The sequence below is a fragment of the Rhodanobacter terrae genome (genome assembly GCF_042657005.1).
Lineage (GTDB): Bacteria > Pseudomonadota > Gammaproteobacteria > Xanthomonadales > Rhodanobacteraceae > Rhodanobacter > Rhodanobacter terrae.
Genome location: NZ_JBHSNG010000027.1, coordinates 1 through 56296, shown reverse-complemented (window position 1 = coordinate 56296; position 56296 = coordinate 1). Strand labels below are relative to the sequence as shown.

Annotated in this window: 53 protein-coding genes and 1 riboswitch; of the genes, 19 read left to right on the top strand and 34 right to left on the bottom strand. The window is 65.0% G+C overall.

The window, feature by feature from the left end:
* Positions 1-122 precede the first annotated feature (122 nt).
* From ACFPPB_RS17650 to ACFPPB_RS17640, 3 genes are all read right to left on the bottom strand, one after another.
* Positions 123-2939 carry a serine/threonine-protein kinase gene (locus tag ACFPPB_RS17650; RefSeq protein ID WP_377329506.1) on the bottom strand — a complete coding sequence of 939 codons (2817 nt, stop codon included), beginning with the start codon at positions 2937-2939 and terminating at the stop codon, positions 123-125.
* A gap of 84 nt (positions 2940-3023) precedes the next feature.
* Entirely contained in the window at positions 3024-3554 is a 531-nt protein-coding gene (locus ACFPPB_RS17645) for an ECF-type sigma factor (protein WP_377329504.1), read from the bottom strand.
* Between the two features lie 154 nt (positions 3555-3708).
* Positions 3709-4794 carry a hypothetical protein gene (locus ACFPPB_RS17640; RefSeq protein WP_377329502.1) on the bottom strand — a complete coding sequence of 362 codons (1086 nt, stop codon included), beginning with the start codon at positions 4792-4794 and terminating at the stop codon, positions 3709-3711.
* A gap of 347 nt (positions 4795-5141) precedes the next feature.
* Between ACFPPB_RS17640 and ACFPPB_RS17635 the strand changes: the two genes are divergently transcribed.
* Both ACFPPB_RS17635 and ACFPPB_RS17630 read left to right on the top strand, forming a co-directional pair.
* On the top strand, positions 5142-6731 hold the full coding sequence (locus tag ACFPPB_RS17635) for an SDR family NAD(P)-dependent oxidoreductase (protein ID WP_377329500.1): 1590 nt from the start codon (positions 5142-5144) through the stop codon (positions 6729-6731).
* A gap of 176 nt (positions 6732-6907) precedes the next feature.
* Positions 6908-7609 (top strand): pirin family protein, encoded by a 702-nt coding sequence (locus tag ACFPPB_RS17630; protein ID WP_377329498.1) that lies wholly within the window; start codon positions 6908-6910, stop codon positions 7607-7609.
* On the opposite strand, the gene ACFPPB_RS17625 is transcribed toward ACFPPB_RS17630, so the two are convergent.
* Positions 7606-10029, bottom strand: coding sequence for a GH92 family glycosyl hydrolase (locus ACFPPB_RS17625; RefSeq protein WP_377329496.1), 2424 nt, complete (start codon positions 10027-10029; stop codon positions 7606-7608). The two genes, ACFPPB_RS17630 and ACFPPB_RS17625, sit on opposite strands and share 4 nt — an antisense overlap.
* 266 nt (positions 10030-10295) lie before the next feature.
* Here ACFPPB_RS17625 and ACFPPB_RS17620 point away from each other — a divergent pair, with 266 nt between their 5' ends.
* The 6 genes from ACFPPB_RS17620 to ACFPPB_RS17595 all read left to right on the top strand — a co-directional run bounded on the left by ACFPPB_RS17620 (position 10296) and on the right by ACFPPB_RS17595 (position 15571).
* Positions 10296-11294: an NAD(P)H-quinone oxidoreductase gene (locus tag ACFPPB_RS17620; RefSeq protein WP_377329510.1), complete on the top strand. Its 999-nt coding sequence runs from the start codon at positions 10296-10298 to the stop codon at positions 11292-11294.
* Between the two features lie 85 nt (positions 11295-11379).
* Complete coding sequence (gene ada / locus ACFPPB_RS17615; protein WP_377329494.1) at positions 11380-12459, top strand: bifunctional DNA-binding transcriptional regulator/O6-methylguanine-DNA methyltransferase Ada; 1080 nt, start codon at positions 11380-11382, stop codon at positions 12457-12459.
* Positions 12456-13202, top strand: a complete 747-nt coding sequence (locus tag ACFPPB_RS17610; RefSeq protein WP_377329492.1) for a 2OG-Fe(II) oxygenase — start codon at positions 12456-12458, stop codon at positions 13200-13202. The genes ada and ACFPPB_RS17610 overlap by 4 nt, the downstream gene beginning before the upstream one ends.
* A complete protein-coding gene (gene alkB, locus ACFPPB_RS17605; RefSeq protein ID WP_377329490.1) occupies positions 13199-13855 on the top strand; it encodes a DNA oxidative demethylase AlkB in 657 nt (218 codons plus the stop codon). Before ACFPPB_RS17610 ends, alkB begins: the two co-directional genes overlap by 4 nt.
* A 19-nt stretch (positions 13856-13874) precedes the next feature.
* A complete protein-coding gene (locus ACFPPB_RS17600; protein WP_377329488.1) occupies positions 13875-14525 on the top strand; it encodes a DNA-3-methyladenine glycosylase family protein in 651 nt (216 codons plus the stop codon).
* Positions 14526-14632: 107 nt separating this feature from the next.
* Entirely contained in the window at positions 14633-15571 is a 939-nt protein-coding gene (locus ACFPPB_RS17595) for an MBL fold metallo-hydrolase (RefSeq protein ID WP_377329486.1), read from the top strand.
* Between the two features lie 7 nt (positions 15572-15578).
* On the opposite strand, the gene ACFPPB_RS17590 is transcribed toward ACFPPB_RS17595, so the two are convergent.
* Entirely contained in the window at positions 15579-16190 is a 612-nt protein-coding gene (locus tag ACFPPB_RS17590; protein WP_377329484.1) for a TetR/AcrR family transcriptional regulator, read from the bottom strand.
* 70 nt (positions 16191-16260) lie between these two features.
* Between ACFPPB_RS17590 and ACFPPB_RS17585 the strand changes: the two genes are divergently transcribed.
* Positions 16261-17535, top strand: coding sequence for an MFS transporter (locus ACFPPB_RS17585; protein WP_377329483.1), 1275 nt, complete (start codon positions 16261-16263; stop codon positions 17533-17535).
* Positions 17536-17583: 48 nt separating this feature from the next.
* Here the strand turns inward: ACFPPB_RS17585 and ACFPPB_RS17580 are convergent, their stop codons facing one another.
* The 10 genes from ACFPPB_RS17580 to cmk form a co-directional block, all read right to left on the bottom strand.
* Positions 17584-17931 (bottom strand): tRNA-binding protein, encoded by a 348-nt coding sequence (locus ACFPPB_RS17580; RefSeq protein ID WP_377329481.1) that lies wholly within the window; start codon positions 17929-17931, stop codon positions 17584-17586.
* On the bottom strand, positions 17928-19229 hold the full coding sequence (locus ACFPPB_RS17575) for an NAD(P)/FAD-dependent oxidoreductase (RefSeq protein WP_377329479.1): 1302 nt from the start codon (positions 19227-19229) through the stop codon (positions 17928-17930). Before ACFPPB_RS17575 ends, ACFPPB_RS17580 begins: the two co-directional genes overlap by 4 nt.
* A gap of 123 nt (positions 19230-19352) precedes the next feature.
* Positions 19353-20237, bottom strand: coding sequence for a UTP--glucose-1-phosphate uridylyltransferase GalU (galU, locus tag ACFPPB_RS17570; protein ID WP_377329477.1), 885 nt, complete (start codon positions 20235-20237; stop codon positions 19353-19355).
* Positions 20234-22132: a polysaccharide biosynthesis protein gene (locus tag ACFPPB_RS17565; RefSeq protein ID WP_377329475.1), complete on the bottom strand. Its 1899-nt coding sequence runs from the start codon at positions 22130-22132 to the stop codon at positions 20234-20236. The genes galU and ACFPPB_RS17565 overlap by 4 nt, the downstream gene beginning before the upstream one ends.
* Positions 22119-23138, bottom strand: a complete 1020-nt coding sequence (locus tag ACFPPB_RS17560; RefSeq protein ID WP_377329473.1) for an MraY family glycosyltransferase — start codon at positions 23136-23138, stop codon at positions 22119-22121. Before ACFPPB_RS17560 ends, ACFPPB_RS17565 begins: the two co-directional genes overlap by 14 nt.
* Positions 23139-23151: 13 nt before the next feature.
* Positions 23152-24324, bottom strand: coding sequence for a lipopolysaccharide assembly protein LapB (gene lapB, locus ACFPPB_RS17555; protein WP_377329471.1), 1173 nt, complete (start codon positions 24322-24324; stop codon positions 23152-23154).
* On the bottom strand, positions 24321-24578 hold the full coding sequence (locus ACFPPB_RS17550; protein ID WP_377329469.1) for a LapA family protein: 258 nt from the start codon (positions 24576-24578) through the stop codon (positions 24321-24323). The genes lapB and ACFPPB_RS17550 overlap by 4 nt, the downstream gene beginning before the upstream one ends.
* 165 nt (positions 24579-24743) lie before the next feature.
* On the bottom strand, positions 24744-25043 hold the full coding sequence (locus tag ACFPPB_RS17545; RefSeq protein ID WP_377329467.1) for an integration host factor subunit beta: 300 nt from the start codon (positions 25041-25043) through the stop codon (positions 24744-24746).
* Positions 25044-25115: 72 nt separating this feature from the next.
* A complete protein-coding gene (gene rpsA / locus ACFPPB_RS17540; protein WP_072761365.1) occupies positions 25116-26792 on the bottom strand; it encodes a 30S ribosomal protein S1 in 1677 nt (558 codons plus the stop codon).
* Between the two features lie 175 nt (positions 26793-26967).
* Complete coding sequence (gene cmk / locus ACFPPB_RS17535) at positions 26968-27648, bottom strand: (d)CMP kinase (RefSeq protein WP_377329465.1); 681 nt, start codon at positions 27646-27648, stop codon at positions 26968-26970.
* 101 nt (positions 27649-27749) lie between these two features.
* On the opposite strand from cmk, the gene ACFPPB_RS17530 reads away from it, so the two are divergent.
* The 4 genes from ACFPPB_RS17530 (at position 27750) to ykgO (ending at position 31500) form a co-directional block, all read left to right on the top strand.
* Positions 27750-28007 (top strand): acyl-CoA-binding protein, encoded by a 258-nt coding sequence (locus tag ACFPPB_RS17530; protein WP_377329463.1) that lies wholly within the window; start codon positions 27750-27752, stop codon positions 28005-28007.
* 110 nt (positions 28008-28117) lie between these two features.
* Positions 28118-30136: an oxidoreductase gene (locus tag ACFPPB_RS17525; RefSeq protein WP_377329461.1), complete on the top strand. Its 2019-nt coding sequence runs from the start codon at positions 28118-28120 to the stop codon at positions 30134-30136.
* Positions 30137-30399: 263 nt separating this feature from the next.
* On the top strand, positions 30400-31311 hold the full coding sequence (locus ACFPPB_RS17520; protein ID WP_377329459.1) for a LysR family transcriptional regulator: 912 nt from the start codon (positions 30400-30402) through the stop codon (positions 31309-31311).
* Between the two features lie 63 nt (positions 31312-31374).
* Positions 31375-31500, top strand: coding sequence for a type B 50S ribosomal protein L36 (ykgO, locus tag ACFPPB_RS17515; RefSeq protein ID WP_007080705.1), 126 nt, complete (start codon positions 31375-31377; stop codon positions 31498-31500).
* 105 nt (positions 31501-31605) lie between these two features.
* Here the strand turns inward: ykgO and greA are convergent, their stop codons facing one another.
* From greA to carA, 3 genes are read right to left on the bottom strand one after another with little or no spacing between them, the layout of a single operon-like run.
* Complete coding sequence (gene greA / locus ACFPPB_RS17510) at positions 31606-32082, bottom strand: transcription elongation factor GreA (protein WP_377329457.1); 477 nt, start codon at positions 32080-32082, stop codon at positions 31606-31608.
* The gene (gene carB / locus ACFPPB_RS17505) at positions 32079-35306 is read right to left on the bottom strand and encodes a carbamoyl-phosphate synthase large subunit (RefSeq protein WP_377329455.1); all 3228 of its coding nucleotides are present in this window, start codon (positions 35304-35306) and stop codon (positions 32079-32081) included. Before carB ends, greA begins: the two co-directional genes overlap by 4 nt.
* The gene (carA, locus tag ACFPPB_RS17500) at positions 35306-36433 is read right to left on the bottom strand and encodes a glutamine-hydrolyzing carbamoyl-phosphate synthase small subunit (RefSeq protein WP_377329453.1); all 1128 of its coding nucleotides are present in this window, start codon (positions 36431-36433) and stop codon (positions 35306-35308) included. Before carA ends, carB begins: the two co-directional genes overlap by 1 nt.
* Before the next feature lie 212 nt (positions 36434-36645).
* Here carA and ACFPPB_RS17495 point away from each other — a divergent pair, with 212 nt between their 5' ends.
* Entirely contained in the window at positions 36646-37341 is a 696-nt protein-coding gene (locus tag ACFPPB_RS17495; protein ID WP_377329451.1) for a 2OG-Fe(II) oxygenase, read from the top strand.
* A gap of 34 nt (positions 37342-37375) precedes the next feature.
* On the opposite strand, the gene ACFPPB_RS17490 is transcribed toward ACFPPB_RS17495, so the two are convergent.
* From ACFPPB_RS17490 to hrcA, 6 genes are all read right to left on the bottom strand, one after another.
* On the bottom strand, positions 37376-38380 hold the full coding sequence (locus ACFPPB_RS17490; RefSeq protein WP_377329449.1) for a sodium:calcium antiporter: 1005 nt from the start codon (positions 38378-38380) through the stop codon (positions 37376-37378).
* Between the two features lie 57 nt (positions 38381-38437).
* Positions 38438-38598, bottom strand: a riboswitch (yybP-ykoY riboswitch).
* Between the two features lie 77 nt (positions 38599-38675).
* Positions 38676-39476 carry a 4-hydroxy-tetrahydrodipicolinate reductase gene (gene dapB, locus ACFPPB_RS17485; protein WP_377329447.1) on the bottom strand — a complete coding sequence of 267 codons (801 nt, stop codon included), beginning with the start codon at positions 39474-39476 and terminating at the stop codon, positions 38676-38678.
* A 55-nt stretch (positions 39477-39531) separates the two neighbouring features.
* Positions 39532-40659 (bottom strand): molecular chaperone DnaJ, encoded by a 1128-nt coding sequence (gene dnaJ / locus ACFPPB_RS17480; RefSeq protein WP_377329445.1) that lies wholly within the window; start codon positions 40657-40659, stop codon positions 39532-39534.
* A 111-nt stretch (positions 40660-40770) separates the two neighbouring features.
* Positions 40771-42696: a molecular chaperone DnaK gene (gene dnaK, locus ACFPPB_RS17475; RefSeq protein ID WP_377329443.1), complete on the bottom strand. Its 1926-nt coding sequence runs from the start codon at positions 42694-42696 to the stop codon at positions 40771-40773.
* Positions 42697-42847: 151 nt separating this feature from the next.
* Entirely contained in the window at positions 42848-43381 is a 534-nt protein-coding gene (grpE, locus tag ACFPPB_RS17470; RefSeq protein ID WP_377329441.1) for a nucleotide exchange factor GrpE, read from the bottom strand.
* A gap of 81 nt (positions 43382-43462) precedes the next feature.
* Positions 43463-44524 carry a heat-inducible transcriptional repressor HrcA gene (gene hrcA, locus ACFPPB_RS17465; RefSeq protein ID WP_377329439.1) on the bottom strand — a complete coding sequence of 354 codons (1062 nt, stop codon included), beginning with the start codon at positions 44522-44524 and terminating at the stop codon, positions 43463-43465.
* A 138-nt stretch (positions 44525-44662) separates the two neighbouring features.
* Between hrcA and recN the strand changes: the two genes are divergently transcribed.
* Entirely contained in the window at positions 44663-46336 is a 1674-nt protein-coding gene (gene recN, locus ACFPPB_RS17460; protein WP_377329437.1) for a DNA repair protein RecN, read from the top strand.
* 17 nt (positions 46337-46353) lie between these two features.
* On the opposite strand, the gene ACFPPB_RS17455 is transcribed toward recN, so the two are convergent.
* Positions 46354-46989, bottom strand: coding sequence for a response regulator (locus ACFPPB_RS17455; protein ID WP_377329435.1), 636 nt, complete (start codon positions 46987-46989; stop codon positions 46354-46356).
* Positions 46990-47084: 95 nt separating this feature from the next.
* On the opposite strand from ACFPPB_RS17455, the gene ACFPPB_RS17450 reads away from it, so the two are divergent.
* Positions 47085-48680, top strand: coding sequence for an MASE1 domain-containing sensor histidine kinase (locus tag ACFPPB_RS17450; protein WP_377329433.1), 1596 nt, complete (start codon positions 47085-47087; stop codon positions 48678-48680).
* Between the two features lie 345 nt (positions 48681-49025).
* On the opposite strand, the gene fur is transcribed toward ACFPPB_RS17450, so the two are convergent.
* Positions 49026-49448, bottom strand: coding sequence for a ferric iron uptake transcriptional regulator (fur, locus tag ACFPPB_RS17445; protein ID WP_377329431.1), 423 nt, complete (start codon positions 49446-49448; stop codon positions 49026-49028).
* 76 nt (positions 49449-49524) lie between these two features.
* Between fur and ACFPPB_RS17440 the strand changes: the two genes are divergently transcribed.
* Positions 49525-49989, top strand: a complete 465-nt coding sequence (locus ACFPPB_RS17440; protein ID WP_377329429.1) for an outer membrane protein assembly factor BamE — start codon at positions 49525-49527, stop codon at positions 49987-49989.
* A 44-nt stretch (positions 49990-50033) separates the two neighbouring features.
* Here ACFPPB_RS17440 and ACFPPB_RS17435 read toward each other — a convergent pair whose 3' ends face one another.
* Entirely contained in the window at positions 50034-50312 is a 279-nt protein-coding gene (locus ACFPPB_RS17435) for an RnfH family protein (protein ID WP_377329427.1), read from the bottom strand.
* Positions 50305-50736, bottom strand: coding sequence for a type II toxin-antitoxin system RatA family toxin (locus tag ACFPPB_RS17430; protein WP_377329425.1), 432 nt, complete (start codon positions 50734-50736; stop codon positions 50305-50307). The genes ACFPPB_RS17435 and ACFPPB_RS17430 overlap by 8 nt, the downstream gene beginning before the upstream one ends.
* Positions 50737-50819: 83 nt before the next feature.
* Between ACFPPB_RS17430 and smpB the strand changes: the two genes are divergently transcribed.
* Positions 50820-51311 (top strand): SsrA-binding protein SmpB, encoded by a 492-nt coding sequence (gene smpB, locus ACFPPB_RS17425; RefSeq protein ID WP_077517912.1) that lies wholly within the window; start codon positions 50820-50822, stop codon positions 51309-51311.
* A 187-nt stretch (positions 51312-51498) separates the two neighbouring features.
* Here smpB and ACFPPB_RS17420 read toward each other — a convergent pair whose 3' ends face one another.
* On the bottom strand, positions 51499-51783 hold the full coding sequence (locus tag ACFPPB_RS17420) for a helix-turn-helix domain-containing protein (RefSeq protein WP_377329423.1): 285 nt from the start codon (positions 51781-51783) through the stop codon (positions 51499-51501).
* Positions 51784-51863: 80 nt separating this feature from the next.
* Between ACFPPB_RS17420 and ACFPPB_RS17415 the strand changes: the two genes are divergently transcribed.
* Complete coding sequence (locus tag ACFPPB_RS17415) at positions 51864-52325, top strand: hypothetical protein (RefSeq protein ID WP_377329421.1); 462 nt, start codon at positions 51864-51866, stop codon at positions 52323-52325.
* A gap of 455 nt (positions 52326-52780) precedes the next feature.
* Here ACFPPB_RS17415 and ACFPPB_RS17410 read toward each other — a convergent pair whose 3' ends face one another.
* The 5 genes from ACFPPB_RS17410 to ACFPPB_RS17390 all read right to left on the bottom strand — a co-directional run bounded on the left by ACFPPB_RS17410 (position 52781) and on the right by ACFPPB_RS17390 (position 56121).
* The gene (locus ACFPPB_RS17410) at positions 52781-53026 is read right to left on the bottom strand and encodes a hypothetical protein (protein WP_377329419.1); all 246 of its coding nucleotides are present in this window, start codon (positions 53024-53026) and stop codon (positions 52781-52783) included.
* Positions 53023-53562 (bottom strand): hypothetical protein, encoded by a 540-nt coding sequence (locus ACFPPB_RS17405; RefSeq protein WP_377329417.1) that lies wholly within the window; start codon positions 53560-53562, stop codon positions 53023-53025. The genes ACFPPB_RS17410 and ACFPPB_RS17405 overlap by 4 nt, the downstream gene beginning before the upstream one ends.
* A complete protein-coding gene (locus ACFPPB_RS17400) occupies positions 53559-55262 on the bottom strand; it encodes a DUF927 domain-containing protein (RefSeq protein ID WP_377329415.1) in 1704 nt (567 codons plus the stop codon). The genes ACFPPB_RS17405 and ACFPPB_RS17400 overlap by 4 nt, the downstream gene beginning before the upstream one ends.
* A gap of 248 nt (positions 55263-55510) precedes the next feature.
* Complete coding sequence (locus ACFPPB_RS17395) at positions 55511-55945, bottom strand: hypothetical protein (RefSeq protein ID WP_377329413.1); 435 nt, start codon at positions 55943-55945, stop codon at positions 55511-55513.
* A complete protein-coding gene (locus ACFPPB_RS17390) occupies positions 55942-56121 on the bottom strand; it encodes a hypothetical protein (RefSeq protein WP_377329411.1) in 180 nt (59 codons plus the stop codon). Before ACFPPB_RS17390 ends, ACFPPB_RS17395 begins: the two co-directional genes overlap by 4 nt.
* Between the last annotated feature and the right edge of the window lie 175 nt (positions 56122-56296).

Below are 56296 nucleotides of genomic sequence, written 5' to 3'. Positions count from 1 at the left end.
GGCCGATACGGTCGTGGCATGACGGAGAACACTGCCGGTGGGCAAAGTGCGACACGCGCCGCGCCGCGGCGCCCACAGGCCGGAGGCGAGCGCCTGGTTTGCCATGAGGCGATGCGCGAGGGTCAGTTCAGCAGAGCGTGGCAGGATGCAATGGGCCGGCGCAGCAGCGCACTGGCGCCGGCCAGTTCGGGATGGGAAGCGAGATCGCCGGCTTCGATGATCGCGCGTGCGGCGCTTGTTTGCGTGGCGGCGTAGGCGCAGTCGCCGCCGCGCGCCGCGGCGACGGCAAGCCACAGCTGCGCCGCGAGCCGGCGCGGATGCGCCGGTTGCAATTCATGGCTGGCGCGCTGGATCGCCGCCGCCAGCCGCACTTTCGCCCGGCCCAGTTCGCCATGCTCCAGCTCGACCTGCGCCAGCAGCGTGTGCACCCACAGCAGTTGCGGGTCGCCGCGGGACGCGATCGCGGCGAGGTCGCGATCGACCGTTGCCGAGAGAGCGCCTGGACATTGCGGGCCGGCGGATTGGCTGCAGGCCAGCAGCAGGCGCGCCTCGGCGATCAGCGGCGGCATCTGGTACTGGCGCGTGCGCAGGCCGGCGATGGCATCCGGCAGCAGCGCGCGCGCCAGCGCGGGCTGGCCTTCCAGCAAGTCGATCCCCGCCAGCTCGCTGTCCACGCGGCCGATCCGCATGCGGTTGGCCGGATCGCTGCCGTACAACTCGCGCGCTGCTTCGAACCGTTTCCGTGCACCAGCGAGATCGCCGGCTTCCACGTCACCGAACGCGGTGGCTTCCAGCGAATCGCCGTGCAACGCAGTATCCGCACCGAAGCCGCCGGCGGACCAGGCCTGCGCCTGCCCGCAATGTGCCTGCGCGCTGGCGCGATCCGCCCGCAGCCCTTCCAGCACACAGGTCTTCTGTGCGGCATACACCTGGGTTAGTTGTGGCCGGCTGCCGTTGCGCGCATACATCGCCAGCGCCTGCGCAAACAACTCGTGCGCCAGTCTCCAGTGGCCGGCGCGAAACGCGGACGAGGCCCAGCCGGCCAGCGCCAGGGTGGATTCGTTGCTGGACGGGCCGAAGTGCGCGAGTTCGAACTGCCAGGTCTTGCGCCACATCCCGATTGCCTCGTCGTAGCGTTCCAGCCCTTCCAGCGCGGAGGCGACATCGTTGTAGCCGATGCCGACCCGCGGATCGTCCACCCCCCAGGTGGCGATCCGCTCGGCCAGTGCTTCGCGAGCGAGCCCCAGGGCGATTTCGCCATGCCCTTCGCTGTTCTCGACCGCGCCCAGCGGACCGAGCAGGTCGATCAGCGCTTCGCCGTGGATCCCCTGCGCGAGCATGCGTTGGTGCGCCAGGCGCAGGTCGGCGCCACCGGCCGCAAAGTCCTCCGTGCGCACCTCGGCGTAGCCGCGCGCGGTGAGCGCGCGGATCGCCTCGATGTCGGACGGTGCCAGCGCCCGTTCGGACAAGGCGACGGCCTGGTTCGCCAGCTTGCGCGATTGCGCGGCGTCGCCGAGGTTCTCGTACAGGCGCGAGAACATCGCCAGCAGATCCACGCGACCGCCATCGTCCATCTGCGGCGAGGTGTCGAGTTTCGCCACGCCACGCGCCAGCAGTTCGTCCAGGCTGGGTTGTTTCGATGCGGCGACGCCGTAACGGATCGGTGCGAACAGGCTCTCGACGAAAGCCCGCACCATGTTGGCGCGGGCAGCCTGTTGTCGCGCGACGTGAGCCTGCCAGAGGGCGACCGACAGGGAGACCAGGATGGCCAGCACGAACACCGCGGCGGTGGCCACGCCGCCGCGATGGCGGTCGATGAACTTGCTGGTGCGATACCAGCGCGATGGCGGGTGCGCCTGCACCGGCTGCCGGTCCAGATGACGCTCGATGTCTTCGGCCAGGGCACCGGCCGAGGCGTAGCGACGCTCCGGTTCGGTGGCGGTGGCTTTCAGCACGATGTTGTCGAGGTCGCCGCGCAGCTTGCGCCGTATCGAGGCCACCGATGCCAGCGCCTGCGCCGAGCCATAAGCAGTGGCGATGGACGGCGGGGTGATGCGCGACGATGGCGTGCCGGTATCGCCGGCGGCGCGTCGGCAGCCGGTGATCAGCTCGTCCAGCAGGATGCCCAGCGCATACACATCGGTGGCGGTGGTGATCGGCTGCTGCGCGAACTGCTCCGGCGCTGCATAGGCCGGGGTGAGTGCGCGATGCTGGGTGCGGATGGCATCGGTCGCGTCCTCGTCGAGCAGTTTGGCGATGCCGAAGTCGAGCAGCTTGACGTGGCCGCCGGCGGTGACCAGCACGTTGGACGGCTTCAGATCGCGATGCACGATCAGTGCGCGGTGCGCCGTCTCGACCGCACGGCAGACCATCAGGAACAGTACCAGCCGCTGGCGCAGATCCAGGCCGTGCTCGCTCGCGTAGCGCGTGATGGGCAAGCCATCGACCAGCTCCAGCGCTATATAGGCATGGCCGCTATCGGTGATCCCACCCTCGATCAGGCGCGCGATGCCCGGATGGCGCAACCGCGCCAGCGCCTCGCGTTCGCGCCGGAACTGGCGCTGCGCATCGGCGGTGTACAGACCACGCGCGAGCAGCTTGATGGCGACTTCCTGGCGCACGCTCTCGGCATCGCGAAACGCGCGGAACACCGTCGACGAACCGCCCTCGCCGAGCACCTCGACCAGTTCGAACGGACCGATGTGGCTGCCGGCAGGCAGCGCTTCGACGACGCTGGTATCGCCGATGACGCGCGCGGCGTTGACGGCATCGCCGGTCGACAGCAACTCGCCTTCGACAGCATCGGCAGCCAGCAGGCGTTCGATCTCGGCGCGCCGCACCGGATCCGGGCAGCGCTCGGCCAGCAGGCGCGCGCGCGCCGCTGCGGGCAGCGTGAGTGCTTCCTCGAACAGGTCGCGCAGTGACGGTGTGGATCCCACGACAGACTCTCCCCGCGATGCCCTGCCTTCGATAAACCCCAACTGCGCGCCAACTGCGACCTTGCCCCGGCAAGGCACCACGTTTTATTCCATGCGTGCCTTGATGTACGCGCGGGCAAAACGCCAGTCGCGGTCGATGGTGCGCCGGGCCAGTCCGAGGGTTTCACCGACCTGCTCCAGGCTGAGCCCGGCAAAAAAACGCAGCTCGACCACCTGGGCGGCACGCGCATCGGTCTGCTCAAGCGCATCCAGCGCGGCATCCAGCGCCAGTGCCTGCTCGGCGGTGTCGAGCGCGAGTTTCAGATCGCGATCGTCCAGCGTGACCCGCATCCACTGCCCGCCAGCGCAAAGGCGCAGGCGATCGCGCGCGCGATTGATCAGCAGGTGGCGCATGGCGCGCGCGGCGTAGCTGAAAAACTGGGCCGGATGCTCGAACTGCAGCGACTGCCGCTGACCCATGCGCAGGTACAACTCGTGCACCAGCTCGGTGGTGTCCAGGGTGGCGTTGCGGCGACAGGCCAGTTGCCGCGCAGCCATCGCCTTGAGACGCGCGTAGACCGCGATAAACAGCGCATCCGTCGACTCGACGGTGGGCACCTGCCGGGTATCGGGCATAGCGGAACCCCTCCATGCAGATGCATGCATCCACCGCTGCATGGTACGCTGCTGTCGGCATGTCGGAGTGCTGCCGAGGAAAACTGCGGCGACAAGGTTCGCCGACTTCGGAGCGGAAGCTATCGCAGCGCCCGCTGATTCCCGTGACCGGCGTTCAGCCGAACGCGGTGAACACCGGTGCAGCCGCTGCGACACTTGAGTCGCCACGCCGCCAGCCGTGCACGAATGTGCGCAGCCGGCCGCCCACGACGGCGATCACGGGGCGCACGGTCAGGTTCAGTTCGGGGAATACCTTCGGCGACATGGCCAGCCCGATCTGGTGTTCGGCCCGCATGCGCGCGGCCTTGGCGGCGAACCATGCCTTGGGCCCGGTCAGCAGGACGCCCGAGGCGGACTCCGCCTGGCGCGAATTCTCGATGGTCTGGCGCAAATGACCGAGATGGCATTCGGTGAAGGCCTGCGCCAGGGCGTCGACCGTGAAAGGCGAGGCAACGTATTCGTCCAGCAGGCTGCCCAGCATCGCCGCGACGCGCAATGCGATCTGGCGATTCGCGTGCTCGCCATGCGATGCACCGGCGCAAGCGTGCCAGACGCCATCGATGGCGTTGACCAGGATGTGGAACTCGGCCTGATTGAGCGGACGCTGCTGCAGCGGGGTGTGGCGTCGATCGATGAGCCACTCCTGATCGGCAGCCGGCAGCGCATGCGAGCGACGGGCGGCGCGATGCCGCGCCTCCTCCATCGACAGGCCTTCGGTGGCAGTCAACTGTGCGGCGAGAGCTTCCTGGGTCAGCGGTTGCGCGCGCGCGGTGCCGTCCGCGTGATACCAGCGGCGGTACTCCAGCGTGGCGGCATGGAACAGCCCGCGCGGCGGCCGCACCATCGCACGCGCCTCGGCGGCATGGTCGAGTGCCGGAACCATCGGGCGAAGCCCGGCCGCATGGGCGGCCAGCACGCGATCGAGCAGCACTTCGGCCGTGACCAGATGCTGATGACAGGCCGTCCAGCGATCGTTGCCGTCGGTCGTCGGGAAGTAGACAAAGCGGATGCGGGGCGCGCGCGCAACTGCGGTGGAGCATCCCGTGCCGGAAAACTTTCTCGCGCCATGGCAGCCCTGCCCGGCAATCCGGCGCCCGATCGGTGGAGCACGATGCGCGGTGGGCAGATCCCCCAGCATGAGGTCGATGGCCGCGGTCGAAACAACGACAGACGGGGCCGGTACGGCCGTTTGCACATTCACAGCAATTGCTACTTGCACACTCACGAAACAACCTTCGCCGCTGTGGGTGGTCATGGCGCGCAACTCCGCTGGCGCCATGTCCCTCCGGGAATATTCATGCCGTCCCGCCTGGACAGCCACGCCGCCACTTTTGCATGAGCCATGCCATCGAAGTGTGCGGTGGCCCGCAGTATCGGCACCCCGCGGTTGCGGCGGATGCGACGATATGGCTGCCGCGGCTCCGGGCCGCATGACCCGTTTCCCCCGAAATCCGACCGGAACAGGCAAAATATGCGGTTGGCGGCCGGCGATCCCGCCCCGCTGCCCGTAACGAAGGCGCCCCTGTGCGCCACCCCACTCGACGACGGATGACACTCTTGACGATCACGACGGTCACCACACCTCCGCCGGATGACACGGATACGGCCCTGCTTGAGCGTCTGCGCGCCGCCGCGGAACTGCTGGAATCGGTGGCGGCCGATCGGCAACTGCTGGACCGGCTGCCGGCGGATGACCGCCAACGCCTGCACCAGGCGGTGGCGAAGACCTATCACCCCGATCCGGTCGCCCGTCGGATCCAGCTGAAGGCGGCCGAGAAAGCGCGGCATGCGTCGAAGATCCAGGCCGAGGACAACGTGCTCAACCGGACCGGCATCCGCGCACTGCGCCGCAAGCCGGTGTTCACCACGCCGAACGTGTTTGCACCGCAGGGCTTCGAGCCGCACGACATCGCCCCGGATGCCGACGCCGCGCAGCCACGCGAATCGGTCGAGCCGAGGCATTGCTATGTGTGCAAGCAGAAATACTCGGCCATCCACTTCTTCTACGACCAGCTGTGTCCGAGCTGCGCCGCGTTCAACTATGCCAAGCGCACCGAGCTGGTCGACCTGCGCGGCCGTGTGGCGCTGCTGACCGGCGGCCGCGTGAAAATCGGCTACCAGGCCGGCCTGAAGCTGCTGCGTGCCGGCGCCGAACTCATCGTGACCACGCGTTTCCCGCGCGATTCGGCCGCACGCTACGCCGAGGAGCCGGACTTCGCCGAATGGGGTCACCGGCTGCAAGTGTACGGGCTCGACCTGCGCCATACGCCCAGTGTGGAAGCGTTCTGCCAGGAGCTGGCCGCTACCCGGCCGCGGCTGGACTTCATCATCAACAACGCCTGCCAGACCGTGCGGCGGCCGCCGGACTTCTACGCGCACATGATGGAAGGCGAGACGGCCGCGCTGCACGACATGCCGGAGCACGTACGCAAGCTGGTCGGCCATTACGAGGGATTGCGCAGTTCGCACATCCTGCCCGAAGCCGACACCTCCGCGATCGCGCTGGCGAATCGCGGCTCGAGTATCCCCGGGCTGACCCGCGCCGCCGAACTGTCGCAGCTGCCGCTGCTGCCGGAGGAGTTGCTGGCGCAGAGCCACCTGTTCCCCGAGGGCCGGCTCGATCAGGACCTGCAGCAGATCGACCTGCGCCAGCGCAATTCCTGGCGGCTGCTGATGGCCGAGGTGCCGTCGGTGGAATTGCTAGAGGTGCAACTGGTCAACGCGATAGCGCCGTTCATCATCAATGCGCGGCTGAAGCCGCTGATGCTGCGCACGCCCGACCGCGACAAGCACATCGTCAATGTGTCGGCGATGGAGGGCCAGTTCTATCGCAGCTTCAAGACCACCCGCCACCCCCACACCAACATGGCCAAGGCGGCGCTCAACATGATGACGCGCACCTCGGCCACCGATTACCACAACGACGGCATCCACATGAACAGCGTCGACACCGGCTGGGTGACCGACGAGGATCCCGCCGAACTGGCCGCGAAGAAGGTGCTGGAGGAACGCTTCCACCCGCCGCTGGACATCGTCGACGGCGCCGCCCGCATCGTCGACCCCATCATCAGCGGCATCAACACCGGCGAGCATGTGTGGGGACAGTTCCTGAAGGACTATCGCCCGACGGACTGGTAGGGCGGAGCGCCTTCCACCGCAGATTCAAAACGTTCGGCGCTGGCCGCATGGTTGGCAGGCACCTCTCGCCGATTCGGCGACAGACCGTTCCTCGAAAGAGTATTTCAAGTGGGTGCGCTTGGCCTTATGTTGCCTGGCATGCGCCAGAGGGCGCCCATCGCATCCGGAGAATCACCATGATTGAACGCAGACCCTTCGACAGCCTGGGCGGAGCCGACCATGGCTGGCTCAAGGCCAAACATCATTTCTCGTTCGCCGGCTACAACGATTCCGGCCGCATGGGCTGGGGTGCGCTGCGCGTCTGGAACGACGACACCATTGCGCCGCAGACCGGCTTTCCGCCCCACCCGCACGCCAACATGGAGATCATCACCTACGTGCGCGATGGGGCGATCACCCATCGCGACAGCCTCGGCAACGAGGGCCGCACCGAAGCCGGCGACGTGCAGGTGATGAGCGCCGGCAGCGGGATCACCCACTCCGAATACAACGTGGAGTCCGTCACTACGCGCATTTTCCAGATCTGGATCATCCCCGACGAGAACGGCCGCCCGCCGTCGTGGGGCGCCCGGCCATTTCCGAAGGGCGAGCGTTCGGGCCGCTTCGTGACGCTGGCCAGCGGTTTCAAGGAAGACACCGAAGCCCTGCCTCTGCGCACCGACGCCCGCGTGCTCGGTGCCTCGCTGAAGGCCGGCGACATCGTCGACTACGCGTTGGGCGACGGCCGCTACGCGTACCTGGTGCCGGCCACCGGCGCAGTCGAGCTCAACGGCGTGAAGCTGGACGCCCGCGACGGCGCGGCGATCCGCGACGAGGCCGTATTTCGCATCACCGCTATCGAGGACGCGGAACTGGTGCTGGTCGATACGGCGCCCTAGGCGGAGGCCTTGCCGAACGACGGCGGCCGATCCGCCGCAGCCGCGCCGAACTTGGTGTTCGGCGAACGGCCCATCTGGAACACCAACGTTCCGCCTGCGGCCAGTTCGGCGTGGCTGATCCAGCTGCGGCTCCACGGCTGGTCGTTCCAGCTGACCGACTGGATGTACGGGCTGTCCGGACCGTTGCCCGGGGCCAGCACGGTCAGCTTGCCGCCCGCGGCCAGCTCGATCTCGGCGCGGTCGACCAGCGGGCTGCCGAACACGTAGTTCGCGCTGACCGGATCGACCGCGTACAGGCCCAGCGCGCTGATCACGTACCAGGCGCTCATCTGACCGCAATCCTCGTTGCCGGCGAGTCCGTCCGGCTGCGCCTCATACATCGTTTGCAGCAGCGAACGCACCCGCGCCTGGGTCTTGTGGTGCGAACCGGTGTATGCATACAGGTAGGCCACGTGATGGCTGGGTTCGTTGCCGTGCGCGTACTGGCCGACCATGCCGGCGATGTCCGGCGGCGCGTCGGCCGGCAGCGCCGAGCTGGTGCTGAACAGCGTATCCAGCTTGCGTTCGAAAGCGCGCTCGCCGCCGAACAGTTTCATGTATTCGTACAGGTCGTGCTGGTTGAGGAAGGTGGCCTGCCACGCGTTCGACTCGGTGAAATCGCGCCATTTCGAGGCATGGCCCATGCCGCGCGGATCGAACGGTTCCAGCCAGCGCCCGTCGCTGGCGCGCGGCCGCACGAAGCTCAGCTTGCGGTCGAACACGTGCTGGTAATTGCGCGAGCGGTGACGCAGCCGGGTGGCGTCGGCATGCGCGCCGGCCGCGTCGGCCAGGTGCGCGACGGCCCAGTCGTCGTACGCGTATTCGAGCGTCTTGCTGACCGCCTCGCCCTCCTTGTCGCTGGGGATGTAGCCGAGCTTGCGGTAGTACGGAAGGCCGCGGTAGTCGTCGTCCATCGCGCGCTTGCGGAACAGCGGCCAGGCTCTTTCGTAGTCGATTCCGGCGAAGCCTTTCGCGTGCGCTTCGGCCAGCACCACGGCGGAGTGGTAGCCGATCATGCAGCCGGTCTCCACACCTTGCAGCGGCCACACCGGCGGGCCGTCCGGGCTCTCGCCGGCCATCCGCACCAGCCCGTTGACCAGGTCCGGCACGCGCTCGGGCTGGTACAGCGTGAGCAGCGGATGCTGCGCCCGGTAGGTGTCCCACAGCGAGTAGGTGCTGTAATTGTGCGCGCCCTGCGGCAGCTGGTGCACGGCCAGGTCCATGCCGCGATAGCGGCCGTCGACGTCGCTGAACAGGGTCGGCGCCAGCATGGTGTGATACAGCGAGGTGTAGAAGATGCGCCGCACGTCCTCGGACGCCGTGTCGATGCGGATACGTCCGAGCTCGCGCTCCCATGACGCGGCAGCGGCGCGGCGCACGTGATCGAAATCCCAGCCGGCAATTTCCGCGTCGAGATTGCGCAGCGCGCCATCGACATCGACTCCGGAAATGCCGACCTTGACCAACAGCGGCGCGCTGGCGACGTTGTCGATATGCAGCGCTGCTTTCAGGTGAGTGCCATGCGCCTCGCCAGTACCTGCAGGCAGCGGGGCATCCTCGACATACAGCGTGGCCTGCGTGATGGGGCGCGACAGCTTCATCGCGAAATAGATGTGCCGGCCGCCGGCCCACTGGTGCACGCGGCGCTCTCCGACCAGGGTGTCGTTGCCGACCAGCTTCAATCGTGCATCGCTGACCTTGCATGGGACGGCGGCATCGTCGTGGAAACCGTGCGCGAGATCGATCAGCAAATGGCCGCTGCCCTTGCCATGGAACGTGTAGCGATGCAGTCCCGCGCGCAGTGTCGCGGTCAGCTCGGCGTGGATGTCGTGATCCTTCAGATGCACCTGGTAGTAACCCGGCTGCGCCTGCTCGTGGTCGTAGCGCGAGCGATAGCCAGGCCCGGGGTGGGCCACGCTGTCGGCGGAAAGACCGGCTCCGGCGGCGGCGCCGTCGTGGCGCGAATGGTAGTTCTTATTCGGCAGGCCGCGAGCGCCTGGCCGCAGCAGCACCGGCCCCTGCGTCGGCATCACCAGCACATCGAGCATGTCGCTGGCACCGGTGCCGCTCAGGTGCGTGTGCGAGAAGCCCATGATCGAGCCGTCGCCCTGGTGATACCCCGAGCAGGCGTCCCAGCCGGCGTCGTTGGTATCCGGGCTCAACTGCACCATGCCGAACGGCAACGAGGCGCCGGGATAGACGTGGCCATGGCCGCCGGTACCGATGAATACGTCGACGTGCCGCGCGACACCATCGGACGCGGGCGTCGGCGACATCGCGTCGCCGCGGCGGGACGTCGCGAACGCCGCCAGCGGTTCGAGTCGGCTGCCGAGCAGGCTCAATGCGGCTGCGCCCTGCAGGAAACGTCTGCGTGTCACCATATTGCGTTCTCCGGTACGTGTCGGGATGGCGAACTTTTGGCCATGGAGGCCTGGTGTCGTTGCGGATTTACCAAGGCAGCGACTCCTCGAAGCGGATCTTCGAAGCGGATCTTCGAAGATATACGCGATCGGGCGCCTGGTAAATCCGACTCACCGCACGTGCCGAGTCTTCCAGACCGTGCCATACACACTTGATATCCCGCGTGGCGGCGCCAGTGTCTAGTAGAGATTCCCCACGTTCGCCACGCGAACCCGTCATGACCACCATGCAAGCCATCGAGATCACCCGCTTCGGCACCCCGGACGTCCTGCGGCTGGCGCGACGCCCGATCCCGCAGACCGGGCCGGGCGAGGTGCTGATCAAGGTGACGGCATCCGGCGTGAACCGGCCGGACGTGTTTCAGCGCCAGGGCCATTACGCGCCGCCGCCGGGCGCGTCCGATCTGCCCGGCCTGGAAGTGGCCGGCGAGCTGGTGGATGGCGACTTCGGCGGCGACAACCCGTTCGGCCTCGGGCGCGGCAATGCCGTGTGCGCCCTGCTCGCAGGCGGTGGCTACGCGGAATACGCAGTGGCGCCGCTGGCGCAATGCCTGCCGGTGCCCCGTGGTCTTTCGCCGGTCGAGGCGGCGGCGCTGCCGGAGAATTACTTCACCGTGTGGAGCAATGTGTTCGATCGGGGCCGGCTCGGCCGCGGCGAAGGGGGCAGCCACGAAACACTGCTGGTGCAGGGCGGCTCCAGCGGCATCGGCGTCACTGCGATCCAGCTGGCGCACGCGTTCGGCCATCGCGTATTCGCCACCGCCGGCAGTGCGGAGAAGTGCACGGCCTGCGAAGGGCTGGGCGCGGTGGCGATCAACTACCGCAAGCAGGACTTCGTGCACGAAGTACATCGCCATACGGATGGACGTGGGGTGGACGTGATTCTCGACATGGTCGCTGGCGACTACATCCCGCGCGAAATCGACGCACTGGCCGAAGGCGGCCGGCTGGTCTTCATTGCCACGCTGGGTGGCAGCAGGGCCGAGATCGACGTCGCCGCCATCATGCGCCGGCGGCTTACCCTTACCGGCTCTACACTGCGCGGCCGCGATGTCGGCTTCAAGGGCGCGATTGCCGTCCAGCTGCATGAAAAGGTCTGGCCGCTGCTCGACGCCGGCACGATCCGGCCGATCGTCCATCAGGTGTTTCCCGCCGCCGAAGCGGCCCGCGCACACGCGCTGATGGAAAGCAGCGCACATATCGGCAAGCTCTTGCTGCAATGGTGACGAATTCGAGCGCAAGACCCGGAGTGCCGCAGCTGCCGCCGATCCGTAGATTGGACAGCAGGCGATAATCTACCGGAGAGAACCCATGAAAACGTCCGACAAACATGCCGCACTCGCCGCCACGACTCAGGCCGATCCGCGCTGGGCTGCGGTGCAGTTGCGCGATGCGCGCGCCGACGGCAGCTTCTTCTATTCGGTCAGGACCACCGGCGTGTACTGCCGTCCGTCCTGCGGAGCCCGCCCGGCCCGCCCCGAAAACGTGGCGTTCCACGATACCGCCGCAGCGGCGGAGCGCGCCGGCTTCCGTCCGTGCAGGCGCTGCAAGCCGGATCAGCCGTCATTGCCGGCACAGCATGCCGCGATGATCACCGAAGCCTGCCGGCTGATAGAAAGCGCGGAGACGCCGCCGACCCTCGAGCAACTGGCGAAACCGACCGGCTTGAGTCCGTTCCACTTCCACCGCGTGTTCAAGTCCGTCACCGGATTGACGCCGAAGCAGTACGCCGCGGCGCGTCGCGCCAGCCGGGTACGCAGCAAACTGGATCGCGGCGGCAGCGTGACCGAAGCGATCTTCGACGCCGGCTACAACGCCAGCAGCCGTTTCTACGAGACCTCGAACCAGGTGCTCGGCATGACGCCGTCCAGCTATCGCGCCGGCGGCGCCGACCACGACATCCGCTTCGCGATCGGCGAATGCTCGCTGGGCGCGATTCTGGTCGCACAGAGCGACCGCGGCGTCTGCGCAATCCTGTTCGGGGACGATCCAGATGCGCTGGCCCGCGACCTGCAGGATCGCTTTCCCAGGGCGAAACTGATCGGCGGCGATAGTGCGTTCGAGCAGTTGGTATCCGCGGTAGTCGGTTTCGTCGAAGCGCCGGCGATCGGCCTCGACCTGCCGCTGGACGTGCGCGGCACCGCATTCCAGCAGCGCGTTTGGCAGGCGCTGCGCGACATACCGGCGGGCGTCACCGCCAGCTACAGCGAGATCGCCCGGCGCGTCGGTTCACCCAACGCCGTGCGCGCAGTCGCCGGCGCCTGCGCCGCGAACATGCTGGCGGTGGCGATTCCATGCCATCGCGTGGTGCGCAACGACGGCAGCCTGTCCGGCTATCGCTGGGGCGTGGAACGCAAGCGTGCCCTGCTCGCCCGCGAGGCGCAGGCATGAGTGCGCAGCTGCGCGAGGTGTCCATCACTACGACGGATGACGCCGATACGCGGCTGCGGGTCTTCGACTGGGCCGGCCTTGCGGACGATCTGGACGCCCAGGGCTGCGCGATGCTCGAAGCCCTGCTGTCCCCGCACGAATGCCGCGCACTGGCCGGTCTCTATGGGCGCGACAGGCTCTTCCGCAGCCGCGTCGTGATGGGTCGGCATGGCTTCGGACGCGGCGAATACAAATACTTCGGCTATCCCTTGCCGGACACGGTGGCAAGCCTGCGTAGCGCGATCTATCCCCGGCTGGTGCCGATCGCGAACCGCTGGAATGCGGCGATGGGGATCGACGTGAGCTACCCCGACACGCATGCCGAATTTCTCGCGCGCTGCCACTCCGCCGGACAGCAACGCCCCACCCCGCTGCTGCTGCAATACGGGGCAGGCGACTACAACTGTCTGCATCAGGATCTCTATGGCGAGCATGTGTTTCCGCTGCAGGTCGCGATCCTGCTGTCCGAACCGGAGCGCGATTTCAGCGGCGGCGAATTCGTGCTGACCGAACAGCGCCCGCGCATGCAGTCGCGCCCGCAGGTGGTACCGCTGCGCCAGGGCGATGCCGTGGTGTTCGCGGTGCACCGGCGTCCGGTGCAGGGCACGCGGGGCAGCTACCGGGTCAACCTGCGGCATGGCGTGAGCCGCGTGCGCAACGGGTATCGGCATACGCTGGGCATCATCTTTCACGACGCCGCATGATCACGACCGATCTTTTCCCCGCCGCGCCCAATCCCTCGCGCCATGACGAAACACTCTGCGCCGGCGCCGTGGTACTGCGCGGATTTGCGCTGACGAACGAAAAACCGCTGCTGCGGGCGATCGAGACGATCGCGGCGCAGGCACCCTTCCGCCACCTGATCACACCGGGTGGTTTCCGCATGTCGGTAGGGATGACCAACGCCGGACCGCTGGGCTGGGTCAGCGACCGGCGCGGCTATCGCTACGATGCTGTCGATCCGGACAGCGGCAAGCCGTGGCCCGCCATGCCGGATGTCTTCCGGGAACTGGCCGGAGCCGCCGCCGCGCGAGCCGGCTTTTCCGGTTTCGTACCGGATGCCTGCCTGATCAACCGTTACGAACCGGGCACCCGGTTGACCTTGCATCAGGACCGCAACGAGCGCGACCTCAGCCAGCCCATCGTTTCCGTCTCGCTGGGTATTCCGGCCGTGTTCCTGTTCGGCGGCATGCAGCGCACGGACCGCGCGACACGCATTCCGCTGGCCCACGGTGACGTGGTCGCATGGGGCGGCCCGGCGCGGCTGCGCTATCACGGCGTGCTGCCACTCAAGCCGAACCATCATGATGTGCTGGGCGACTGCCGCATCAACCTGACGTTTCGCCGTGCCGGTTAGCAAGGAAATTCCCATCGCCATGAAAAGCCGCAAGCCGGTGCCCGTCGACGCATCGACGTACCTGGCATCGATCGACGCCGACTGGTCGCGCCTGGTAGCGCAGCTCGGCCCCTGCGGGCACGAGCCGAAACCGGCGCGGGAACCGTTCGAGGCGCTGGTGCGTGCGGTGGCCTATCAGCAGTTGCACGTCAAGGCGGGCGACGCGATCCTCGCGCGCTTGCTGGCGCTGTATCCGCCGCAGCTGTTTCCGTCGCCGGCGCAATTGCTCGATACCGGCTTCGATGCCATGCGCACCTGCGGTTTCTCGGCGCGCAAGATCGAGACGATCCGCGGCATCGCCGCCGCCACGCTGAGCGGTGTGGTGCCGGATCTTGCGACGGCACAACGGCTATCGGACGACGAACTGATCGCCCGATTGAGCGCACTGAAAGGCATCGGCCGCTGGACGGTAGAGATGTTCCTGATCTACAGTCTGGCCCGGCCCGACATCCTGCCGGTGGACGATTTCGGCGTGCGCGAGGGCTATCGGCTGCTGAAATCGCTAGCCGTGGCGCCCACGCCGAAGTCGATGGCGCTGATCGGCCAGGCCTGGAGTCCGCATCGCACCGCCGCCGCATGGTACCTGTGGCGCCTGCCGCGACCGGCCAGGGCGAAGGCGAAAACTGCGTAGGCATCCGCATGGCACGCCCTTCCGGCGACCGTGGTTCAACCGAGGTGCAAGTGCCGATTTCGCGACGGCTTGCTACCCTCGCCGGATCGACCCACCGCGAGACGCGCATGACCACCCAAGGCATCCACACCATCGACACCGGCTTCGTACGGCCGCAGTTCGACGCGGCGTATCTGATCGTCGAGAACGGACGCGGCGCGTTCATCGACTGCGGTACCAACTTCTCGGTCCCACGCATGCTGGCCGCGCTGGGCGAGGCCGGAATCACTGCGGCCGAGGTGGACTGGCTGATCCTCACCCACGTCCATCTGGATCATGCCGGCGGCGCCGGCGAGCTGATCGCGCAGCTGCCGGACGCGAAGCTGGTCGTGCACCCCCGTGGCGCCCGGCACATGATCGACCCGTCGGCGCTGTGGGCCGGTGCCAGCGCCGTGTATGGCGAGGCGGTGATGGAACGCGAGTATGGGCGTCTGCGCCCGATACCCGCCGAACGTGTGGTCGAGGCGGGCGACGGCCATGTGATCGATCTGGCTGGGCGCCCCCTGCGCTGCATCGATACGCCCGGCCACGCCAAGCATCACATCGCCATCCACGACGCACGCGCCAACGTCTGCTTCACCGGCGACGTGTTCGGCCTTTCCTACCGCGAATTCGATACGGACAACGGCCCGTTCATCCTGCCTACCACTTCGCCAGTGCAATTCGATCCGGACGCTCTGCACGCATCGATCGACCGGCTGGTCGCGTTGCGGCCCGAGGCGATGTACCTCACCCACTACGACCGTGTGGAGAATGTAGCGAAACTGGCGGCCGACCTGCACCAGCAGATCGACGCGATGGTGACGCTGGCGCACGCTGCGCACAGCCAACCGGATCGACACGCGGCGCTTACCGAATCGCTGACCGACCTCTACGCGGGACGCGCCGAAGCACACGGCTGGAGACAGGGTCGCGAAGCGCTCTCCCGGCTGCTCGGCATGGACATCGAACTCAATGCGCAAGGTCTCGCCGTGTGGCTGGACAACGCGCAACGCCGCGCGCAATGAACATGATTCAACGCGTGGAAGAGTCGATCAACTGCTCGGCGACGGCGACCAGCGAGCGGGCCGGCCCGTCCCTGCCGAACAGCTGGCCCGAAGCGTAGGTGCCTTCGAGCAACAACAACAACCCATCGGCCAACGTTACGGGCGACTTCGCGCCCATGGCCCGGGACATCTCGACCAGGCGCGCGCGCAGCTTGCGTTTGTGGGTTTGCGATACCTTGCGGGCCGGGTGCTCGTCGCCCGGGTATTCCACCACCGCGTTGGTCAGTCCGCAGCCACGATAACCCGGACGCACGGCACGCTCGGCGAGCCCGCGAAAGTACGCCAGCAACTGGGTGCGCGGATCGTCCGGATGCGTTTCGGCACCCGCCTCGAAGCGCTTCCAGAATTCTCCCTCGTAGTCGCGCAGGTACTCCGCGGCAAGCTCGTCCTTGGATGCATAGCTGCGATAGAGACTGGGCTTGGTCACGCCGGCGCGGCTCACGATTTCCTCCACGCCGATGGCGCGGATGCCTTCGCGGTAGAACAGCTCGCGCGCCGTGCTGCGAATGCGCTCGGCAGCGCGCGGCTTGGCGCCGGCGGCTGCGGAATCGGCGGGCTTGACAGGACGTTTCGTGGACATGGCCTGGGCAGGGTTGACGATGTTACCGATCGGTACGTATGATTCGCCCAATTCCGTACCGAGCGGTAACATGACTATACAGCGCAGTCGCCCCTTCGGCCAGAAGTACGCCTTCGTCGTCGCCGGCGTGATCTTTCTCGCCCTGCTTGCCGCCGCCGGCGTCCGCACCGCACCGGGCGTGCTGATCCTGCCGCTGGGCCAGGCCTTCGGCTGGAGTCGCGACACTATCTCGCTTTCGGCGGCGATGGGAATCTTCCTGTACGGCCTGGTGGGGCCGTTCGCCGCCGCGCTGATGCAGGCAATGGGCATCCGCCGCACGCTGATCGGCGCGCTGGCCCTGATGGCGATATCGATCTCCGCCAGCGCGTGGATGAGCGAACCGTGGCATCTGCTGGTGACGTGGGGAATCTTCTCCGGCATCGGCTCCGGCTGCGTGGCCATCGTGCTGGGTGCCACCGTAGTCAACCGCTGGTTCGTCACGCATCGGGGCCTGATGATGGGCTTGCTCACCGCGAGCACCGCCACCGGCACGCTGGCCTTCCTGCCGATCCTGGCGGCGCTGGCCGAACACGGTGGCTGGCGGCCGGTGGTGTGGACGGTGGCAGCCGGTTGCGCGCTGTTGATCCCGCTCGCCTGGTGGCTGCTGCCTGAGCGCCCGGCCGACATCGGTCTTCGCCCCTATGGCGCGACCGGCGAGGAGACGATCGAACCGCCGCGGCGCAACCTGCTCGCGATCGCGCTTGGCACACTGGTCACCGCGTCGCGGCAGCGGACTTTCTGGCTGCTGTTCGCCACCTTCTTCATCTGCGGCTTCACCACCAACGGACTGATCGGTACGCACTTCATCGCGATGTGCGGCGACCATGGCATTCCCGAAGTCCGCGCCGCCGGCGTACTGGCAATGATGGGCCTGTTCGACCTGGTGGGCACCACGCTGTCGGGCTGGCTCACCGACCGCTATGACCCGCGCAAGCTGCTGTTCATGTACTACAGCCTGCGCGGACTGTCCTTGATCTGGCTGCCCTACTCCGATTTTTCGTTCTCCAGCCTGTCGCTATTCGGCGTGTTCTACGGCCTGGACTGGATCGCCACCGTTCCGCCCACCCTGCGCCTGGCCAGCGAAGCGTTCGGCGACCGCGATGCGCCGGTGGTGTTCGGCTGGGTGGCGGCCGGCCATCAGATCGGTGCAGCCAGCGCGGCGTTCTACGCGGGTTTCATGCGCACCCAGGGCGGCAGCTATCTGGAACCATTCGTCGTCGCCGGCACCGCCGGACTGGTCGCGGCGGGCATCGCGCTGACCATCCGGCGACAGGCCCAGACGGCGCCGGTTGCGGCGGTGGGCTGACGCAGGCTGGGCCGCTCATCACCGGGTCTGCAGCGGAGAGTGTCCGGCCTAGGCCAGTCGCGTGCCGTTGGGCACCGGACGCTCCACTGCGGTCAGCACCACGCCGTCGTCGGTGTGAAATCCGGTCAGCAGGAACTGCGAACGAAATGGCCCGATCTGCTTTTCGGGGAAGTTGATCACGCCCACGATCTGGCGGCCGAGGAGTTGCTCGGGGCCATACAGCGCAGCGATCTGCGCGCTGGTCTTCTTCTCGCCATACGGGCCGAAATCCACCCACACTTTCCACGCCGGCTTGCGTGCTTCGGGAAACGGTTCCAACCGTATCACCGTGCCGGCAACGATCCGCACCTTCTCGAAATCGGCCCAGCTGATTTCGCCCCGATCCGCTTCGTTCATCCTTCCAACCTCGTCTTCAACCAGTCGCGACCTTGCTGCCACCAGTAGGCAGTCTGCGCACCAAGATAGCCGAACGGCCGGTGCGTACGGCTCAGACCGTAGTCGGCAAACTGCTTCCAGCGATCGTCGCCGGTGGCTATGGCTGCCGCCAGCAGTTCGCCGGCGACACAGGTCGGCGCCAGGCCATGCCCGCCGAACGCCTGCGCCCACCAGAGCCCGTTGTCGTTGCCGCCGAGTCCTCCGCCGATCTGGGGCATCTGGTGGCGTGCGTAACTCATCAGGCCCGACCACGCATAGTCGATCTCGATGCCGTGCAATTGCGGGAATACCCGCAGCAGGTCTTTCGTCAGCAGCCGGCGTACCGCCTGCGGCGAACGGTTGCGGATCGAGATGCGGCCGCCCCACAGCAGCCGCGTGTCCGGCAGCGCGCGGTAGTAATCGAATGCGAAACGGCTGTCGTAGACGGCCGCGCGGGTGTGCAGACAATCGTCCATCCGATGCCCCAGTGGCTCGGTCACCATCACATAGGTGGCGATCGGCAGGATCGCGCGATCGATCGGCTTCTGCAGACCGGCCAGGTAACCGCCGCACGCCAGCACCACCTGATCGGCCAGCAGTTCGCCCTGCGCGGTGCGCACGCGCCACTGCAGACCCTCGCGGGTAAGCCTGCGGACACCGCTGTTCTCATGGATGCGCACACCTTGCCCGGCTGCCGTCGCAGCGAGACCGATCGCGTAGTTCAGCGGGTGCAGATGCAACGCATCGCGCTCGTACAGACCGTCGTGATAGCGCTCGCTGCGGACGCGTTCACGCAGCTCCGCCTCGGGCAGCCATTGCCACTGCACGCCGTAATGCTCGGCCAGAAGCTGCTGGCGGTGGCGCAACACGCCCGGATCGCGAAACCAGTTGGCCCAGATCACACCTTGATCGACTGCATCGCAGGGAATCGCGTAATCGGCGATGCGCTGGCGGATGCGCTGCACCGCTTCGGTGGTGAGCTTGAACAAGGCTTGCGCACGCGCCTCGCCCAGCTGATCGAGCAGCGATTGCTCGCCCAGCGAGTAGCCGGCAAACACGAAACCGCCATTGCGGCCGGAGGCGCCGAAGCCGATCTGTTCGCGCTCCAGCAGCACCACGTCGCGCACGCCGCGTTCTGCCAGGCCCAGCGCCGTATTCAGTCCTGCAAAGCCACCGCCGATGATGACGACCCGCGCATGGGCATTGCCCAGATGCGGCACGTAGGGCGTGTACGGCGTAGCCGTTGCGCGGTAATAGGACGAAGGCGAGGACGAGTTCATGCTGCGGCGCTAGCTCACACCGAGGCTCGGGGTCCAGCAAGCATATTCCTCAAACATGGATCTTGATGGAAGCACGCTGCATGCAGCACCGCGGCCGCGTGCAGCGTGCAGCGTGGAGAGGGTTCAGATCTGCTGGAGGAACGCACGCACGGTCGGCACCAGCGTGGGATCCTGCATCGCCATGTGCATGGTGGCGCGCACCAGACCGGCCTTGTTGCCGCAATCGAAGCGGGTGCCTTCGAAGCGATAGGCCAGCACCTTGCCCTGCTCCATCAGCAAGGCCTCGATCGCGTCGGTGAGCTGGATTTCGCCGCCGGCGCCTGGCGTGGTCTGTTCCAGCAGTTGGAAGATGCGACCGGGCAGCACGTAGCGGCCGACCACGGCCAGGTTCGACGGCGCGTCGGCCGGCTTGGGTTTTTCGACCATGTAGCGGATCAAGGCGCTTCGCTCGTCGATCCGGGTAGTGTCGACGATGCCGTACTTGTCGGTCTCGTTATGCGGCACTTCTTCGACGGCGATCACGCCCGCCTGCTGCGCCTCGGCCAGTTCGGCCATCTGCCGCAGCGCGCCCTTGCCGCTGCCTATCGGGCCGTTCCAGATCAGGTCGTCGGGCAACACCACGCCGAACGGTTCATCGCCGACCACGGGCCTGGCGCACAACACGGCATGGCCGAGGCCGAGCGCTTCCGGCTGGGTCACGAAGATGGCCCGCACATGTCGCGGCAAGGTGCCCTGCACCAGCGCCAGCAATTCGTCTTTGCCTTTTTCCTGCAGCTTCGCTTCCAGCTCGTAGGCCTTGTCGAAGTAGTCGGCAATCGCGTGCTTGTAGCGATTGGTGACGAAGATCAGCGTATCGGCGCCGGCATCCACCGCCTCGTCGACAGCATATTGAATCAGCGGCTTGTCGAGGACCGGCAGCATTTCCTTGGCGACCACCTTGGTCGCCGGCAGAAAGCGCGTACCGAGCCCGGCGACGGGAAATACCACTTTGCGCAGGGGTTTGCTCACTCATTGATCTCCGGATTGGCACGGCGGATCGACACCACGTTGTCCGGTTGTGCCGATTCGCTCCAGCGGAACGAGGGCAGCAGGCTGGACACGCAGCGGCGAAGTTCTTCTTCATCGAAAACGGCGACGGCTTCGGCAGCCTTGTTCAACAGCGCCTGCAGCAATTCCCACGATACCTCGCGATGTTGTGCCAGGAAAATCTTGGCATGCTCGGTCGCACTGTAATTTTCCAGCGGGTGGAACAGTTCCTCGAACAGTTTCTCGCCGGCTCGCAAGCCGGTGTAGACGATCGGGATTTCACTGCCCGGCTTCTTGCCGGCCAGGCGGATCATCTGTTCGGCCAGATCGCGGATCTTCACCGGCTCGCCCATGTCGAGCGCGAAGATCTCGCCGCCCTTGCCGATGCTCGCGGTCTGCAGGATCAGCTGGCAGGCCTCGGGAATCGTCATGAAATAGCGCGAAATCTCCGGGTGGGTCACGGTGACCGGCCCGCCGTTGTGGATCTGCTCGCGGAACAGCGGCACTACCGATCCGGCCGAATCCAGTACGTTGCCGAAACGCACCGTCATGTAATGGGTGTCGGCGTGCGCGTTGAGGTTCTGGCAGTAGATCTCGGCGACGCGCTTGCACGCGCCCATCACGCTGGTCGGGTTGACCGCCTTGTCGGTGGAGATCAGCACGAAGCACTCCACCCCGAATGCGCGTGCCGCATCGGCTACCGTGCGCGTGCCCAGCACGTTGTTGCTGAATGCTGCGCGCAGTTGCCCCTGCAGCATGGGCACATGCTTGTAGGCCGCCGCATGGAACACTACCTGCGGCCGGGCATTCTCGAACGCCTGCTGCATCGCCGGCTGATCGCCGCAATTGGCCAGGATGCCGTCGAGGATCAGTTCGGGGAAATCCGCGCGAAGTTCCTGGGTAATACGGTAGAGGTTGTATTCGCTCTGCTCGATCACGGTGAGCGATTGTGCGCCCAGCCGCGCGACCTGCCGGCACAACTCCGAGCCGATCGAACCGCCGCCGCCGGTCACCAGCACGCGGCGCGCAGTCAGGGTTTCACGGATCGCGGTCCAGTCCAGCTCCACCGCGTCGCGGCCCAGCAGATCCTCGATCGCCACTTCCTTGATCTGGTTGAACTGCGCCCTGCCGGCGACCACGTCTTCCAGCCGCGGCACCGTCCGGTATGGCAGGTCGGTTTCGTCGCACAGCGAGACCACGCGCCGCATCTCGACGGTCGACGCTCCCGGCAACGCGATCAGCAGCATGTCGACCGCCGCCTCGCGCGCCACCTCGGGCAACTGGTCGAAACGTCCCAGCACCGGATGGCCATTGATGCTGGCGCCACGCAGGCTGGTCCTGTCGTCGACGAAACCGACCACCGAATAGCGGCTGTCGTGGTGCAGGTCGCGCGAAAGCACTTCACCGGCCCGGTCCGCGCCCACGATCAGGACCCGCTTGATCGTCTGGTTCTGCAGCAGGTCGTTGCGGCTGTCCTTCCAGTACCGGTACAGCAATCGCGGAGTGCCAAGCATCACCGCGAGCAGGATCGGGTAAAGCAGCAGCACCGAGCGCGGTACACTGTCGAGCCGGTTGTACAGGAACAGCGCGACATAGATCGCCACCGCACCGGTCACCGCCGCACGCAGGATGTTCCACAGATCCGGCAGGCTGGCGAAGCGCCAGACACTGCGGTACAGGCCGGTCCAGCGGAAAATCAGCCCCTGCACCAGCAGCACGATCGGAATTTCAAGCATGTGGAAGCTGACGATCTCGTCCGGCTTCAAGGCATACCGCAGCAGTTTGGCGATCCACCACGCCAGCGCCGCCATCGCCAGGTCGTGCAGCACGACCGCGATGCGCGGATGAATGAAACCGACCAGTTTACGCAGCAGCATGGGTGACCTTGGGCAAGTGGCGCCGCAAACGGCGTTTCAGCATCAGCCAGGTGATGGCTGCACCCAGATAGACAATGATGGTAATCGGCAGCGCCATTTGCAGATGACTCCAGGCCAACCAGGCAGAGGGCGCCGCGATCAGCAGATTCCAGCCCAGATAAACGGCATCCGCCTGTGCATGTGTTCCGCCACGACGTACCAGCCACTGATAAAGATGTTCGCGATGCGCAGTGTACCAGCGCCGTCCGCGCCAAATCCGCGTCAGCAAGGTGAGGCTGGCATCCGCCACGAACGCCGATGACAGGATCATGGCCGGCCACAGCAAGGCGTGGTTCTGCCGCCAGAGCATCGCGCTGAACGCGAAGATCAGCAGACCCACGCTGCCGCTGCCGACGTCACCCATGAAAATCCGTGCCGGCGGCCGGTTGTAATACCAGAAGCCCAGCGCGGCTGTCGCCAGGCTGGCCGCGGCAAGCGCCAGCGCGGGCTGTGCCGCGGCCCACGCCAGCGACGCCAGGCCGCCGCCGACGAAGATCGCCTGCTGCGCCAGCAACCCGTCGATGCCATCCATGAAGTTATGCAGGTTGACGCTCCATATACCGCCGATCAGCAGCAGCGGCAGCCACCACCATGACAAGCCGGTCATCAGCAAGGTGATCGAAAACACTCCGGCAGCCAGCACCTGTGCACCCAGCCGCGGCCATACCGGCAGCGCGCGATGATCGTCCCACCAGCCAACCAGCGCCACCACCGACAATGCGACGAGCAGGCCGGCAACCAGACCGGGCGGCCATGCAGCCGCGAGGCCGCGCAACGCGCCGGGCAGACAGATCAGCATCGCCACGACGATGCCGATGCCGCCGCCGCGTGGAGTAGGCAGACTGTGCGAGCGACGCTGCCCCGGATGATCGAGCATGCCGCGGCGATAGGCGTAACCGATCGCGCCACGCGCCAGCAGCAACGTGATCAGCAAGCTGGCCAGCAACCATCCCATGGCCGTATACATAGCTAAGCCCGTCTCACTCGCTGGCGACGCCGTGAATCGGCCGGATCGTACTCCAGCTCTTGCAGCTGGGGCACTGCCAGTGATGTGCCTTGGCACCGAAACCGCAGCGGCTGCAGCGATACATCGCCTGGCCTTCCAGCAGTTTCCTGGTCAGGTCGCGCAGGATCAGGAAGTTTTCGCGCGCCTCGCCATCGATCTTGTCCATGGTGGCGTCGATCAATGCCATCAGCCCCCTCACCGACGGCCGCAGGCGCAATTGCGTCGTCAGAAAGTCGATCGCCGCCCGTTCGCCGTCGCGCTGCCGGTAAAGGTGGGTCAAGGCCAGCACCGGCGAGACGCCGTGATAACGCTCGAGCATGTTGCGCAGGAATATTTCCGCCCGCTCCATCTGCTGCGAATGGGCGTAGCTGTTGAGCAGCGGCGGCAGGATTTCCGGCGTGAACGCGATATCGGCGCCCACCGCCGCCTCATACGCCGTCACCGCCTCGGCGTGGTGGCCATCCTCGGATTGCAGACGGCCGGTCAGCATGAAGGCACGTACACAATCGGGCTGGCACTTGAACGCCTGCTGCAGGTAGTCGCGGGCTTCCGCACGGGCGCCATGCTGGCGCGACCGATCGGCCAGCTCGCAGTAGAACTGGGCGATCATCGGCGCCTCGTCCTCGCCGGTCATCACTTCGAGCCGGCGGGCGTGTTCGATCGCCTTGTGCCAGTCACGTTCGTGCTGGTAGATCGCGATCAGGTGGCGCAATGCCGAAGGCGCATGCGCATCCATCGCGACCAGGTCGGCGAACAGCGCTTCGGCCCGGTCGAGCAGGCCGGCGCGCATGTAATCTTCGCCCAGTTCCAGCAAGGCCACCGTCTTCATGGCATCGGACAGGCCAGGTCGGGAGACCAGATGCTGATGCAGGCGGATCGCCCGATCGACCTCGCCGCGACGACGAAACAGGTTGCCCAGCGCCAGATGCGTTTCGACCGTATCGCGGTTGTACTCGGCCAGTTTGAGGAAGACCTCGATCGCCTTGTCCTGCTCCTCGTTGAGCAGGTAGTTCAGGCCGCGGAAGTAGTCCGACGACAGCTCGCTGACTTCGGCTCCGGAGCGGCGGGCACCCACCTGGCGGGAAGCCCACCAGCCCAGTACGAACGCAACCGGCACCAGCGGAACAAACACATACAGGAGATTCATGGTTTGGCCGGAAGCCTCTTGTCCGCGCCCGATTGCTGGCGGCGATGCCGACGTTGGCGCGAGCTGACTCCAAGCCATGCGGTAAGCCCGCCGAGCAGCCAGCCGATCACCACGCCGCCCAGCAGGGCAGCGCCCTTGGGCAACTGCACACGGGCGAACGCGAGATCGTAGCCGACCAGGTCGGCGTTGAGCGCACCCAGCACGACGCCGGCGGCAATGAAGATGAGCAGGACAATGACGGCAAGCAATCGCATGCCGCGACTTTACCCGATTGACCGTGACAGTCACAGCCACGGGCAGCCTGGACTATCGACATGGCTCCGATCGAGAACGACGTGCCGCCTGCCCCGGATTCCTGGCAAAAAGAAGGCAGGATCGACTTGCGTCGCCTGCCTTCGATGGCTTTCTTTCTCGCCTCGTCAATCCGCTTGCTGTTCCAGATCCAGATTGACTCTTTCGCGCAATTCCTTGCCCGGTTTGAAATGCGGGACGTGCTTGCCGGGCAATGCCACGGCTTCGCCTGTTTTCGGGTTGCGACCCATGCGCGGCGGCCGGTAATGCAGCGCAAAGCTGCCGAACCCGCGCACTTCGATGCGTTCGCCGTGCGCCAGCGCATGACTCATCTGTTCGATCACGCTCTTGACGGCCATCTCGACGTCGGCAAACGCAAGATGGGTCTGGCGCATGGCCAGCGCTTCGATCAATTCGGATTTGGTCATGGGACCCCAATGTCCGTGACATGAAACAACGGGGCGGCGATGTGCCGCCCCGTGTCGGGCTCGTAATGGCGATCAATCAGCCTTGTTGAACTGCTCTTTGAGCAGCGCACCAAGCTTGGTCGTACCGCTGGCTGCGGACGCGTAGTCCGCTCCCGCTGCCTCCGGCACATCCTCCTCGTCCTTTGCGCGGATCGAGAGCGCCAGCTGGCGACCCTTACGATCCATGCCGGTGAACTTGGCCTCGACCTTGTCGCCCACCTTCAGATGCAACGTGGCATCCTCGATGCGCTCCTTGGCGATGTCGTTGGCGCGCAGGTAACCCTCGACGCCCTCGCCCAGATCGATCACCGCGCCCTTCGCATCGACTTCCTTGACGGTGCCGTTGACGATGGTGCCGCGCGGATTCGCCGCCATGAACTGACCGAACGGATCCTGCTCCATCTGCTTGATGCCGAGCGAGATGCGCTCGCGCTCCGGATCGACAGCCAGCACCACAGCCTCGATCTCGTCGCCCTTCTTGAAATTGCGGACCAGATCTTCGCCGGACATCTGCCAGGAGATGTCGGACAGGTGCACCAGACCATCGATGCCACCGTCCAGGCCGATGAACACGCCGAAGTCGGTGATCGACTTGATCTGACCGGAGACCTTGTCGCCCTTCTTGTGCATCGCTGCGAAGGCTTCCCACGGGTTCGAGCGGGTCTGCTTGATGCCCAGCGAGATGCGGCGACGCTCCTCATCCACGTCCAGCACGGTGACTTCGGTCTCGTCACCGACCTGAACCACCTTGGCCGGGTTGACGTTCTTGTTGGTCCAGTCCATCTCGGACACGTGCACCAGGCCTTCCACGCCCGGCTCGATCTCGACGAAGCAGCCGTAATCGGTGACGTTGGAGACCTTGCCGAACAGGCGGCTGCCGACCGGGTAGCGACGGGCGATGGCGACCCACGGATCGTCGCCCAGCTGCTTCAGGCCCAGCGAAACGCGGTTGCGCTCCTTGTCGTACTTCAGCACGCGCACGTCCAGCTCGTCGCCGACGTTGACCACTTCGGAAGGATGACGCACACGCTTCCACGCCATGTCGGTGATGTGCAGCAGGCCATCGATGCCACCCAGATCCACGAACGCGCCGTAGTCGGTGAGGTTCTTGACGGTGCCCTTGACCACGGCGCCTTCGGTCAGGCGCTCAAGCAGCTGCTCACGCTCGGCGGAGAACTCGGTCTCGACGACGGCACGGCGGCTGACCACCACGTTGTTGCGCTTGCGGTCCAGCTTGATGATCTTGAACTCGAGTTCCTTGCCTTCGAGGAACACCGGGTCACGCACCGGGCGCACATCGACCAGCGAGCCCGGCAGGAATGCGCGGACGTCCTTGATGTCGACCGTGAAACCGCCCTTGACCTTGCCGGAAATCAGACCAACGATCGTCTCTTCCTTGTCGAACGCCTGCTCGAGGTCGTCCCACACCATCGAGCGCTTGGCCTTCTCGCGCGACAGCTTGGTCTCGCCGAAACCGTCTTCCAAAGCTTCGAGGGCAACCTTCACCTCGTCGCCTACCTGCACCTCCAGCACGCCGTCCTCGCTCTTGAACTGCTCGATCGGGACGATGCCTTCGCTCTTCAGGCCAGCATTGATCACGACGACGTCGTTGCGGATTTCCACAACGATGCCGGTGACGATGGCGCCGGGCTTCAGCTTGGAGATAGCCTGTTGGCTCTGTTCAAACAGTTCGGCAAAACTTTCAGTCATGTTGATTCCATAGTGGGAAAAGACCGTGGTCCGTTGCGCTTGTCGATGTGTTGCGCACGAACGTCCCGGTCCACCGGTTGGGGTGTCTTCGGGTGGTTCCTCGGAACCGACCGTCGTCACCGTGGCTCAAAATCCTCTGCCGCGGCAGAGGCGCAAAAACCGTCGCGCAACCCGATCAAGGCTGTACGACGGCGAGTACTTTCGCGACGACCTGGTCGATGCCCATCCCGGTGGTATCCACCAGCACGGCATCTTCGGCAGGCTTGAGCGGCGCGACCGCGCGCGATGCATCGCGGCTGTCACGCGCCTCAATTTCGCGCTGAAGGCCGCCAAGTGTAACGCTGAGTCCCTTTTCCTTCAACTGCTTATAGCGTCTTTTCGCACGTTCGGCGGCGCTCGCGGTAAGGAAAACCTTGAACGCGGCATCCGGGAAGATCACCGTGCCCATGTCGCGCCCGTCGGCAACCAGCCCCGGCGCCTTGCGAAAGCCCAGCTGCAACGCCACCAGGGCCTCGCGCACCGATGGCATCGAGGCGATCGCCGAAGCCGCCGCACCGGCGGTTTCGGTACGCAATTCGTCGGTAGCATCGCGTCCGTTGACGATCACCCGGGTCGGGCCGCCATCGCCGGCGGCCCGGAAGTGGATCTTCGTGGCGTGGGTGCAGCGGGTCACGGCATCCACGTCCGACAAGTCCAGTCCGGCCATGCCGGCGGCGTAGCCCACCGCGCGGTACAGCGCGCCGGAATCCAGCAGCCGCCAGCCCAGATGTTCCGCCACCAGCGCGCTGATGGTGCCCTTGCCTGACCCGGATGGCCCGTCGATGGTGAGTACGGGAACGGGCGCGGCATGGCTCATGGTGTTTCCTGGCTGAACGAAAGAATGCGGAAGTTTAACGCGTTGACCCCGGCCGGAACGCGTGCTATCTAGCCGCTCTTCCTGCCAGTCCAATCCGCCTTATGACCGATCTTCGCCGCGAGTTCGAGCAAGCCGCCGAGGATATCCAGCGGTTGGGTACGCGCCCCGACAACGACACCTTGCTGAAGCTGTACGCTTTGTACAAACAAGGCTCCGAGGGCGATCTGCGCCGTGCCCAGCCGGGTTTCTTCGACTTCGTCGGCACCGCCAAACACGCGGCCTGGGCAAAACTGAATGGCGTACCCGAAGAGGAAGCCATGCGCCGCTACATCGAGCTGGTACGTCAGCTGCTGGCGTGAGTTTCAGGCCCGAGTCTGGCTGGTTGGGCCTAGCCGGACCTACGCGACGCTTGCTTTTCGATACCCAACACCGGCACATTCATACGATCGTTTGAGCCCGTGCAGGTCGCATGAATTATCCGAAGCTGTTCGCCCCGCTCGATCTGGGCCATGTCACCCTGCCCAACCGCATCCTGATGGGGTCGATGCATACCGGGCTGGAAGACAAAGCCGGCGACTACGACAAACTGGCGGCGTATTTCGCCGAACGGGCACGCGGTGGCGTCGGCCTGATGGTCACCGGCGGCATAGCACCGAGCATCGAGGGTTGGCTGAAACCGTTCGGTGGCCGGCTCACGATGCCCTGGCACAAGCCACGGCATCGCAAGCTCACTGGTGCCGTGCATGCCGAGGGCGGTCGCATCTGCCTCCAGATACTGCACGCCGGGCGCTATGGCTATCACCCTTTGTCGGTGGCGCCGTCGAAGATCAAGTCGCCGATCACCCCGTTCACACCGCGAGCTCTATCGTCGCGTGGCGTGGAGCGCACCATCCACGACTTCGTGCGCTGCGCGAAACTGGCGCAGGACGCCGGCTACGACGGCGTCGAAATCATGGGTTCGGAAGGCTATCTGATCAATCAGTTCATCGCGGCGCGCACCAACCAGCGCAGCGATGCCTGGGGTGGCGACGCAACCCGCCGCATGCGCTTCGCGATCGAGATTGTGCGGCGCACACGCGATGCCGTGGGCCGCGGCTTCATCATCATCTATCGCTTGTCCATGCTCGACCTGGTCGAAGGCGGCCAGGACTGGAACGAGATCGTAACGCTGGCCAAGGCTATCGAAGCGGCCGGAGCCAGCATCATCAACACCGGTATCGGCTGGCACGAGGCCCGCATACCCACCATCGTCACCAGCGTGCCGCGCGCAGGATTTGCCTGGGTTACCAAAAAGCTCAAAGGTGAAGTGGCGATTCCCCTGATCACCACCAACCGCATCAACATGCCCGAGGTCGCCGAGCGCATCCTTGCGGACGGCGAGGCCGACATGGTCTCGATGGCGCGCCCGTTGCTGGCCGACCCGCACTGGGCCAACAAGGCCAAAACCGGTCGTGGTGATCGCATCAACACCTGCATCGCCTGCAACCAGGCCTGTCTCGATCACGTGTTCCAGAACAAGCGCGCCAGTTGCCTGGTCAACCCGCGCGCCTGCCACGAAACCGAGCTGAGGATCGAACCTGCCAGCATGCCCAAACGCATCGCGGTCGTGGGTGCCGGCCCGGCCGGCATGGCTTGCGCCAGCACGCTGGGCGAGCGCGGCCACACGGTGACGCTGATCGACAAGGCCGGCGAGATTGGCGGCCAGTTCAACTACGCCAAGCAAATCCCAGGCAAGGAAGAGTTCGACGAAACGCTGCGCTATTTCCTCCACCGATTGAGCGACAGCGGCGTCGATGTTCGGCTCGGCCGGATCGCCGATGCAAACTCACTGCGTGCCGGCAATTACGACGAAGTCGTGATCGCCACCGGCATCACCCCTCGTGCGGTGAATTTTCCCGGCAGCGACGATCCACGCGTGCTGAGTTATCTGGATGTCCTGGCCCACCACAAACCGGTGGGACCTAGGGTGGCCATTATCGGCGCAGGCGGCATCGGCTTCGACGTAGCGGAGTTTCTCGCCGAGCACGTCCCCTCACCCACCACCGACGTAGTGCGCTGGACCCGTGAATGGGGGGTGGACATGCAACTGGCGCAAAGGGGCGGCCTGCAGAAACCGCAGCCGGAAGCGCCAGCCCGGCAGATCTGGCTTTTGCAGCGCAGTGGAGGCCGGCCCGGCGCGCGGCTCAACAAGACCACCGGCTGGGTACACCGGGCCACACTCAAGGCCAAGCGGGTCACCATGCTGGGCAACGTCAGCTATCGGAGTTTCGATGATCAAGGCCTGCACATCGGCGTCGACGGTGTTGCGCAAACCCTGCGGGTCGACAACGTGGTGATCTGCGCGGGCCAGGAACCGAACCGGCGGCTGGCCGACGAATTGATCACGGCGGGCCTCAAAGTGCACGTCATCGGCGGTGCCGATGTCGCCGCCGAGCTCGATGCCAAGCGCGCGATCGCCCAGGGCACCCGACTGGCCAGCCAGATCTGATCGGCACGATTTGACCGGCCAGATGCAACGACGCCGCTGTCTGAAAGGCAGCGGCGTCGTTGTATCGAAGAAAGCGCTCCGCAGGAAGACGCATCGATATGGGTTCAGGGGGGAGTTGAACCAGACATCGTATTTAGCGTCGCTGCGGAGCAGGGCCGCCGCCACTAGGGGGGGAAGGAAGTGGCGGGACGGGAGAGATTTTATGATCGACGCAATAAAGTATCTAATATATATTTAGCGCCGCATTAATTCGTAATCGGTATATGTTCGATTTCCGTCAATTGCGCTACTTCGTCGCCGTCGCCGAGGAGCTGAGCTTCACTCGCGCGGCCCTGCGCCTGCATCTCTCCCAACCACCGTTGTCCCAGCAGATCCAGTCGCTGGAACAGGATCTGGGCGTGCGTTTGCTGGAGCGTACCAAGCGTCACGTCGCCCTGACCGAGCCAGGCCGAGTGTTCCTGGAACAAGCCCGGCAGATCCTCGCCAAAGCCGATGAGGCACGCAGCGAGGTGACCGCCGCCGCTGCCGGCTACAGCGGCCAGCTACGACTGGCATATACGGTTTCGGTGTCGTTTCACCCTGCTCTGCCGCAGGCTTTGCTGCGCTACGGCCAGACTGCGCCCAACGTCCGCCTGAAACTCAGCGAGATGTATACCGAACCTCAGTTCGCCGCACTGTTGGCTGGCGAGATCGACGTCGGTTTTGTTCGCGATGAGCCGGTTCATGCCCTGGATGCCCGCGATCTTCGGTTCGATGTGATTGATCGCGAACCTCTGCTGCTCGCCCTGCCCACCGGCCACCCGCTTGCCAACCGCAGCAGTCTGCGCCTGACTGAAGTGGCGGATGATGCGTTTGTTTCACAACCGCGTGAACTCGCCTCCACACTTTACGACCGATTGGTGAAACTGGCGGCGAAGGCTGGTTTCCAGCCGACGATTGCCCAGCATGCGCAACAGATCAACGGCTTGCTGGCACTCGTCGCTGCCGGGCTGGGGCTGGCTCTTGTACCGGCCAGCATGCGCACGGTGCAGCTGGCCGGGGTCAGTTACGTATCGCTGGAGGACTCCGATGCCCACCTGCTGCTGGCGGTGGCCAGTCGTGCCGGCGATCGTTCTCCGGCATTGCAGCAGTTTCTGGCCACGGTCGCCGATACTGTTGTCGCACCGGGCTTGTGATAAGCCCTTGGAGTCGTTACAATTGCCAGCTTACATTTTCGTCTTTAGTGTCAGGAGCCGGCCGTGAAGGTGCTTAACTCTTTGAAGTCCGCCAAGGCGCGGCACCGCGATTGCAAGATTGTGCGTCGTCGCGGCAAGGTGTTCGTGATCTGCAAGAGCAATCCCCGTTTCAAGGCTCGTCAGCGCTAGGCCCCACTGGCCAGTTGCTGACGAAGTCATGAAAAAGGCCGCGCAAGCGGCCTTTTTCATGCGCGTCCGTTGCGCTGCTGCAAGCGGACGCCGGTACCGTCCCGCTTATTCGTAACGGACGCCGATGATCTCGTAGTGCTTGACGCCATTCGGGGCAGTGAATTCGAAGCTGTCGCCGGAGATCTTTCCGATCAGCGCCCGCGCAATCGGCGAGGACACCGCGATCAGGTGATGCTTGATGTCGGCTTCAAGGTCGCCGACGATCTGATAGGTCACGGCTGCGCCGCTGTCCTCATCTTCCAGATCGACGATGGCGCCGAACACCACCTTGTTGCCGGGATTGAGCTGGGTGACATCGATCACTTCGGCCGTCGACAGCAACGCCTCGAGCTGAGCGATGCGACCTTCGGTGAAGCTCTGCAATTCGCGTGCGGCGTGATATTCGGCGTTTTCCTTGAGGTCGCCATGCGCGCGCGCCTCGGCGATCGCCGCGATGATGCGCGGACGGTCGACCGACTTCAGTCTCTCCAGTTCGGCGCGAAGGCGCTCCGAGCCGGCCTTGGTGATGGGAGCACGACTCATGCGCTCAACTCCTTGTGCAGTTCCTGCAGGCTGTGCACCTCGCCATCGCTGCGGAAATCCAGCGAATGCACTAGCGCACGGGCACCTGCAACGGTAGTGGAATAGGTGACGCGATGCTGCAATGCCTCGCGCCGGATCGAGAACGAGTCGGCGATCGCCTGCTTGCCCTCGGTGGTGTTGACGATATAGACGATTTCGCCGTTCTTGATCAGGTCGACGATGTGCGGACGGCCCTCAAGCACCTTGTTGACGCGTTCGCAGACCACGCCGTGTTCGGCCAGATAGCTGGCCGTACCGGAGGTCGCCACCAGATTGAACCCGCGCGAGATGACTTCCCGTGCCACTGGCAGCAGCCGCTCCTTGTCGCCGTCGCGCACCGACAGGAATACCTTGCCCACGGTCGGCGGCCGGATCCCCGCCGCCTCGTGACCCCGCGCGAACGCCGCACCGAAACTGCGGCCGACACCCATCACTTCACCCGTCGAGCGCATCTCCGGACCGAGGATCGGGTCGACATTCTGGAACTTCAGGAACGGGAAGATCGCCTCCTTCACCGAGTAGTACGCGGGGATCACTTCGCGCGTCGCACCCAGGCTCGCCAGCGAGCGACCCGCCATCACGCGGGCGGCGATCTTGGCCAGCGGCACACCCGTGGCCTTGGACACGAACGGTACGGTACGCGAGGCGCGCGGGTTCACCTCCAGGATGAACACGGTATCGCCCTGGATCGCGAACTGCGTGTTCATCAGGCCGATGACTTGCAGCTCCTTCGCCATGGCGGTGACCTGGCGGCGCATCTCATCCTGGATCTGCGGCGTCAGCGAATACGGCGGCAGCGAGCAGGACGAATCGCCCGAGTGCACGCCGGCCTCCTCGATGTGCTCCATGATGCCGCCGATCAGCACATTGCCTCCGGCATCGGCGATCACGTCCACGTCGACCTCGACCGCGTGATCGAGGAAACGGTCGAGCAGCACCGGCGAGTCGTTGGAGACCTTCACCGCGTCACGTATGTAGCGCGCCAGGTCGGCGTCGTCGTGCACCACTTCCATCGCGCGGCCGCCCAGCACGTAGCTCGGCCGCACCACCAGCGGGTAGCCGATCTCGCGGGCCAGCGCCAGCGCCTCGTCGGCATTGCGTGCGGTGCGGTTCGGCGGCTGCTTCAAGCCGATCTTCTCGATCATCTGCTGGAAACGCTCGCGGTCCTCGGCCAGGTCGATCGAATCCGGACTGGTGCCGATGATCGGCACGCCAGCCGCTTCCAGTGCGCGCGCCAGCTTCAGCGGAGTCTGTCCGCCGTACTGCACGATCACGCCCTTCGGTTTCTCCACATGGACGATTTCCAGCACGTCCTCCAGCGTCAACGGCTCGAAGTACAGGCGATCGGAGGTGTCGTAATCGGTCGAGACGGTTTCAGGATTGCAGTTGACCATGATGGTCTCGTAGCCATCCTCACGCAGCGCCAGCGAGGCATGCACGCAGCAGTAATCGAACTCGATGCCCTGCCCGATCCGGTTCGGGCCGCCGCCGAGCACGATGATCTTGTCGCGGTTGGTCGGGTTCGCTTCGCACTCTTCCTCGTAGGTCGAATACATGTAGGCCGTGCTGGTGGCGAACTCGGCCGCGCAGGAATCCACCCGCTTGTATACCGGCCGCACGCCTAGCGTATGACGCAGGTGACGCACGGAAGCTTCGTCTGTATTGAGCAGCTCGGCCACGCGTGCGTCGGCGAAACCGAGCCGCTTGAGTTCGCGCATGCGCGGCTCGTTCAGCGCGGTCAGTCCTTGTTTGATGACCTCGGCCTCGGTCAGCACGATGTCCTCGAACGCGGCGAGGAACCAGGGATCGACCCGGCTCAGACTGTGCACTTCCTCCAGTGACAGGCCGGCGCGAAATGCATCGGCCAGATGGAATACACGATCCGGCCGGGGTTCGCGCAGCTCGCGCTTGAGTACGGCCAGGCCGTCCTCGGTGCTGATGTCCAGGCCGGTCGGATTGAGGCCGGTCTTGCCGATCTCCAGGCCGCGCAGTGCCTTCTGCAGTGACTCATGAAAGCTGCGGCCGATCGCCATCACCTCGCCCACCGATTTCATCTGGGTGGTCAGGCGGGCATCGGCGGCCGGGAATTTCTCGAACGCAAAACGCGGAATCTTGGTGACCACATAGTCGATCGACGGCTCGAACGAGGCCGGGGTCAGGCCGCCGGTGATGTCGTTCTTCAGCTCGTCCAGCGTGTAGCCAACCGCCAATTTCGCGGCGATCTTGGCGATCGGAAAACCGGTCGCCTTCGATGCCAGTGCCGACGAACGCGATACGCGCGGATTCATCTCGATGACGACGACACGGCCGTTCTCGGCATTGATGCCGAACTGCACGTTGGAGCCGCCGGTATCCACGCCGATCTTGCGCAGCACCGCGATCGAGGCGTCGCGCAGGCGTTGGTATTCCTTGTCGGTGAGCGTCTGCGCCGGCGCCACGGTGATCGAGTCGCCGGTGTGCACGCCCATCGGATCGAGATTCTCGATCGAGCAGACGATGATGCAGTTGTCCGCGGTGTCGCGGACAACTTCCATCTCGAACTCTTTCCAGCCGAGCACGGACTCCTCGACCAGCACCTCGCCCACCGGTGACAATTCGAGACCACGCTTGACGATCTCCTCGAACTCCTCGCGGTTGTAGGCGATACCGCCCCCGGAACCACCCAGCGTGAAGCTGGGGCGGATGACGGTGGGATAACCGACCTTGGCCTGGGTCAGCAGCGCCTGCTCGAATGTACGCACCACTTCGGCCTTCGGGCAGTCAAGCCCGATTTCCGCCATCGCCACGCGAAACAGCTCGCGGTCCTCGGCCATGCGGATCGCTTCGCGCGAGGCGCCGATCAACTCGACGTTGTATTTCTCCAGCACGCCGTTGTCGGCCAGATCCAGCGCGCAGTTGAGTCCGGTCTGGCCGCCCATCGTGGGCAGCACCGCATCCGGGCGTTCTTTGGCGATGATGCGTTCTACCGTCTGCCAGTTGATCGGCTCGATGTAGACCGCGTCGGCGGTCTCGGGGTCGGTCATGATCGTGGCGGGGTTGGAGTTCACCAGGATCACCCGGTAACCCTCTTCCTTCAGCGCCTTGCACGCCTGCGCGCCCGAGTAATCGAACTCGCAGGCCTGGCCGATCACGATCGGGCCGGCGCCGATGATGAGGATGCTCTTGATATCGGTACGCTTGGCCATCAGCGGGCCTCCTGCATCAGTGCCGCGAAACGTTTGAACAGATAGCCGATGTCGAGCGGCCCGGGGCTCGCTTCCGGATGGCCCTGGAAGCAGAACGCCGGCCGGTCGGTCAGCGCGAAGCCCTGCAGCGAACCATCGAACAGCGAGCTGTGGGTGGCCCGCACATTCGCCGGCAGCGTCGCCGGGTCGACCGCGAAGCCGTGGTTCTGCGAGGTGATCAGCACACGGCCATCATCGTGGTCCTTCACCGGATGATTGGCGCCGTGATGGCCGAACTTCATCTTCAGCGTCTTCGCACCCAGCGCCAGGCCCATCAGCTGGTGACCGAGGCAGATGCCGAACAACGGAATCTTCGCGTCGAGCAGTTCGCGGGTGGCGGCAATCGCGTAATCACAGGCCGCGGGATCGCCCGGCCCATTGGAAAGGAGCACCCCATCGGGCTGCATCGCCAGCACTTCGGCGGCAGGCGTCTGTGCCGGCACCACGGTGACTTCGCAGCCTTGCTCGGCCAGCAGGCGCAGGATGTTGAGCTTGATGCCGAAGTCGTAGGCGACCACCTTGAAACGAGTCGCCGGCTGATTGAACGCGGTGCGGTCCAGGTCATATATGCCCTGCTTCCACACGTACGGCTTGGCCGTGCTGACCACCTTGGCTAGATCCATCCCGTTCAAGCCGGGGAACGCGCGCGCTTTCGCCAGCGCCGTCTCCGCGTCGACCTGCTCGCCGGCCATGACACAACCGGCCAGCGCGCCCTTGTGGCGCAGAATGCGGGTCAGCCGGCGGGTATCGATGCCGGCGATGGCGACGGTGCCATGGCGCTTCAGGTAATCGGGCAGGCTTTCGTTGTTGCGCCAGTTGCTGGCCCGGCGTGGCACGTCCCGCACGATCAGTCCGGCGGCGTGCACGGCCGTGGATTCGACATCCTCGGCATTGACGCCGGTGTTGCCGATATGCGGGTAAGTCAGCGTGACGATCTGGCGCGAATAGGAAGGATCGGTCAGGATCTCCTGGTAACCCGTCATCGCGGTGTTGAAGACCACCTCGCCGACAGTCTCGCCGATCGCGCCAACGGCATGACCATGGAACACGCTGCCGTCTTCGAGGGCCAGCAGAGCAGGAATAGGCATACGGTAACCGCCTTTTAGATGCAGCAACGTCCGCAAGCCGCAGGATTGCTGGCTTGTGGAGCTTGGAAAGGAAAGGATCAGGGCGGGTTGAAATGATAAGCGGAGGCGACGTTTCTGTCCACCTTACACAGCCTGAATTATGCGTTTTCGCGCCCATCACCGCCGATCGGTCGGCGCTACACTAAGCCAAATTTCAATGGAGTTGAATGTCCATGAGCGCCGCCGTATTGCTCGATCCCGCCCGCCTCGATCGCCCGGATACCACGGTGCAGCAGCAACCTTTTCCGTTCATGGTGGCGCACGGCCAGCTGCCGGACGAGGTGCGCAGCGAGCTGGACCGCGACTTCCCGCGTTATGCCAGTGCCGGTTTCTTCCCGTACGACCCGAGCGACTGCGGTCCGTCCGTCAATGCGCTGATCGAGAACATGACCACGCCGGCCTTTGCCAGCGCCGTGGGTCGGCGGCTGGGCATCGACAATCTCGGCCAGTACCCGGCGCTGGTGACGTTGTGCCGGCTGCTCAACAAACGCCACGGCACTATCCATACCGACAGCAAGTCCAAGGTGGCCACGGCGCTGCTCTATCTCAACACGCAATGGCCGGACACCAGCGATGGCTGCCTGCGTTTCCTGCACAAGATCGACGACATCGACAGCGTCGTGGTCCCGGAACTGACTCCGCTCTACGGTGAATTCGCAGTGTTCAAGCGCTGCGAAAATTCCTTCCATGGCCATTTGCCCTACGAGGGCGAACGACGGGTAATCCAGGTCGCTTGGCTCACCAGCGAAAAAGAAAAACTGCGCAAGACCAAGCGCGGCAAGTTCTCGCGGGCGTTCAAGAAACTGTTCGGCAGCCTCGACACCAAGCTGGGCGCCGGACGCGACCGCAACGCTTCGCACCCTGATTGATTCCGAGCCGGCGCATCGCAGCCCCGGTTGCCCGTCATCGGGCAAAGTGCCACGTCACGAATGCCGCGAACACGCCGTACAACAGGCCGACCGGGAGCAGCCCGCGTGCATCCACCTTGCCGCGGCGGAACAACCACCAGAGATAGATGATGGCGAGAGCGGTCAGCACGCCGGCCACGATCAACGGCCTATCGAACAGCCACGGTGTGGCGAACAGGGCCAGCGAGCTCGGAATCGTGGCCTGTATCATCATCGAGCCGGAGATGTTGGCCAGCGCCAACCGCTCCTTGCCCTGACGCACCCAGATCAGCGCGTTGACGGTTTCCGGCAGTTCCGTCGCCACAGGGCTGAGCAGCAGGGCGACCAGGTGCGGGGGTAGCGAAAACGCTACGCCGATCGCTTCGAGCTGGCTGACGAACACTCGCGATGCCACCGCGATCACCAGCAGCGCCGCAACCGTCTGCGCGGCAACCCAGCGCAGGGCCGGCTCGGCATCGCCGGGACGAAACTTCAACCGCTCCAGCGTCTCGTCTTCCGGGGCGCTGTCGTCGCTGCGCATTTCACGCCAAACGTACATGCCGTAGGCAGCAAGAAACAGCACGCCGAGCAGTGGCTTGAACGCGAAGACGACCAGGCCCAGACCCACTTTGACCGCAAAGATCGCCAGAAACCACGATTGATCGCGCGCCAATCGCCGATGGTCGACCCGGACGATCCGGTCGGCCCGCAGCAGCCGGCTGCGATTGCACCACATCGCCACGCCGACGACGGCATAGGCGATCGTGGCCAGCACCAGCGGGCCGCCCATCGCCGCGCCCACGCCGATGTCGCGCGCTTCGGGGGTCTTGCCGAATATCACCGCGACGAAAGTCACCGCGCTTTCCGGCAGCGCCGTACCGAACGCGGCCAGCACCGTACCGATCGCCGTCGCACCCAGCTTGAGCTTCTGCCCGAACCATTCGACGCCGTTGACGAAGTATTCGCAGGCGAGATAGATCGCGCCGGCCGAACCGAGAAACAGACATAGGGTGAGCAACATGGGATTGCACTGGGCCGGGCGAGCGGATGACCGATGGCACAACGACACCGCTCGCCCGGCCGGGTGAGCATGTCGAAGGCCAAAGGTCTCGCCGGGCATGCTCATCACCTGGCGGCGACGGCAGCTGTTCGCACCATGGCGCCGGAAACAGCGACGACCAAGTGTGTTGATGCGAACGCCTCAGGGGACGAGGCTGGCTACTCCCCAATGACAACGTGCGGGAATGCTAACGGCATGGGCCACCGGGCACAAGCCAACGGCCGGCTCATCCACGCGCAACGCCGGAAAGCGCGATCTATCTGGCGGTGGCGATCGTGTCGTCGAGCTGCCAGAGCCCTGGGTCACGACCTGCCAGCCAATGCGCCGCCTGCAGGGCGCCGCGCGCAAAAATCGAGCGGTCGGTGGCGCGATGAACCAGCTCCAGCCGTTCGCCCTGCCCGATCAGCATGGCCGTGTGCTCGCCGACGATATCGCCGCCACGCACCACGGCAAAGCCGATGCAGCCCCCGGTGCGTTCGCCGGTCAGGCCTTCGCGGCTGTACACCGCCGAGGCTTCCAGCGTGGTGCGGCGCGCGGCTGCAGCGGCGTGACCCAGCGCCAGCGCAGTACCGGACGGTGCATCCTGTTTGCGGCCGTGATGCGCCTCGACGATTTCCAGATCCCAATCCGGCAAACCCGTGGAAGCCTCGCGCAACAGCCGCGTCAGCACCGCGACGCCCAGGCTGAAATTGGCAGCGCGCAGGATCGCGATGCTCTTGCCTGCCTCGGCAAGCCGCGCTTCCTGCGCGGCGTCGATGCCGGTGGTACCGCTCACCAGCGCCGTGCCATGCGCCAGGCAGTGGTCGAGCGCCATCGCCAAAGCAGCCGGGCCGCTGAAGTCGATGATGACATCGACTGCCGGCGCATGCGTCCAGTCGTGCGCGCAGCGCAACGAGCCCGCGTCACCGGCAAATACCGGTTGGCCGTCGTGGGCCGAGCCCGGCGCCACGACCGCATGCACCAGCTCGAAGCGCGAGTCCTCGCCGAGCAGGCTCAGCAACGCTCGGCCCATGCGGCCGGAGGCGCCGCTGATGGCGAGGCGGACAAGTCGGGTCATAGACACATCCCAGTCAAATCGTCGATCGGCACATGCTACCGCGTGTGCCGTCACATCATGCGGTGACTTTCGACCAGAATTGCTTCACGCCGTCGACCCAGCCTTTGGCGCGCGGCGTGTGCTTGCCGGCATCGTTGCTGTCGAACGTGGCTTCCAGTGATTCCAGCAATTCGCGCTGCTGTCTGGTCAGCCGCACCGGCGTTTCCACCACTACGCGGCAGATCAGGTCGCCGTGCCGACTGCTGCGCACCGACTTGACGCCACGGCCACGCAGGCGGAACTGGGTGCCGGTCTGTGTTTCCGGCGGAATGCTGATCGGCACCTCGCCTTCCAGCGTCGGCACCGGCAACTCGGCGCCCAGCGCGGCCTGCGAGAAACGGATCGGAATTTCGCAATAGAGATCGTTGCCTTCGCGCTGGAAGATCGCGTGCTCGCGTACGTGCACTTCCACGTACAGGTCGCCCGCCGGCGCACCGGACGGACCGGCCTCGCCCTGCCCGGTCAGGCGGATGCGATCGCCGTTGTCGACGCCTTCGGGTATCTGCACCGACAGCGTGCGGGTCTCCTCGATCCGGCCTTCGCCATGGCATTTCTTGCATGGCTTCTCGATCGCCTGGCCGGTACCGCCGCAATGCGGGCAGGCCTGCTGGATCGAGAAGATGCCGTTCTGCATGCGTACCTGGCCGTGGCCGTGGCAGGTCTTGCACTTGCTGACCTTGCCGTCTTCCGAGCCACTGCCGTTGCAATGGTGGCAGTTGACCTGGGTCGGCACCTCGATCTGCCGGCTGACGCCGAACACGGCTTCTTCCATATCCAGCTCCATGATGTAGCGCAGATCGGAGCCGCGCCGTGCGCGCCCGCGACCGCCACCACTGCGACCGAAAATGTCGCCAAAAATATCGCCAAAAATATCGCCGACATCGCCGAAACCGGCGCCGCCGCGGCCACCCATGCCATGCTCGAACGCAGCATGACCGTGCTGGTCGTACATCGCGCGTTTCTGCGCGTCGGCCAGCACTTCGTAGGCCTCTTTGGCTTCCTTGAACTTGTCCTGCGCAGCCGGATCGTCCGGGCAGCGGTCCGGGTGGTATTTCATCGCCAGTCGTCGGAACGACTTTTTCAGCTCGATGTCGCTGACGCTGCGTTCGACACCCAGCACTTCGTAGTAATCACGCTTGCTCATTCATGCATCCACACTGCTCGTCGCGCCCCTGTCCTGCCTTCAGCAAACAGCCCACGCCGGGAGGATTCCTGGCGCGGGCTGGTCGATCGGCCGTGCCGATAACGATGCCTATTATTGCTTGCCGTCTTTCACTTCGGTGAACTCGGCGTCGACCACGTCATCCGGCTGGGCCGAACCGCCGCCCGGCGCGGACTGCGCATGCGCACCGGCGTCGGCCGGGCCGCCCTGTGCCGCGGCATACAGCGCCTGCGCCACTTGCTCGAGCTTCTCGACCTTGGACTCGATCGCGGCCTTGTCCTCGCCGTCCTTGACCTTTTCCAGATCGGACAACGCGCCTTCGATCGTCGAGAGCTGATCGGCCGGCACCTTGCCGCCGTGCTCCTTCAGTGCGCTGCGGGTGGCATGCACCAGCTGGTCGGCCTTGTTGCGGGTGGCGACCAGCTCGTGGAACTTCTTGTCGTCTTCCTTGTTCGCCTCGGCGTCGGCCACCATCCGTGCGATCTCGTCCTCGGACAGGCCCGAACCGGCCTTGATCTCGATCTTCTGTTCCTTGCCGGTCTTCTTGTCCTTGGCCGACACGTGCAGGATGCCGTTGGCGTCGATGTCGAACGTCACCTCGATCTGCGGCTGACCCCGCGGCGCGGCGTCGATACCGGACAGGTCGAACTTGCCCAGCGACTTGTTCGCGCTGGCGCGCTCGCGCTCGCCCTGCAGCACGTGCACGGTCACCGCGGTCTGATTGTCGTCAGCGGTGGAGAACGTCTGCGCCGCCTTGGTCGGCACCGTGGTGTTCTTCTCGATCAGCTTGGTCATCACGCCGCCCATCGTCTCGATGCCCAGCGACAGCGGGGTGACGTCGAGCAGCAGCACGTCCTTGACCGAACCGCCCAGCACGCCACCCTGGATCGCCGCGCCCACGGCGACGGCTTCGTCCGGGTTGACGTCCTTGCGCGGATCCTTGCCGAAGAAGTCCTTCACCGACTCCTGTACCTTCGGCATGCGGGTTTGCCCACCGACGAGGATCACGTCATTGATGTCCGACACGCGCAGGCCGGCGTCATTCAGCGCCGTGCGGCACGGATCGATGGTGCGCTTGATCAGGTCTTCCACCAGCGCCTCGAGCTTGGCGCGGGTCAGCTTGATATTGAGATGCTTCGGGCCGGATGCATCAGCCGTAACGTACGGCAGGTTCACGTCGGTCTGGTGATTCGAGGACAGCTCGATCTTGGCGCGCTCGGCCGCATCCTTCAGACGCTGCAAGGCAAGCGGATCCTTGCGCAGGTCGATGCCCTGCTCCTTGTTGAATTCGTCGACGAGGTAGTCGATCACGCGCATGTCGAAGTCTTCACCGCCAAGGAACGTGTCGCCATTGGTGGCCAGCACTTCGAACTGCTTCTCGCCATCGACTTCGGCGATCTCGATGATGGACACGTCGAAAGTGCCGCCGCCAAGGTCGTACACCGCGATCTTGCGGTCCCCGCCCTTCTTGTCCATGCCGTACGCCAGCGCGGCCGCGGTCGGCTCGTTGATGATGCGCTTGACGTCGAGGCCGGCGATCTTGCCCGCGTCCTTGGTGGCCTGGCGCTGACTGTCGTTGAAGTAGGCCGGCACGGTGATCACCGCCTCGGTGATCGTCTCGCCCAGATAATCCTCGGCGGTCTTCTTCATCTTCATCAGCACCTTCGCGGCGATCTCCTGCGGCGCCATCTTCCGGCCGTCGGAGGTCTGCACCCAGGCGTCGCCGTTGTCGTGGGCAATGATGCTGTAGGGCACGATGTGCAGATCTTTCTGCACTTCCGCGTCGGTGAACTTGCGGCCGATCAGGCGCTTCACCGCGTAGAAGGTGTTCTTCGGGTTGGTCACGCTCTGGCGCTTGGCCGAGGCGCCCACGAGTACCTCGCCGTCCTTGTTGAAGGCGACGATGGACGGCGTGGTGCGGTCACCTTCCGAGTTTTCGATGACCTTGGTCGTGCTGCCGTCCATGATGGACACGCAGGAGTTCGTCGTGCCCAGGTCGATACCGATGATCTTGCCCATGTGTATGCTCCAAATTTTCTTGCGGCCCCCGCGGCCGCGATGGTTTCCAGATGGGGGCCTGCTCTGGCGATTCAATGCCGGCAAGGCCCCGGATGCTATTTCGCTGCTTTCGCCGGCGCGCCGTTCAGGCGGGCGCCAGCCGGTGGATCGCTCAATCCTTCGCCACCGCGACCAGTGCAGGCCGAAGCAGACGATCGTTCAACACATAGCCTTTCTGCAGCACGCTGACCACGGTTCCCGGTGTCTGGCCCGGCGCCTCGACCATGCTCACCGCATGATGGCGCTCCGGATCGAGCGGCTGGCCCAGCGGATCGACCTGCGCCATGCCGTGGTTCTCGGCCACCTTGAGCAGTGCCTTCAGGGTCAGACTGATACCCTCGCGCATCGTGGCGATATCGCCACCCTCGACCGCCAGACCGCTTTCCAGACCGTCGTAGACCGGCAGCAGCTCGTTCAGCAGTTTTTCGTTGGCGAAGCGGCGGGCCTGTTCCAGGTCACGGTGCAGGCGGCGACGCTGATTCTCCAGCTCGGCCTTTTCGCGCAGCACGGTTTCCAGCAACTCGGCATTGCTCGCTTCCAGCTCGGCCACCCGCGCCTGCAAGCTGTCCAGCTCAGGGGTCGACGACTCACCTGGCTGGCCCCGTGGCGGCGCGTCGCCCGTCGACTGCGGATCGTTGTTCTGCATGCATCACTCCAAACGAAAGTTCGTGGCCGGCGCGGATGCCGACCGTCCAGATTTTGCGAGAAGCCCCGCCTCCCGCAGCGGTTATAAGGTCGTGGCGGCGCGATTCAAGGCGTCGCTGAGCAATCCGGCAGTGGCCTGCACCACCGGAATCACCCGCTCGTACGCCATCCGGGTCGGCCCGATCACCCCGACCGCGCCCAGCACGCGCCCCTGCGCACCGTAACTGGCGGTGACCACGCTGCAGCCGTCCAGCGCCGTGAAGCCGGATTCCTCGCCGATGAACAGACGCACACCCGGTGCCTTGGCGCAGACCTCCATCAGCTGCAGCAATTCATTCTTCTGCTGGAACGCCTCGAACAATTCGCGCAGGCGCTGCAGGTCGGACAGCTCCGAATACGCCATCAGGTTGGTCTGGCCGCTGACCAACACGTCGCTGCCGCCAGCCTGCGGCGCGAAGGACGCGGTCGCCAACGCGACGGTACTGGCCAGCAGCCGGTTGAGTTCGCTGCCGGTTTCGCGCAATTCGGCCAGCAGATGCGTGCGGATCTCATCCACGCGCAAACCGGCAAACTGGCTGTTGAGGTAATTCGCGGCCTGCTCCAGCTCGCCGCTGTGCAGCGGCCTCACCAACTGCACGATACGGTTCTGCACCTGGTTGTCGGTGAACACCAGGATCACGAGCACCCGGGCATCCGGCAGCGGCACGAAATCGATATGCCGCAGCGGGAAGTCGACCTGACGCGGTACCGTGACCACGCCGGCAAAGTGGGTCATCGCCGAGAGCAAGGTAGAGACGTTGCCGAGCAGGTCCCGCGTGGTGGTCGGTCCCGGCGGCAGCTCCCTCTGCAGGCGGGCCATCTCCGCGTGCGGCAGAGGCTGCAGTTCGATCAGGCTGTCGACGAACAGGCGCAACCCGCGCGGTGTCGGCACGCGTCCCGCCGAAGTGTGCGGCGAGGCGACCAGTCCGGCGTCTTCCAGGTCAGCCATGATGTTGCGGATCGTCGCCGGACTCACGTCCAGCCCGGACGAGCGCGACAGCGTACGTGAACCGACCGGCTCCCCGTCGATCAGGTACTGGGCGATCAACGTCCGCAACAGCCGTCGCGCGCGGGCATCGAGATCGTGGCCATGCGGGTTGATCATGCGCTGATGTGATCCATGGTGTAGCAATCTTTGAGACATGAGTGAAATAAGGTCTGCGCGCGAAGCTTACAAGCGGAGGCGGTGTTTTGCGCCGCCAGGCTGCCGCTACAATCCATCCATTCCATCATCTGCCTGCCCATGCTCACTTCGCTCTATGTCCGTCATTTTGCCGTCGTCGAGGCTGCCGAGATCGCGTTCGGCCCCGGCCTGACCGTGGTCAGCGGTGAAACCGGTGCCGGCAAATCGCTGCTGGTCGACGCGCTGATGCTGCTCGCCGGCGCCCGCGCCGACAGCGGCATGGTACGCGCCGGCAGCGATCGCGCCGAACTGGCCGCGGAATTCGACGTGGCCGAACTGCCGGAAGCCCGCGACTGGCTGCAGCGCGAGGAGCTGGACGAGGACGGTGGCTGCCAGTTGCGACGGGTGATCCGTACCGAGGGCAGCTCCAAGGCATGGATCAACGGTCGTCCCGCCAATGCGCGCCAGCTCGGCGAGCTCGCTTCGCTGTTGGTCGAGATCCATGGCCAGCACGAGCATCAGGCGCTGCTCTCGCGCTCGCACCAGTTGGCCTTGCTGGATGCCTACGCCGGCCACGATGCCCTGCTCGCGCAGGTACGCGACGGGGCGCTGCAATGGCGCGAGCTGGGCGCGCGCATGCGCAAGCTCAGCGGTGGCGAGGATCGCGACCAGCGCATCGACCTGCTGCGCCACGAACTGGGCGAACTGGAAAAATGGGCGTTGCCGGCAGCCGAACTGGACGAACTTGAGGCAAGCCACCGCCGCCTCGCCAACGCCGGCCGGCTGGCCGAGGGCAGTGCCGGCGTGGTCGAACTGCTCGATGGCGACAGCGAATTCGCGTTGCGCCGCGCGCTCGGCCGTGCCCATGCCGAACTCGGCAAACTCGCTGCACTCGACGACAGATTGGCACCGCTGCTGGAACTGCTCGACAACGCCAGCATCGAACTCGGCGAAGCCGCCGATGGCCTGGGCCGCTACGCGCAGGACGTCGACCTCGACCCGGAGCGTTTCGCCGAGGTCGACAGCCATCTGGCCCATCTGCACGAGCTGTCGCGTCGACACCGCTTGCCGGTGGCCGAGCTGCACGACAAGCTCGCCACCTTGCGCATCGAACTTGGCGATCTCGAAGGTGCAGGCGATGCGCTGGAACAACTGGCTGCGCAACGCCAGCGGCTGCAACACGATTACACGCTTGCGGCCGCTCAGCTGAGCCAGGCGCGCGCGATGGCGGCAACCCGGCTCAGTGAGGAAGTCAGCGTGCTGATGGCCGAGCTGGGTATGGCCGGTGGTCTGCTGCGCATCGAACTGGAAGCCGCGGTCGGCGAAGAGCCGGACCCCCAAGGCCAGGAGCGCTGCGAGCTGCTGGTCAGCGCCAACCCAGGCCAGCCGCCACGACCGTTGCGCAAGGTGGCCTCCGGCGGCGAACTGGCGCGCATCAGCCTGGCGATCGAGGTCGCCACCTTGGGCAACGACACGGTCGGCAGCATGATTTTCGACGAGGTCGACAGCGGCATCGGCGGTGCCGTGGCCGAAGTGGTCGGGCAGAAACTGCGCGCGCTCGGCGCCCAGCGCCAGGTGCTCTGCGTGACCCATCTGCCGCAGGTAGCCGCCCAGGGCCACGCGCACCTGCGGGTCAGCAAGCACAGCGACGGGGATTCCACCCGCACGCAAATCGAGAAGCTCGATGCCGGAGGGCGCAGGGATGAACTGGCACGCATGCTCGGCGGCGTCGAGATCACCCGCGAGACGCGGGCGCATGCCAAACAGATGCTGGAACGGGCGCAGACGGCCTGAACAAGGCCCAGGCGGGATCAGCCGTTCGGCGGCAACAACCCCCGTTCTGTCGCCATTCGATACAGGTCCAGTTCGGAACCCGCGCCCAGTTTGCCCATCAGGCTGGCGCGGTGGATGTAGACCGTTTTCTGACCGATCCCCAGTTCGCCCGCCACCTGTTTGGGTGCGCGGCCACCTGCCAGCAACAGGAATACCTCGCGTTCGCGTACTGTGAGCCGGTTGATCGGATCAATCGCCGCATCGGGTCTGTCGGCCCGGCGCTGGCGCAGATCCGAACTCAGGAAACACTCGCCGAGCATCACCGCGCGCAGGCCTGCAACGAGTTCCTCCGGCGCCACTCCCTTGGTGACATAGCCGCTGGCGCCGCGACGCAGGGCCTCGGACACGTACGGTTCGCCGTCATGCATGCTCAGCACCACGATACGTGTCTGGGGGGCGACGCTGAGCAGATGCTCGATCAACGGCAGGCCGCTGCCGTCAGGCAAGGACAGATCCAGCGCCACCAGATCCGGATGCCAGTGGCCGACCGCCTCCACCGCGTCGTCGGCGCTGCGGCATTCGGCCACGACGTCAAGATCCGGCTCCATCTCGATCAGCCGCTTGAAGCCCTCACGAACGATGGCGTGGTCATCGACCAAAACAATGCTGTACATCCCGTTACTTTACACATTGAACCGGGCCATATGCGCGCCTGCCGCCAACAATCGCTCCCGCGCTTCGATGCGGATCGCACATGTAACATCCGTCCATGCGCCTGAAATCATTCCGTCTGCCCAACTCCGGCCCCCTGCTGGGCGCCGGTTATCTCTTGCTATGGCTGCTGTTGTGGCCGACCGTGCAACCGTTCTGGATGTTGCCGTATGGCTTGCGCTTCGGTGCCTTGCTGCTCACGCCGATGCGCCACTGGGGCTGGCTGCTGGGCGCGGAGCTGGCCGCGACCGCCAGCATAAGCCTGGTCCAGGGCATGCCACAGGGCTGGGCCGGCTTCGCCATCGATGAGCTGCCCGAGCTGCTGGTGATGGCGGGCAGCCTGTGGCTGCTGCGGCAGTTCAACTTGCATGTCAGCCTGCACAGTCCGCAGGAGGTGACCCGACTGCTGCTTTCCGTGGTACTGGTGGTGACGGCCACTACGGCAGTGGACGCTGCCCTGCTGGCCATTGTCCACCCCGATTCACCGGAGCTGATGCTGCGGGTACTCGGTGAGGAACTGCTCAGCCATTACCTGGGCATCCTGCTGATCGTGCCATTGATGATCATGATGCTGCGCACCCGGCTCGACCAGCGCGCGTTGACCGGTCTGGTCATGGACGGCCTGCTGGTGATGCTGCCCTCGATGACGATACTGCTGGTGCTGTCCGAACAGGCCGCGCCGCAACCGCAATTTGCCCGCGTGCTGTCACTGGCGCCCGTGCTGTTCTTTGCGTTCCGCCACGGCTGGCGTGGCGCCAGCCTGGCGATGCTCATCACCAGTCTCGGCATGACCCTGGTGGACCGGCATCTTGGCCACACCCCATCGACTGCCGCGGCCTATCTGTTCCTGGCTGTCGCCGGCACCGGCGCGTTGATGCTCGGCTCGGCTACCGATGCGTTGCGCCGGAGCAGCGAACGAGTCGCCGAGCAGAACGTCTATCTGGGCGCGGTCAATCGTCGACTGGACCAGCTCGCTCACCAATTACGCGCCGCCGCCCGCGGCAATCTGCAGGCGGACGAGAACCAGCGCCGGCACCTGGCGGCCGAACTGCACGACGAACTGGGCCAGAACATCACGGCGATCCAGACCCACGTGAAGCTGGCGCAGGCGCGCCTGCGTCAGGCCGGCATGGAGGACATCAGTACTTCGATCAATACCATCCTCGCGCACATGCGGCGCGCCCTGCACCGTCTGCTGGACGATCTGCGTCCGGCCGTGCTGGACGAATTCGGTCTTCTGCGCGCCCTGGACGAAGGCCCGATCCGCGATCTGCTCAATACCGCTGGGATGACTTACCACACCGAACTGCATGGCGATCCGCGGCTGCTGGACGACGACATCCGCACCGCGATTTACCGACTGGCGCAGGAGAGCGCGACCAACGCCGTCAAGCACGCACAAGCCAGTGAGTTCAGACTGCGATTGCGTATAGGCGAACGTCAAGGCATCGCTCTTGCCCTGCTCGATCTGCGCGACAACGGGATCGGTTTGCCCAGCCGGCTGCCCCGTGGCGGCCGCGGCCTGCAAGGCATGCGCGACCGGGTGACCTCGCTGGGCGGCCAGTTCCGCCTGCGTCCTGAGGATGCAGGCGTGCATCTGCGAATTTTGCTGCGCGGCAACAACGGCTTGGCGGAAAGTCGCCGACAAAACTAGGAATTTTTCCGATACCGGAAAAGTGAAAGGCTCGTTACGATCGATCCATCGATGTGGGGGAGCCGCCATCGAAAGATGGCGGATCAGAGTCTCCGTGGGGACGGGGATTCTGAAACAACGGCAGGATGCCGTTTCGCCACTACCTGGCGACCAGCGCTGGCCCGCGAGTGAATCGCGTACGCCGACTGAGACAGGTAGGGGAGCAGCCGCGGGCGGACAGGAGTCCTCCTCGCGGCTTTTTTATGCGCGTCATTCAGCGCAACACACGTCATTGGCAACGGATCGAGGTCGAGATTCCCTGCAGCCTCCGACGGAAGCTGCATGTCGGATTTCCCTGCCCATTCCTCAGCTTTTGCGCGAATGGTGCTTCGGCCGCACGTACAGCACCAGGCTGTGATCCTCGATCACATAGCCGTGCCGTGTCGCGATCTCGTGCTGCAGGCGCTCGATCTCCTCGCTGACGAACTCAATCACTTTCCCGCTGTCCACATCAATCATGTGGTCGTGATGTTTGCCACGATCGAGTTCGTAGACAGCCTGGCCGCCTTCGAAATTGTGCTTGACGATGATGCCTGCCGCCTCGAACTGCGTCAGTACGCGATAGACCGTCGCCAGGCCGATGTCTTCCTGGTGGGCAAGCAGTTTCTTGTAGACGTCTTCGGCGGTGAGATGCTGCACCCCCTCCTCGTCGAAGATTTGCAGGATGCGCATGCGCGGATGGGTCACCTTGAGGCCAACCCTGCGCAGCTCTTTGGTTTCCTGTTCCATAACCCACTCTCCGCACGCGGCGTTTTCAAGCCGGTAGTGTATCATCCGACACCTTTACGATCCGGACGCAACACGCATGCAAAAGCTGATCACCCTGCTGGTTTTCGCCATGCTGGCGCTCTCCCTGGCTGGCTGCCACATCGTCTACACGCCCGACGTGCAGCAAGGCAATCTGCTCGACAAAAAAGTGGTGTCTCAGCTCAAGCCCGGGATGACCAAGCACCAGGTCCTGGTGCTGATGGGCACGCCTTCGGTCAGCACGCCCTTCGACCAGAGCCGCTGGGATTACGTGTCCACCTTCTCGCATCGCGGTGGCCCGATCAAGGTACGTACATTCACGCTGACCTTCAACAATGACACGCTGGTCCGTACCGAAGGCGATTTCTTCGCGCAGGACGCCCAGCAACTGGTCAACGAAAGCAAGAAGTACAACACCGGCTACCCCGTCAACGAGACCGAGGGTGACAAGAGCAAGTCTCCGAAGGACAGCAAGGACGACGGCGGCTTCGGCCAGGGCCAGGGCAACGACAGCGGCCATTGACCACGAGTGCAGGTTGGCCGTCTCCTGGCCATTCCGATCCTCGCTCAACGGGCACGGCGGCGGCGCGCTTCCATCGGATCCAGCATGAGCGGCCGGTAGATCTCGATTCGGTCGCCGTCCCGCACGATTTGGTCGGGCGTCACCCTGCGTGCGAATACGCCGAGGTGGCGCGCGTCGATCGCGGCCTCCGGGAGCATCCCGGCGATTCCCGAGGCATCGATGGCCTGCTTTACCGTACTGCCATCGGCCAATTCGACCCGACGAAGGATTTGCTCTCCGGCAGCCGCATAAACCACCTCGGCCGTGATCGTTCGCTCAGCCATAGACCCGCTCGGCCTCCCGACAGAAATCGTCGACCATGCGCCCTGCCAGTCCCTGGAAGCCAAGCTTCAGCGCACTCCCGCCCAGCCGCCCCGCGTAGTCGAAATCCAGCGCGAACGCGACCTTGCAGCCGGCGTCGCCCAGAGCGATGAAATCCCACACGCCCTCGAGGCTGCGGAATGGACCATCGACCAGACTCATCTGCAAACGCCTGGGCGGGTCGACCGAATTGCGCGTGGTGAAACTCTGGTGGAATCCCGCAAACTTGAGATCCAGCCGCGCCACCAGCACGTCACCCTGGCGTTCAAGTACCTCGGCGCCGGCACACCAGGAGAAACGCTTTGGGTATGCTTCAACTTCATTGACCAGGTCGAACATCTGCATCGGCGAAAACTTCACCAGCGCACTGCGACGGATTTCGATCACGGCAACCTCTTCACATCACGCTTGGTTTGGCCCGGTATGCGGCGGAATCGGCATCAGGGCAACAAGGCCCGAGTTTAACGGACATGGCCAAGGCGAAGGACAAAGACAACAAGGGCGGCGGCACCATCGCGCTCAACAAGCGCTCCCGCTTCGAGTACCACATCGACCAGCGTTTCGAGGCCGGCGTTGCCCTGCAAGGCTGGGAGCTGAAGGCACTGCGTGCCGGACGGATCAACTTCGGCGACAGCTACGCGGTCGTCCTGAAGAACGAGATCTTCCTGATCGGCACCTCGATCCCGCCGTTGATCAGTGCCTCCACCCACGTCATCGCCGAAGATCGACGCACCCGCAAACTGCTGCTGCATCGCAAGGAAATCGATCAGCTGGTCGGTGCCGTCGAGCGCAAGGGCTACACACTGGTGCCCACGGCGATGTACTGGAAGGGCAACAAGGTCAAGGTCGAGATCGGCCTCGCCCGCGGCAAGCAGGAACACGACAAGCGCGACACTGAAAAACAGCGCGACTGGCAGATCGAAAAACAGCGCACCATGCGCTCACACAACCGCAGCGCCTGACCCGGCACAGAGCAGCCCGCAACAAAAAAGCCCTTGAAGTCATCAAGGGCTTTTTTGTTTGTGGGTGGCGTCTATTGAATTGATCGCCGCAAGCCTTGCGGTGCAAAGGCTTCACAAAAACACATGTACCCGTTACCCCCAAAGTTACCCCCGCAAGGTGCTGGATGCCATGCGTCATTCCAACGGTTCAACCATGCGCACGCGGCTTGCGTACACGCTTTTGCGCCGGCAGTTTTTCCGTTTGACCAGCCAGCTTGCGAGCGAGAATGAACACCTGATCCAGTGATACCGACAACTCGGCGGCAAGGTGCTGCATCGACTTGAGCGACGGATTCCTGCGGCCACACTCTATGCCACTCACGTACGTACGATCTAACCCTGCGCGGAAGGCCAAATCTTCTTGGCTGACCTCCGTCCGCTCCCGTAGGAGTCGAAACGCAGTGCCGACGTAAGGGGTGATGTCCACCCCCATACAGTCATTTCTTGTGGACTATTGAACCACGGACTATCGTTACTATGAATCAAGGGCGACCGCCCAAGAAAGGGCTTCCCATGGTTACGCTAAAACGAATCCTTACAAGTGCCTTCATGCTTGCCGCGCTCTCGTTCATGGGCGGTTTTGCGCATGCAGACCAAACCCAGAGAGATGGGAATTGGTGGAACCAACAAAGTGAGTCTTTCAAAATTGCTTACGTGGTCGGTTTTCTTGACGGCATGTCCTATGAGGACGATTTATGGAAGGGCTCACTTATGCTTGCTTATCCGAAATTTGATCCTGACGGGCCCGCAATAAAGCTCACCAAGTTCATGGATGACCACGAAAGCAGGGAGTTTGGAAATGTAACGTCTGGCCAGATCGTAGATGGGCTCAACAAGATCTACGCGGACTACAGAAATCGTCGAATAGATGTAGTGAACGCAATGACGCTCGTCGTCAGGAGCATGGATGGCACGCCTGACGCCGAGCTCAGAGGTTATTTTGAGGTACAACGTAAAAAAGCAGCCGGGTCTTAGGCGCCGTATCGCGCGGTAAGATGAATTGGAAACAGGGGAAAATCATGTGGCAACGTCTCGCCCTTTCAGTCGTGTTTGGCCTTGCTCTTACCGCGTGTGCCAGCGTCCCGGATTTAAGTGACAAGGATGGGCCGTGCGTACGAGAGTGCAGCGCCAACTATTCGCAATGTCTTTCCAAATTCTCGCTGTTCCCTATCGAACGCCAGAACGAGTGCACGTCAGCGCTCAAGGTCTGCGGATACTCTTGCCCAGCCAAGAAACCGCAGACGGCTCCATAGCACTCACCCAAGAGGGCGCGCAACGCTTTGACCTGCAAAGGGGTTTTCGAGCTAACTACCCCCGTTGCTTTTCGCCTGCATTTGCAATTCGCCCGGTATTTCCCGTTTGTTTATCAGGCCGACGAAGTAGCAGTGGTCTTCGTCTAGCCCTGCCTGCGTTTTGCAGATTGCTCTACTTTATTCCGGAAACTCCCCGGCACCGGCCAGCAAGAGCGCATCAATTACGCTGGAATAGTCACCGCCGACAAAGCACCCGGCGCGTGCTTCTATCAGGGCCTGCGCGGCCTTACTCGGGTAGTAGTCGATGCGAGGATGCAGGCGACGGCGTTCGCGCTGACTTTCCAGCTTGCGGGCCTTACTCCACTCCTGCCACTCGGTGCGGTCGCTGGCGGTCATTACCCGCAGACCGGGTTTCCACGTCATACGGTCGCCCTCGCTGGCGGACTCGGAATGTAGCCGCCTGCCTTGCGCACGAAACACCACGGGCAGCCCAGCGCACGGGGCCAGCCGGACACCACAGGCAGACACGCGGCAATGGCCGGATGAACGTAGACCGGGCCGCAGTGCTGGCATAGGATCGCCGCCGAATCGCTCGATGGAACTTTGCCGGCCTGCCGGGTCGCGATGTCATCCAACATCAGCAGGTAAGCGCGCAAGGCATCGGCAGGGATGCCCGTGCAGTCGACCAGGTCTGCCGTGGTGAGTCGGTGGACGATGGCGCGATCCAGCCCCAAGCCGCTCGCCAGCGCCAGCAGGGCGTCACGCATCCGGCCACGGTCGCCGCGCGATACCGGGGCCGATTTCAGCGGTTGCGCTCTAGGCTTGTGTTTTTCGGTGGGGACAATGGGGACAGTGGGGACATGGCTTGCCACAAGGGTTTGCAGCGTCCCCACTCTTGGGGACGTGGTGGGGACAGTGGGGACAATGCCGCACTCGCGCAGAATGTCGGCGACGCTCATGCTTCACCCCACAGGGCCGGCGTGATGACGTAGACGCGTGTGTTGCGGTCATCCGGCAATCGGGTCTTGCAGGTCATCCGACCGTCGCCGCCCACTTCCAGCGCACCAGCTCCCGCCAGCACCTTTGCCACCGCGCCCGCGTCGAAGCCCGCGCACAGCTCACGCTTGAATACCTCGCTCTCCACGTAGTAAGTGGGGCCGTCGGGGCCATCCTTGCGAAAGCCCGCGCGATTGATCGTCACCCGGTCGCCGGGTTCGCCGTGCCATGCGGTAAACCGTGATTCCCCATGCGCCGACAGGAACGCGCGCACTTGATCCAGCATCGCCGCCGGCTCGCTTGCGCCCGCCGTACCGCGCCCGTCCATCCATGCGCGAAAGCACGCCGCCGCTGCGCGCTGCGCCTCGCCCGTGGCCCAGCCGGTCAGCTTGTACGCGGTCGCCAACTCGCCCGCCGCTGCCACCAGCGCGAACCGCTGCGCCACCCGCCGTACCTGTCCGTCCGCATGATCGCCGGTGAGTTCGGCCGCGATGGTGTCGCGCAGCTTCGCCAGTGCATCGCGGGCCTTCGCGGGGTCGGCAACCAAAGCATTCAGGAACGCCGGCAGCGCGTGGCCGTGATGCTTGGCGCTGGCCGCTGCCAGCGAGTCGGCGAACGCGCCAGCCGCCATGTCATCGGGCAACATGTCGAACAGGCCATGCCCCGCGCCGGCATCGGCCGGCAGGTCGATAACGCGCACTTCCTGCCCCGCACGAACCTTGCCGCCCGCTTGCGTCACCAGATCGGACAGCGCCACCTCGCCGGATGACAGGAACAGCAGGCGCCATGTGGTCAGCGCACGCGGGGAGCCGTCCCGCGCCGCGCGTCCCTTGCCTTGCCCGTTCGCCAGCATGTAGGCGGTTTGCCCCGCAATCTTCGGGGCCAGCTCGCCGATTTCGTCCAGCACCAGCAGCAAGCCCGAGTGCATGCCCGCCACGCCTTCCAGTCCGTTGTCGGTGTGCCGCCACGTCCGCACGTAATCCGGCGCGCCGAACAGAGACGCGGCCACCCGTAGCGCCGTGGTCTTGCCGGTGGAACTACCGCCGCGCAGGTGGAAGCCACCGCCGTCCATGCGCAGCAAGTCCAGGCACGGGCCAGCGAAGCCCAGCGATACGGACAGCACCAGCCGCGCATTACCGGCGCACCGCGCGGATACCTCGCCGATCCATCCGGCCAGTGTGCCACCCTTCCCCAGCGTCACGCCGTCCAGCGTCGCCGCCTGATAGTGGACGGGTTCGGCGTCAGTGTCGCCGAAGGTTTCGCGCGGCAACACGAACACGTCTCCATGCCAGCCGGTACGCGTTACGCATCGCGCCGTGACGTCGGGGCGAGCCTGCCCGATGTAGTCCACCAGCCGCGCGCGGTCGCGCCCGGATGACGTGATCGTCAACCCTTCGGCCAACAACTCGCCGCGCAGCTCTTCGCCATTGCCTGCCAGCATGCGCATGGGCATTGTCCAGCGATGCAGCATGCCGTCGCGGTCGGCGAACACCAGCATGCGACCCCACGCACTGCCTTGCGCGTCGCGCGTCATGGCGGCCACGCACAGCGGGGAGCATATCCACGCTGGCGCGGCCTGCCCGGTCACTTCGCCGGCCCTGTCGCGCGCCACGTCCAGCCAGTAGACGCCCGCTTGCCGGCCATCGGCTGGCGCTTCCAACAACTCAAAGTGCGGACGGGGCGCGGGCTTGTCCCCATTGTCCCCAGTCCCCGGCTCAAGGTGGGGACGGCTCAAGCCATTGTGTGGTGCGGTGCCCCCATTGTCCCCGGCGTCCCCAGCCGAATGCACAGGGATAGCAGCGCGCGTCGTCTGCCGGATCGCCGCCGCCAGTGGCCGGCGTGGCATCCGCTCCAACAGCGCCAGCTCTCGGGCTTCCTTCGCTTCCAAGTCGCGGATGTAGGTTTCGGCTGTCATGCCAACGCCTCCCGCGCCTGCTCGATACGATCCACCGCCGCCGCGAGTCGATCCACGTCCGCCGCTGGCAGAGCCTTGCCGGCCAGCACGTCACGCGCCGCCAGCAGCACCACGAATGCCTCTCGCGCCAGCACGGGCAATGCCGCCGCCCAACTCGTACGCTTGAACGCTTCCCGCACCCCGCGCCGGCCTTCGGGACTGGTGTCCTTGATCCGTTCGGGGAACAGGTCGGCGAGTTCAAGGCCCAGCGTGCCGAGAATGGCCGGGGTGTCGTGGCAGGCGAAGCACGCCAGCAGGATGCGCCCATCGTGCGCCTCCATAATCGACAGCGAACCGCGCGCCTTCGCGTGCCCGTTCGGGCAGTTCGCGCGCCAGCCGTCGCCACTACGGCGCACACCGTCCAGCCGGGACAGCAGCAGGGATGCGTTCATCGGCACACCCCCAGCACGATCATCATGCACAAGGCCACAAAGAACACGATAGCCGCGCATTCGGCGCAGGCGTCCAGGCGCTCGCTCAAGCGATACAATCGACGCCAGACAGTGCGCAAGACCTTGCCGCCTCGACGTTCGCGCGTCGGGGCGGTGCTGCGTTTGGGGCGGGTCATGCTGCGTCCCCGGCCAGTGACTCGGCGAAGGCCGTCACGTCGGAATATCGTAAGCGTCCGCCCACCACACCTTCCCCAAGCAGTTCGTAACCGCTGCACTACGCATCCGGACAATCTGGAGCGTAAGCATGGGCAGGAAGGCGATGGATTTGGGAGTCGGCACGAGTCTGCAGGC

What these genes read in the sequence shown, in the direction of transcription:
- ACFPPB_RS17645 (WP_377329504.1), bottom strand. Translation starts at nt 3,554, where the DNA reads ATGCCCGATACCCGGCAGGTGCCCACCGTCGAGTCGACGGATGCGCTG.
- ACFPPB_RS17635 (WP_377329500.1), top strand. Translation starts at nt 5,142, where the DNA reads ATGACACTCTTGACGATCACGACGGTCACCACACCTCCGCCGGATGAC.
- ACFPPB_RS17630 (WP_377329498.1), top strand. Translation starts at nt 6,908, where the DNA reads ATGATTGAACGCAGACCCTTCGACAGCCTGGGCGGAGCCGACCATGGC.
- ACFPPB_RS17625 (WP_377329496.1), bottom strand. Translation starts at nt 10,029, where the DNA reads ATGGTGACACGCAGACGTTTCCTGCAGGGCGCAGCCGCATTGAGCCTG.
- ACFPPB_RS17620 (WP_377329510.1), top strand. Translation starts at nt 10,296, where the DNA reads ATGCAAGCCATCGAGATCACCCGCTTCGGCACCCCGGACGTCCTGCGG.
- ada (WP_377329494.1), top strand. Translation starts at nt 11,380, where the DNA reads ATGAAAACGTCCGACAAACATGCCGCACTCGCCGCCACGACTCAGGCC.
- ACFPPB_RS17610 (WP_377329492.1), top strand. Translation starts at nt 12,456, where the DNA reads ATGAGTGCGCAGCTGCGCGAGGTGTCCATCACTACGACGGATGACGCC.
- alkB (WP_377329490.1), top strand. Translation starts at nt 13,199, where the DNA reads ATGATCACGACCGATCTTTTCCCCGCCGCGCCCAATCCCTCGCGCCAT.
- ACFPPB_RS17600 (WP_377329488.1), top strand. Translation starts at nt 13,875, where the DNA reads ATGAAAAGCCGCAAGCCGGTGCCCGTCGACGCATCGACGTACCTGGCA.
- ACFPPB_RS17595 (WP_377329486.1), top strand. Translation starts at nt 14,633, where the DNA reads ATGACCACCCAAGGCATCCACACCATCGACACCGGCTTCGTACGGCCG.
- ACFPPB_RS17590 (WP_377329484.1), bottom strand. Translation starts at nt 16,190, where the DNA reads ATGTCCACGAAACGTCCTGTCAAGCCCGCCGATTCCGCAGCCGCCGGC.
- ACFPPB_RS17585 (WP_377329483.1), top strand. Translation starts at nt 16,261, where the DNA reads ATGACTATACAGCGCAGTCGCCCCTTCGGCCAGAAGTACGCCTTCGTC.
- ACFPPB_RS17580 (WP_377329481.1), bottom strand. Translation starts at nt 17,931, where the DNA reads ATGAACGAAGCGGATCGGGGCGAAATCAGCTGGGCCGATTTCGAGAAG.
- ACFPPB_RS17575 (WP_377329479.1), bottom strand. Translation starts at nt 19,229, where the DNA reads ATGAACTCGTCCTCGCCTTCGTCCTATTACCGCGCAACGGCTACGCCG.
- ACFPPB_RS17565 (WP_377329475.1), bottom strand. Translation starts at nt 22,132, where the DNA reads ATGCTGCTGCGTAAACTGGTCGGTTTCATTCATCCGCGCATCGCGGTC.
- ACFPPB_RS17560 (WP_377329473.1), bottom strand. Translation starts at nt 23,138, where the DNA reads ATGTATACGGCCATGGGATGGTTGCTGGCCAGCTTGCTGATCACGTTG.
- lapB (WP_377329471.1), bottom strand. Translation starts at nt 24,324, where the DNA reads ATGAATCTCCTGTATGTGTTTGTTCCGCTGGTGCCGGTTGCGTTCGTA.
- ACFPPB_RS17550 (WP_377329469.1), bottom strand. Translation starts at nt 24,578, where the DNA reads ATGCGATTGCTTGCCGTCATTGTCCTGCTCATCTTCATTGCCGCCGGC.
- ACFPPB_RS17545 (WP_377329467.1), bottom strand. Translation starts at nt 25,043, where the DNA reads ATGACCAAATCCGAATTGATCGAAGCGCTGGCCATGCGCCAGACCCAT.
- rpsA (WP_072761365.1), bottom strand. Translation starts at nt 26,792, where the DNA reads ATGACTGAAAGTTTTGCCGAACTGTTTGAACAGAGCCAACAGGCTATC.
- cmk (WP_377329465.1), bottom strand. Translation starts at nt 27,648, where the DNA reads ATGAGCCATGCCGCGCCCGTTCCCGTACTCACCATCGACGGGCCATCC.
- ACFPPB_RS17530 (WP_377329463.1), top strand. Translation starts at nt 27,750, where the DNA reads ATGACCGATCTTCGCCGCGAGTTCGAGCAAGCCGCCGAGGATATCCAG.
- ACFPPB_RS17525 (WP_377329461.1), top strand. Translation starts at nt 28,118, where the DNA reads ATGAATTATCCGAAGCTGTTCGCCCCGCTCGATCTGGGCCATGTCACC.
- ACFPPB_RS17520 (WP_377329459.1), top strand. Translation starts at nt 30,400, where the DNA reads ATGTTCGATTTCCGTCAATTGCGCTACTTCGTCGCCGTCGCCGAGGAG.
- greA (WP_377329457.1), bottom strand. Translation starts at nt 32,082, where the DNA reads ATGAGTCGTGCTCCCATCACCAAGGCCGGCTCGGAGCGCCTTCGCGCC.
- carB (WP_377329455.1), bottom strand. Translation starts at nt 35,306, where the DNA reads ATGGCCAAGCGTACCGATATCAAGAGCATCCTCATCATCGGCGCCGGC.
- carA (WP_377329453.1), bottom strand. Translation starts at nt 36,433, where the DNA reads ATGCCTATTCCTGCTCTGCTGGCCCTCGAAGACGGCAGCGTGTTCCAT.
- ACFPPB_RS17495 (WP_377329451.1), top strand. Translation starts at nt 36,646, where the DNA reads ATGAGCGCCGCCGTATTGCTCGATCCCGCCCGCCTCGATCGCCCGGAT.
- ACFPPB_RS17490 (WP_377329449.1), bottom strand. Translation starts at nt 38,380, where the DNA reads ATGTTGCTCACCCTATGTCTGTTTCTCGGTTCGGCCGGCGCGATCTAT.
- dapB (WP_377329447.1), bottom strand. Translation starts at nt 39,476, where the DNA reads ATGACCCGACTTGTCCGCCTCGCCATCAGCGGCGCCTCCGGCCGCATG.
- dnaJ (WP_377329445.1), bottom strand. Translation starts at nt 40,659, where the DNA reads ATGAGCAAGCGTGATTACTACGAAGTGCTGGGTGTCGAACGCAGCGTC.
- dnaK (WP_377329443.1), bottom strand. Translation starts at nt 42,696, where the DNA reads ATGGGCAAGATCATCGGTATCGACCTGGGCACGACGAACTCCTGCGTG.
- grpE (WP_377329441.1), bottom strand. Translation starts at nt 43,381, where the DNA reads ATGCAGAACAACGATCCGCAGTCGACGGGCGACGCGCCGCCACGGGGC.
- hrcA (WP_377329439.1), bottom strand. Translation starts at nt 44,524, where the DNA reads ATGATCAACCCGCATGGCCACGATCTCGATGCCCGCGCGCGACGGCTG.
- recN (WP_377329437.1), top strand. Translation starts at nt 44,663, where the DNA reads ATGCTCACTTCGCTCTATGTCCGTCATTTTGCCGTCGTCGAGGCTGCC.
- ACFPPB_RS17455 (WP_377329435.1), bottom strand. Translation starts at nt 46,989, where the DNA reads ATGTACAGCATTGTTTTGGTCGATGACCACGCCATCGTTCGTGAGGGC.
- ACFPPB_RS17450 (WP_377329433.1), top strand. Translation starts at nt 47,085, where the DNA reads ATGCGCCTGAAATCATTCCGTCTGCCCAACTCCGGCCCCCTGCTGGGC.
- fur (WP_377329431.1), bottom strand. Translation starts at nt 49,448, where the DNA reads ATGGAACAGGAAACCAAAGAGCTGCGCAGGGTTGGCCTCAAGGTGACC.
- ACFPPB_RS17440 (WP_377329429.1), top strand. Translation starts at nt 49,525, where the DNA reads ATGCAAAAGCTGATCACCCTGCTGGTTTTCGCCATGCTGGCGCTCTCC.
- ACFPPB_RS17435 (WP_377329427.1), bottom strand. Translation starts at nt 50,312, where the DNA reads ATGGCTGAGCGAACGATCACGGCCGAGGTGGTTTATGCGGCTGCCGGA.
- smpB (WP_077517912.1), top strand. Translation starts at nt 50,820, where the DNA reads ATGGCCAAGGCGAAGGACAAAGACAACAAGGGCGGCGGCACCATCGCG.
- ACFPPB_RS17420 (WP_377329423.1), bottom strand. Translation starts at nt 51,783, where the DNA reads ATGGGGGTGGACATCACCCCTTACGTCGGCACTGCGTTTCGACTCCTA.
- ACFPPB_RS17415 (WP_377329421.1), top strand. Translation starts at nt 51,864, where the DNA reads ATGGTTACGCTAAAACGAATCCTTACAAGTGCCTTCATGCTTGCCGCG.
- ACFPPB_RS17410 (WP_377329419.1), bottom strand. Translation starts at nt 53,026, where the DNA reads ATGACGTGGAAACCCGGTCTGCGGGTAATGACCGCCAGCGACCGCACC.
- ACFPPB_RS17405 (WP_377329417.1), bottom strand. Translation starts at nt 53,562, where the DNA reads ATGAGCGTCGCCGACATTCTGCGCGAGTGCGGCATTGTCCCCACTGTC.
- ACFPPB_RS17395 (WP_377329413.1), bottom strand. Translation starts at nt 55,945, where the DNA reads ATGAACGCATCCCTGCTGCTGTCCCGGCTGGACGGTGTGCGCCGTAGT.
- ACFPPB_RS17390 (WP_377329411.1), bottom strand. Translation starts at nt 56,121, where the DNA reads ATGACCCGCCCCAAACGCAGCACCGCCCCGACGCGCGAACGTCGAGGC.